The sequence below is a fragment of the Microtetraspora niveoalba genome, assembly GCF_001570405.1.
Taxonomy (GTDB): Bacteria; Actinomycetota; Actinomycetes; order Streptosporangiales; family Streptosporangiaceae; genus Microtetraspora; species Microtetraspora niveoalba.
Genome location: NZ_BBYM01000035.1, coordinates 1 through 56,297, shown reverse-complemented (window position 1 = coordinate 56,297; position 56,297 = coordinate 1). Strand labels below are relative to the sequence as shown.

Genomic DNA, 56,297 nt, shown 5'->3' with positions numbered 1-56,297 from the left:
CACGAACGCCATGCCGAACACGGTGTGCGCGATCAGCACCGAGTGCAGTCCGAGCGTCATCCTGACCGCCGCGTAGAAAACGAGGAGGCCGATCGCGAGGACCAGGTCGGGCAGGATCGCGGGCATCGTCGAGAGCGCGTCGACCAGACGCGACTTGTTGTAGCGGGCCAGGCCGACCGCGAGCAGCGTGCCCAGCACCGTCGAGAGCACCGTCGAGCCGAACGCCACGATCAGGGTGTTGATCAGGCCCTCGCGGATCTTCTCGTTCTCGAGGAGCTGGCCGTACCAGCGCAGCGAGAACCCGCCCCACGAGTACGGCGACTTGTTCTGGTTGAACGACATGAGCACGACGACGGCGATCGGCACGTACAGGAAGACGTACGTCAGCCAGAAGGGGAGCCGCAGCCAGCCGTTCCCCTGCTTCCCGTTCCTACGCATCGCGGCCCACCCTCCGGCTGGCCCAGGCCTGGGCGAAGAGCAGGAGCACCAGCACTCCGATCACGGACAAGGCGAGCACCGAGCCGAACGGCCAGTCGCGGGCCTTGAGGAACTGGTCGCGGATCAGGTTCCCCACCATGATCCGGCGACCGCCGCCGAGCAGCTCGGGGATCACGAAGTTGCCCAGGCTCGGCACGAAGACGAAGACGCAGCCGGTCAGCACGCCGGGCAGCGAGAGGGGGAGCGTCACCGACCAGAAGGTCCGGATCGGGCGCGCGCCGAGGTTGGCCGAGGCCTCGCGGAGCTGCGGGTCCAGCCGCTCGATGGCGGAGTACAGCGGCAGGACCATCAGCGGCAGGTACGCGTAGAGCAGGCCGGCGACGATCGCACCGTCCGAGTAGAGGAGCTCCAGCTTGCCGAGACCGAGCGCCTCGAGGCCGGAGTTGACCAGACCCTCGGAGTTGAGCAGCACGATCCAGGCGTACGTGCGGATCAGGAAGTTGGTCCAGAACGGCAGCACGACGGCGACCAGCGCGACGACCTTCCACTTCGCCGGAAGCCGGGCGATCATGTACGCGGTCGGGTACGCGAGCAGCAGGGCGAGGAGCGTGGTGATCGTGGCCAGCTTCACCGATCCGACGACCACGTCGAGGTAGAGCGGATCGATCAGCCGGGTGAAGTTCTCCCCCGTCGTCTCATAGACGATTCCGCCGAACCTGCCACGGCGGAACACCGTGTAGCTGAGCACGAGAGCGAGCGGGACCGCCAGGAAGACGATCAGGAAGCCGAAGCCCGGCCCCATGGTGACGAGTCGCCCGACCACCCGTGCTCGTACGGTGGACTTCATGGTGCCATCGCCCCAAAGGCGGGCACGCGAAATGACATGCGAGAGCTTCCTTCCGGTGGGGAGCTTAGAGTGTTGCAGGATAAGTCAACTTAGACAAGACTTTCCCGGGCATTGTGAGCATTGGCGATACAAGCCTTATTGAATCGAGATTCAACAGATGCAGGTCGAAGCACGGCATTGGCCGACCCTTCGCGAGGAACCGGACGGAACGCTCACGCTGACCGTCGAGGAGGGGGTCACGGGAGCCGTCGTCCGGGCGCTCGCGGAGGGTGTCACGCCGCCGCTTCCCTTCTCCGTCCGCGCGTTCCGCGCACTGCCCGCGCCGCCGGCCGGCGAGCGGGCGATCACCGTGGACCAGACGAACCACTCGGTGATCGCCGGCGAGAGCGTGGTCGTCAAGTGGTTCCCCCGGCCGTCCCGCGCGCCGCAGCCGGCGCCCGACCTGCTCGCGCATCTGTCCGGCTTCTCCCGCACCGCCACGCCGTACGCCGCGATCTACTGGGAGGACGCGCTGGTCGCGCTGGTGACCGCGTACCTGCCCGAGGCCAGGGACGGCTGGGAGTGGTGCGTGGACGAGGCCGAGGCGGGGCGCACCGGCTTCGCCGCCGAGCTGGGCGCGCTCGCCGCCGAGCTGCACCTCGCCATGGCGAGCCCCTCCCCCGTCTTCCCCGACCCCGTACGGCTCGCGCCGCCCGCACCCGGCGAGCGCCCGGACGGACACGGCCCGGCCTCCGCGGGCCCGACCTCGGACGAGACGGCGGCGGGGGCCTGGGCGGAACGGGCGGAGGAGGCGCTGCGCGACGCCCTCGCGCTGACCGACGGCGACGACGGCGTGTGGCTGGCCTCCCGGGAGCCGGAGCTGCGCCGCGAGCTGGCCCCGCTGGCGGCCGCCGGCCGGACGCCGCTGATCCGCATCCACGGCGACCTCCACGTCGGCCAGATCCTGCGGTGGCGGGACGGCTACGCCGTGGTCGACTTCGACGGGAACCCGACGGTGTCGGCCGCGACGCCGGGCGGCGGAGCGTTCCAACCGGCGGCCCGCGACCTCGCCCAGCTCACCACGAGCGTCGAGCACGTCGGCCAGGTGGCGATCCTGCGCCGGGGCTCCGCTCCGGAGCGCGTCGCGGCGTGGGTGGCCGAGGCGCGCGACGCGATCGTGGACGCGTACCGCACCGGGCTGGCGGAGGCCGGACGGTCCGACCTGCTCGACCCGTCGCTGGTCCGGCCGTTCGAGGTCGAGCAGGAGTGCCGCGAGCTGATTTACGCCGCCCGGCATCTGCCGCGCTGGCGGTACGCCCCGATGGGTGTGCTCCACTCCTGGTACGGCGCGGATCCCGCCTTTACCAAGTAAGTTACGACAAAACCGGACAATAAAGACAATAGATAGGAGTGCATTGTGGACGCGGGGCTGTTCGAGGCCGACCTGCTGGCCAAGCCGGAGGCGCTGGGCGCGCTGGCCGAGTCGCTGGAGGCCGGTGACCCGTTCGAGGGCCTGCCCGAGCGCGTCGACCGGGTGGTCTTCCTCGGGATGGGCAGCTCCCGGTACGCCGCCGGGGTCGTCGCGTCGCGGCTGCGCGCCGCCGGGGTCGACGCCGTGGCCGAGTACGCGTCCGCCGCGCACACCGTGCCGGGCCCGGGGACGCTGGTGGTGGCGATCTCCGCGACCGGCGGCAGCAGGGAGACCCTCGACGCGCTCGCCCGCTACAGGGGCACGTCGTTCGTGCTGGCCATGACGAACAAGCCTGGCTCCGCGGTGACCGAGGGCGCCGACCTGGTCGTCCCCATGGCCGCGGGCGAGGAGCGCGGCGGCGTCGCGTGCCGTACGTTCCAGCACACGCTCGCCCTGCTGCTCGCGCTGAAGTCCCGGCTCGCGGGCGGCGGCGACGTCCCCGCTCTCGTCCGCCGCGCGGCCGAGGCCACCGCGGACCTGCTCGACCGGCGCGCCGAGTGGCTGAAGACCGCCTCCGACGTGCTCGACGGACCGCACGGCGTGTACACGATCGCGCCCGCCGAGCGGCTCTCGTCCGCGGAGCAGTCGGCGCTCATGTTCCGCGAGGGGCCGCGCCGCCAGGCCGACGCCTGCGAGACCGGCGACTGGGCGCATGTGGACGTCTACCTCACCAAGACCTACGACTACCGGGCGCTGATGTTCCCCGGCTCCCGCTATGACGAGCAGGCCATGGAGTGGATCCGGCAGCGGGGCTCGACCGTGCTCACGGTCGGCGGCGAGCTGGACGGCCAGGCCGGGTCGATCCGCTACCGCCACGACGACGACCCCGACGTGGCGCTGCTGACCGAGACGCTGGTCGCCGAGCTGCTCGCCGCCTCCTGGTGGGCCCGCGGCTGACCCCGGGCCGTGAACGGCCCGTGAACGACCGGCCCGTAAAACGACCGGCGGTATCACGACCGGGCCGTACGGCCGCGAGGCCGGGCCCCGATCGTCCGCACGATGGCGGGGGCCCCGTGGTGACCGCTCGCGCACGGCGTCAGCCGTACTTGAGCGAGACCTTGCGCATCTCGGCGAAGGCCGTCGACTCGTCGCCGAGGTAGCACCACGGCCAGTCGGTCACGAGGTCGCCGACCGCCGCGAACTGCTCCTTCGCGGCGGTGTGGTCCCCGCCCAGCGCGAAGGCGAACGCGAGCGCGTTGTGCCCGGCCGGCCAGCCGGGACGGCGCCGGAAGGCGGGATGCCGTACGGACCGGTCGGCCGCCGTGCGCAGCTCGCCCCGCACATCGGGGCGGTCGAAGTAGTCGCCGTCCTCCCCCGCGTCCAGCGAGAGCCACTGCTCGATGTGCGCGGAGACGACGGCCAGCGCCAGCGGGCTGCCGGGCGGCGCGGCGGCGGCCGCCTTCCTGGCGAAGGCGAACATCTCCTCCTCGCTGCCGAACCACTTCGCGCAGAGGTACTGAAGCATCTGGAGGTGGGTGCGCAGGTGCGCCGGATGGCGGCGGGTCGCCTCGCCGAACCGCCGCCACGCCTCCTCGGGCGCCACCTGCCGCCCCCGGGCCGAGGTGACGAGGAACGACCAGGCCACGACCTCGTCCGGGTCGCGCTCGACGACCTCGTCCAGGCAGTCCTCCGCCGTCTTGAGCCGCCGGTGGAACTCCCGGAACCGCTGCGCGGAGGTGTGGTCGGCGGTCGCGCTCCCCCGGGCCTCCCAGGCCCACCGGACGCCGTGCGCCCCCTTGACCAGCAGCGCGAGCGTCGAGCCCGGCTCGGCCGCGATCCACTCGCCGATCCACTCCTGCACGCCCGTCGTCTCCGAGCAGACGTCCAGGTAGAAGGCCCGGTCGTCCGGGTCGGTGACGGCGCCGAGGAAGGACCCGGCGGAGCGCCAGTCCCCCTTGGCCATCGCCTCTCTCAGACGTGCCGCGGCCAGATCTCCCATGCACGGATCGACGACCGGTTTGCGCGTTCTTCCCGAGAAGAGCGAAAAAGGCATGGTGCGCATGGTACATAAATGATCCAAATCATCCACCGGGAGTGAACAAACGTGGTCAGCACGATGCGCGCCGGGCTCTCCCTCGCCATGCTCGCCGGCTTCTTCGTGGTCGCGGCCGCCCAGGTCGCGGGGGCCGTCGCGCTCACCGTCTGGCTGTCCACGGTGATCGCGGGCGCCATCGCGGTGAAGGTCGTCTGGTCCTGCTTCGCCGCCGGCATCCTGGCGGTCGGGCGGGGGACGTGGAGGGCCGTGCGGTCGCGTCCCGCCCCGCCCAGCGGGCTGCCGCTCACCCCCCGGCAGGCCCCGCTCCTCTGGGCGACCGTACGCGAGCTGGCGGCCGAGGCGGGCACCCGCGCTCCCGACGAGATCTGGCTGATCCCCGAGGTCAACGCGTCCGTGCAGGAGGAGTCGCGGCTGCTCGGCCTGATCGGCGGGCGCCGCCGCCTCAGCCTCGGGCTGCCCCTGCTGCACACGATGACGGTCGCCCAGGTGCGCGCCGTGCTCGCGCACGAGCTCGGCCACTACTCCGGGAGGCACACGCGGCTGTCCGCGCCCGCCTACCGGGGGCGGCTGATGATCGCGCACACCCTGCGGCAGATCGGCCAGTACAACCCGTCCGGATGGATCTTCAAGGGGTACGCCCGGCTCTATCTGCTGGCGGACAACGCCGTCTCGCGGAGGCAGGAGTTCGAGGCCGACCGGGCGTCGGCCCGGGTCGCCGGGATCGAGGCCGCCGCGAGCGCCCTGCACGAGGTCCGCGTCCTGGACGCCGCGTGGCACTTCTTCCTTGAGCAGTACGTCGAGCTCGGCTGGGAGTCGGGGTTCGCCCCGGACGACCTGTTCGCCGGGTTCGGTGCGCTGGTCGCGGGCCGGCGGGGCGAGCTGAACGCGCTGCGCGCGAGCACCCCGGAGGAGAAGGGGTCCCGATGGGACACCCATCCCCCGCTGAACGAGCGGATCGCCGCCATCCGCGCCCTCCCCCGCACGCCGGTCACGCCTGATGGACGGCCCGCGGCCGTACTCGTCCCCGATCTGGCCGAGGCGGGGCGGGCACTGCAGGGAGAGGTGGTCGAGACCGGCGAGCGGACAGTGCTCCCCTGGCCGGAGTTCATCGTCGCGGCGCTCGACGCGGACCTCCAGCGCGACGCCGACGCCGTCTTCCGCACCGTCGCGCGGGCGGCCGGGCGTCCCGTGGCCGGGCTGGCCGACGTGTTCGACCTGATCGCCGCCGGCCGGCTCCTCGAGATCGCCCAGCCGTTCTTTCCCACCGCCACCCGGCGCGAGGTCGGCGAACTGTTCGCCGGGCCACTGGGGACCGTGCTGCGACTCGCCGCCGTACGGTCCGGCGTCGCCGGGTGGCGGCCCTCGTGGAGCGGACCCGCCGAGTTCACCGGGGCGGAGGGCGTCGTCGCCGCCCTGGAGCGGATCGCCGCGAACGCCGTCTCCCCCGGCGGCCTCGACAAGGCCAGGGCCGAGCTGGAGCTGCTCGGCGTCGACGCCGGGCGGGCCGCTCAGGCGGAGCGGCGGCCGAGCACGTTCGGGTCCGCCGTCGTCGCCGGCCTGGCCAACGTCAAGGTGGACGGCGTGGAGCACGACCTGATCGTGCTGAACATCGGCCTCGTCCTGGTCGCGGGCCCGGGGTCCGCGGACAACGGCCGGCAGAGGATGCGCGGGCTCGTCGAGTCGACGCCGCCGGCCAAGCTCGCGGAGTGGTACCGCTTCCTCGCGTACGAGGAGATCGCGGCGGCGCATGTGACCAAGGAGATCCCGCTGCGCGCGCTGCTGACCCTGCACGGCGGCGCGACGGTGTCGATCGAGGAGAAGTGGACCGGCGAGGAGATCGACAAGGGCAGCCGGGAGCGGCTCACCCGCATCCTCGGCGAGATCGGCTGACGGCGCCCGCCGCGGCGTCCTCGCCCCGTCCCCCTGCCGCGATCCGCTCCCTCGCATGACCAGGGGCGACACGGGGAGGCACGCCGGGAAAACCGGATGCGCCGGGGCGGGGCCGTCTGGGAGGGTGGCCCGCCGTGAACCTCGATGATGTCGTCCTGCGCCGGGCGACCGGCCCCGACGCCCGCTCCGTGGCCGACGTGTGGCTGCGCTCATACGACGCCGCCTTGCCGGGCGTGCGCCGCGCACACTCCGACGACGAGATCCGGGCGTACTTCCGCGACGTGGTCGTGCCCGGCCGCGAGACCTGGGTCGCCGCACTGGAGGGCACGGTGGTCGGGATGATGGTGCTCGACGGCCGCCTCGTCAGCCAGCTCTACCTCGATCCCGAGTGGCGCGGTCGCGGCATCGGCGACAGGTTCGTCGCGCTGGCGAAGGAACGCGGCGCGGACGGGCTCGAGTTGTGGACGTTCCAGGTCAACGGGCCGGCCCGCCGGTTCTACGAGCGGCACGGCTTCGTCGCGGTCGAGTACACCGACGGCCGCGACAACGAGGAGCGCGAGCCGGATGTGCGCTACGTGTGGCGGCCGGAGTGACGCGCCCCGCCGCCGCCTGATCAGCCGTGCCAGCCGAGCCGGAAGGCCGCGTCGTCGGGGACGTAGCCGTCGGACCCCGCCTCGCCGATCCACAGGATGTCGTCGTACTCCGCGACCGGTCCGAGGACGTAGCTCATCGGCATCCGAGGCTGGACGGCGAACCGGATCTCCAGGTCGGGATCGAACCGTTCCAGGGTCTCGATGAGATCGGCCACGGTCTCGAGGCCCGTCCCGCCGCGCCCACTCCTGCCACGCCTGTGCCTGCCCATGGCTGTTTCTCCGTGCTCCGGTCACCGGGGGTACGCCGAATCTGTACGGAGCGTAACCCAATGACATCTCGGGGCGACAGATCCTTGACTGCCCGTTCACGACCGCGCGACGGCGGCCCGCCGGCTTCTCAGCAGGCGACGCTCATGATCTTCCGGTAGGTCTCGGGAGCCGCGTGAAGGCCGAGCCGTCAGCCGAGGGCGGCGAGCCGCGCCGCCGCGTGGTCGCCGGCCTTGTTGGTCGGCACCAGTTCGCCCGCCCGGCCCAGGCCGAACGCCGGCATGTTGACGTACACCGTCTCGTACCCGCTGACGACGTAGGTCTCGTGCCAGACGCCCACGGCCTCGCTCTTGTACGCCTCGCGGAAGAAGCGCTTCCAGGCCGGCCAGTGGCTGTGATCGCGGTCCTTCGCGTACGCGATCAGGTGATCGGTGCTGCGCCAGTACTGCACCATCAGTGTGGTGCGCCCGTTGACGAAGTTCTCGCAGCCGAGCAGGCCGTGAGCGGGGTCCGCCCGCAGTTCCTTGATCATCGGCACCATGGCCCGGGCGACCGGCAGCCACTTGCGCAGCGACCGGAACCTGTTGATCCGCATACCGATCAGGAAGACGACGAAGTCGCCCTCCATACGCGCGCTCATTCGCATGGGACACCCCTCTTGGATAGTCGCACTACCTAATGATTGGATAGTAAAAGTATCCAGCGATGTTGGCAAGCACTACTATCCAGTCATGCGAATCTCCCAGCTCAGCGCCGAGTCCGGGGTCCCGATCCCCACGATCAAGTACTACCTGCGCGAGGGGCTGCTCCCCCAAGGTGACCAGACATCGGCCACGAGGGCGGAGTACGGCCGGTCCCACCTGCGCCGGTTGCGGCTGATCAGGGCGCTGCTCGAGGTGGGACGGCTGCCGGTCGCGGCGATCCGGCAGGTCATCGCCGCGGTGGAGGACGAGCAGATCGGCTTCCACGACATGCTCGGCACCGCGCACTACGCGCTCGCCACGCCCGTCGAGCCGCACCCCGACGACGAGGACTGGCGCGAGGCCAGAGAGCTGGTGGACCGCATGATCTCCGACCTCGGTTGGGGGGTCCATCCGGCCGCGCCCACACGGGACGAGCTCGCGCAGACCGTCGTCACGCTCAAGCGCCTCGGCATGCCCACGTCACAGGAGGATCTGCTGCCGTACGCGACGGCCGCGCACGACCTCGTCCGCGAGCTCGACATCACCAAGATCCCCTTCGACGGGCCCCGCGACGTCGCCGTCGAGACACTGGTGATCTGCGAGGTCCTGTACGGCAAGGCGTTCGACGTGCTGCGCCGCCTGGCCCAGGAGTCGGAGTCCACCCGCATCCTCGACGTCACCCCCTGCGCGGACGACGACCCGCCGAGGTGGACACGGCCGTGACGCGGGCGGCTCCGGGGTCGGGCCGGAGCGGCCCTCCGGCTGGGAGGGTGCCGGAGTGGCCTTCCGGCTGGGAGGGTGCCGGAGTGGCCTTCCGGTTGGGGACGCCCTCCCTCCGGTCCCCGAGCGCGCGCCCGCCGTGTCGGTAAGCGCGCGCCGCCCGGCTCGCTCCGGACGGATATCGTTACCCGCGCCCGCTCATCGGCCTCGGGCCGGTGCCCGGGCGCCGACCGTCCGCCTCGGCGGGAACTCCCTCAACGGGATCACCGCCCTCTGGAGCCGACCGTGCCAGAACCGACAGCACCGGAACCGACAGCACCCGAACCGACCGGGCCGGAACCGACCGCGCGCATCGACCTCAACTCCGACCTCGGCGAGGGCTTCGGCCGCTGGTCGCTCGGCGACGACGACGCCCTGCTGACGATCGTCACCAGCGCCAACGTCGCCTGCGGCTTCCACGCCGGCGACCCCTCGATCATGCGGCGTACGTGCGAGACCGCGGTCGGGCGCGGCGTCGCGATCGGCGCCCAGGTCGGATATCGCGACCTGGCCGGCTTCGGGCGGCGCTTCATCGAGATGCCGCCCGGCGAGCTGGCCGACGACGTGCTGTACCAGATCGGCGCCCTTGAGGCCTTCGCCCGCGCGGCCGGCGGCCGGGTCGGCTACGTCAAGCCGCACGGCGCGCTCTACAACGCGATCGTGTGGCACGAGGAGCAGGCCGCCGCCGTCGTGGCCGCCGTGCGCGCCTTCCGGCCCGGGATGCCGGTGCTCGGCCTGCCCGGCTCCGCCTGGCTGCGCCGCGCGGAGCGGGCCGGGCTGACCCCCGTGACCGAGTGCTTCGCCGACCGGGCGTACACACCGGAGGGGACGCTCGTGCCGCGCGACCGGCCGGGCGCCCTCGTCCACGACCCCGGCGCGGTGGCCGAGCGCTGCGTGCGGATGGCGCGCGGCGAGCCCATCGCGGACATCGCCGGGAACCCCCTGGTCGTACGCGGGGAGTCGATCTGCGTGCACGGCGACAGCCCGAACGCGGTGGCGATGGCGCGCGGGGTGCGCGCGGCGCTCGTGGCCGCGGGCGTCGGCCTCGCGCCGTTCACCCGGGCCGGGAGCTGACGAGGAGGCCCGATGCACCTGCGCCGCTGCGGCGACGACGCCCTGCTTGTCGAGCTGGACGACCTCGGCGAGGTCGTCGCGCTCTACGACGCCCTGGCGGGGCGCCCGCCTGAGGGGGTGGTGGACATCGTCCCGGCGGCGCGCACGCTGCTGGTCCGGTTCGAGCCGCCCGCGACGCCGCAGGCGGTCGAGGCCGCGCTCCGTTCCGTACGGCCCGCGCGGGGGGCGCGCGGCCATGCGGGCGAGGTGCGGATCCCCGTCGTCTACGACGGGGCCGATCTGGCGGACGTCGCCGCGCTGACCGGGCTGACGGAACGCGAGGTCGTGGCCGCACACACGGCCACCCCCTGGACAGTCGCGTTCTGCGGCTTCGCTCCCGGTTTCGGATACCTGACCGGCGGCGACCCGCGGCTGACCGTTCCCCGGCGGGCCGAGTCGCGGGTGCGCGTGCCCGCGGGGTCGGTGGCGCTGGCGGCCGGGTACAGCGCCGTCTACCCGCGCGAGTCTCCCGGCGGGTGGCGGCTCATCGGCCGTACGGACACGGTGGTGTGGGACCTGGACGCCGACCCGCCCGCCCTGCTGCGCCCGGGCGTCCGGGTGCTGTTCACGGAGGCGGCGTGAGCGAGCGAACCGATGAGCACAGCGCGGTCCGCGAACGCGCTTCCGAGCCGCCAGGCGAGGAGGTGGCGTGAGCGAGCGAAGCGAGCGAACCGATGGGCACAGCGCGTTCCGCGAACGCGCTTCCGAGCCGCCAGGCGAGGAGGCGGCGTGAGCGGGTACGGGGCGCTGGAGGTGGTGGCGACCGGGCCGCTGGCCACGGTGCAGGACCTCGGGCGGCCGGGACGCGGCGACCTCGGGGTCGGGCGTTCGGGGGCCGCCGACCGGGGCGCGCTGCGGCTGGCCAACCGGCTCGTGGGCAACCCCGAGGGGGCCGCTGCTCTGGAGGTGACGTTCGGCGGGTTGTGCGTGCGCGCGCACGGGGACCTGGTGATCGCGCTGGCGGGCGCCGCCTGTCCGGTGACCGTGACCGGCCCGGGTGGCGTCCGGCGATCCATCGGGCACCACTCGGTCGAACGCCTGCCGTCCGGGGCGACGCTCCGGCTCGGGACCCCGGTCCGGGGCGTGCGGACGTACCTGTCCGTGCGGGGCGGCGTGGACGTGCCGCCGGTGCTCGGGTCCCGGGCCACGGACGTGCTCGCCGGGCTGGGCCCCGCACTCCCGGCCCCGGGCGGACTGCTGCCGGTCGGGCCGCCGCCGGGCGCGTACCCGGTCGTCGATCTCGCCCCGGTGCCGGAGCCCGCCGAGGGCGATCTCGTCCTGGAGGTGCTGCCCGGCCCGCGCGACGACTGGTTCACGCCCGAGGCGCTGCGCGTGCTGTGCGCGGAGCCGTACGAGGTGACGAGCGACAGCGACCGGGTCGGCATCCGGCTGCGCGGGCCCGTCCTGGAACGGGCCCGCGAGGGAGAGCTGCCCAGCGAGGGCATGGTGCCGGGCGCGCTCCAGGTGCCCCCGTCGGGGCAGCCCACGCTCTTCCTCGCCGACCATCCCGTGACGGGCGGCTATCCCGTGATCGCGGTGGTCCGCACCCGCGACGTGGACCGCGCCGCGCAGGCCCGCCCGGGCCGGCGCGTCCGCTTCCGGATCCGGTGACCGGCCGCCCCTCCGCGCCGACCACCGCAGGCACCGCGGGGACGCGGCCGTGTCCGCCGTTCGCCGTCGGCCGCGGCCCGAGCACTTGGCGGTCACCGACGCACGGGACAACGGTTACAACTACATCCCCGAGGTGACATTTCTCGATCGGTGACAATTGTCCGTTCCGGTGAGAAGTTCGGAAGGATGAATGCCTGGACGGTTCCGGGATACCGGGAGGTGCGCGAGCTCGGCGCCGGGGGCGCCGGGCGGGTGGCGCTGGCGACCTACGAGGCGACCGGCGCGCTCGTCGCCGTCAAATACCTCCGTCCCGAGCTCCGGGGCGACCCGCGCTTCCTCTCCGGGTTCCGGAGCGAGGCCCGCCTCATGGTCGAGATCAACGACGCCAACATCGTCCGGCTCTACGAGTACGTCGAGACGTCGGCCGGCGCGGCCATCGTCATGGAGCTGGTCGACGGCGTCTCACTGCGCCGCATCCTCACCGAGCACGGCACGACCAGCCCCGAGGCCGCGCTCGTCGTGCTGAAGGGCTCGCTGGCCGGCCTGTCGGCCGCGCATTCCTGCGGGGTCGTCCACCGGGACTACAAGCCGGAGAACGTCCTGGTCCAGGCGGACGGCGCCAGCAAGCTGTCGGACTTCGGCATCGCGGCGCCCAGCGGCGACCCGGGCGTGCCCGCGGGAACGCCCCCGTACATGGCGCCGGAGCAGTGGGAGGGCGCGCCGGCCGGTCCGGCGACCGACGTCTACGCCGCGACCTGCGTGTTCTTCGAGTGCCTGACGGGGCGCCGGCCGTACCGCGCGGACCACGCGGCGGGGCTGCGGCACCAGCACCGGAGCGCGCCCATCCCCCTCTCGGACGTGCCCGCCTCGGTGCGCGGGCTGGTCGGGCGGGGCCTGGCCAAGAACCCGGCGGACCGGCCGCCCACCGCCCGCGCGTTCGTCGCCGACCTGGAGGCCGCCGCCGTCGCCGCGTACGGGCCGGAGTGGGAGCAGCGCGGGCGGCGGCACCTCGCGGAGCTGGCCACCCTGCTCGCGTTGACGTTCCCGCTCGCGCAGCCCGCCCAGCCGTCCGAGGCGGGCACCTCGCTGGCCCGGACGGTGTTGTCGGACCGATTCGCCCACTTCGCCCCCAGGTTCGCGATCGGCGCGACGCTGCTGTCCGCGGTCATGGTGGCCGCCGTGGTGGCGGCGAACCGGCAGGCGCCGGTCGCCGACGACAGCAGCCTGCCGCCCGCCGCCTCGACACCGGCCGCGTCCGCCCCGGTCGCGCCGCCGGAGACCGGCGACAGCGGCGACACCGGCGACACCGGCGAACCGTCCGGCCGGCCGGCCGACGAGCCGCCCCGCGACGGCTCCTCAAGCGGCGACGCGTCCGCGAGCCCGGCCGGGAAACCGGCGGGCGGGGCGACCGGCGGAGCCACCGGCGAGCCGGGCGACCGGGACCCGTCCCCGACGCCGCGCCCCGCGCCGCCGTCGGTCGCGGATCTCGGCGTCGGCGGATGGGACGGCCGCTCCGCCGCCATCAGGGTGCGGACGACGAACGGCGGCGCGGTGACCCTCGCCGTCAGGTTCTCCGAGGGCACGTCGCCGGACGAGTTGCGTCCCGTCACCGCGCAGACCATCCCCCTGGAGGGCGCGACCTCCTACTCCCCCTCCGTCCAGCACTCGTTCGCCGATCCCGCCTGCGGCACGGCCGTCTACCGCCGGGTCGAGGCGTCGACCGTGCCCAGGGCGCCCGGGGGCACCGCTGCGGCGACCGTCCGGGTGAAGGGCCCGGCGTGCCCGCCGCCCGCCGTACGGAGTGTGGCGATCGCGCGGTGGGACGGGACCGCCGCGACCGTCGAGGTCGCCACCGAGGAGGGGGCCGGCGGCACCGGGCCGGTCGAGGTGATCGCCGAGTTCACCCGCGACGGCGCGACCGTGGCGCGCGACACGCGCACCCTGTCGGGCCGCACGTCGTACTCTGTGGAACTCACGCCCGGCCCGATCGCGGTGGACTGCGGCACGACCGCGGTGCTCGGCGTGACGGTCCGGACGGAGCCCGCCGCCGTCGGCGGCGTCCGGACGAGCCGGACCCGCGTCACCGGGCCGCCGTGCGCGGACCCGGAGGAGTCGCCGGACGGCGAGACGCCGGACGCGCAACAGACACCGGGCGACGGGACACCGGGCGGTGACAGCCCGAAGCCCGGCACGCCGCCCGCCGACACGCCGGAGGCCGACGGCCGCGCGGATCTTGTCGCCCTACCAAGCGTTCGCTAGGTTAGCGGCGGAAGGCGGGAGCGGCCTACTGTGCGGATGAGGCCGCGGCCACAGGGCGAACGCGGGAGGAAGCCATGGGCATGCTCGACGGCAAGGTCGCGCTGATCACCGGCGGAGCGCGCGGGATGGGCGCGTCACACGTCCGCCTCTTCCTCGAGGAGGGCGCCCGCGTGGTGTTCGGCGACGTGACCGACGAGGAGGGCAAGGCGCTGGCCGACGAGACCGGCGCGACCTACCTCCACCACGACGTCACCCAGCCCGCCGACTGGGACCGGGCGGTGGCCACCGCCGTCGAGACGTACGGACGGCTCGACGTGCTGGTCAACAACGCCGGCATCCTGATGTTCCGCCGGATCGCCGACATGACCGTGGAGGAGTACCAGCGGGTGCTCGACGTGAACCTCAAGGGCACGTTCCTCGGCGTCAAGTCGGCGATCGAGCCGATGAAGGCCGCCGGAGCGGGCTCGATCGTGAACATCTCCTCCATCGAGGGCTTCATCGGCGCCGCCGGGCTGTCGGCCTACTCCGCCTCGAAGTTCGGCGTACGCGGTCTCACGAAGGCGGCGGCGCGGGAGCTGGCCCCCTTCAAGATCCGGGTGAACTCGGTGCATCCCGGCGCGATCAACACGTCCATGGTCGCCAACCCGGAGCTGATGGCCGAGGTGGACGGCGAGCAGTTCGTGAAGGCGATGGTGATCAAGCGCTTCGCCCAGCCGGTGGAGGTCTCCCACGTCGTGGCCTTCCTCGCCTCCGACCGGGCGAGCTACTGCACGGGCAGCGAGTTCACGATCGACGGCGGCCTGCTGACCGGCGCCGGGTACTGAGCCCGCGGCCGGGCGGTCTCACTCGGCGACGGCGTTCACCCAGGGGGCCGGCGTGATGAACAGGCCGGTCGCCTCCACCAGCACGGTGCCGTCCGGGAGGCTGATCGTGCCGTCCACCCAGGTCTTGCGCCCCTCGGTCCGGGTCGCGGCGGCCCTGCCCACGACCAGCCGCCCGTACGGCACACGCTGCCGGTAGCGGATGGTCAGCGTGCCGGTCATGCCGGCCCGGCCCGCCGCCGCCGCGGCGTCGCCGAGCAGGTGATCGAGGATCATCGCGCTGACGCCGCCGTGCACGCTGTCGGGCGGCCCCTCGTGCGTGGGACGGAACTCCAGGTCGGCGCGGGAGCCCTCGGCGTCGCGTTCGATCACCAGCGGCAGGGCGTGCGGGTTGCAGGCGCCGGTGACGGCGTTGCCGAGGTGCCGGAACCCGCCCCGGGTGAGCTCGGGGACCGGCGGACGGTCGCGGCGGGCCGCCTTGAGGCGCTCGGTGAGCGCCACCAGCTCGGCGGTGACGGCGGTCATCTCGTCCTCGCTCACATCGGTGAGCACCACCGCGTCCACCAGCTCTCTGACCTGCTGCGCGAGCACGGCCTGAGCCGAGAGCCGCGTCTCCTCATCGTGTTCGGGGGCGAGATCCATCGTCATGCCCGTGATTCTAGAACGCGTTCCATCCATCTCAGCATTTGGGGTAGTTTGCCCATGTTTAGGTAAAGAAGCTTTGGTTTGTGCATATCTGGCGTTGAACATCCCTTTTGAGATGGCTAGCCTCCGTCGTCACGTAGGACCCCCGACGAACAGAGGCCCCCTTCCGTATGAGCCCAGAGATGACGAAGCTGCTCGACCTGCTGCGCTCGCAGGTCGGTTACAGCGTGCAGCGCAACGGCCACACCAAGTACGGCCAGTGGTACAACAACGTCGAGCACGACGACGACTACTCCGACCAGCCCTGGTGCGACATGTTCCTGTCCTGGGGCGCGCGCCAACTGGGCTACGACGACTGGTTCGGCCAGTTCGCGTGGACCGTCGGCCATGCCAGGTGGTTCAAGGAGCAGGGCGCCTGGGGCGGGAAACCCGTCCCCGGCGCCCTCGTGTTTTACGACTGGAACGGCACCGGGACGATCAGCGGCATCGACCACGTGGGCATCGTGACCAAGGTCATCGGAAACAGGATCCAGACGATCGAGGGCAACATCGACGGCGGCCAGGTCAAGATCAAGATCCGCGACCAGAACTCCGTCGTCGGCTACGGCTACCCCGAGAAGGTCAAGGAGCGCGTGGAGCGGGCGCAGAAGATCTCCGCGACGAAGGCGTCGGCGCAGCACCTCACGACGGCCCCGCAGGACGTGAGCCCCCAGGCGATCATCGCCTCCGTCCTGGTCGCCGCGGTCGCCCTCTCCGTCACGCGGGCCCGCCGCCGCGTCCGCGCCCGCATCCTCGCCGACCGGCCGTCCGCACGCTCCCGGATGTGACTCCCCGGACTCTGTGACATCTCACGCACCCCGGTCGATAACCACCTAGATCACCTCATCGCCCGGGAGCCGTCGCATGAGTCCGACCCCCCTCTTACCCGGTGACCCCGTGCGCGTCGGGGAGTACGCGCTGGCGAGCCGCCTCGGCAGCGGCGGCCAGGGCGTCGTCTACGAGGCGTACGACGCGGAGGGCGTGCGTGTGGCGCTGAAGGCCCTGCACGCGGACGGGTTGCGCCGTCCCCCGGCCAAGGAGGTCGCGGCCGCCCGGCGGGTGTCGTCGTTCTGCACCGCCAAGATCCTGCACGTCGATCTCGACGGCGACCGGCCGTACATCGTGAGCGAGTTCGTGGACGGCCCCAGCCTGCGCTCGGCGGTGGAGCGGGCCGGGCCGTACGCGGGCGACGACCTGCACCGGCTCGCCACCGGCGTGGCGACGGCGGTGGCCGCCGTCCACGAGGCGGGCGTCGTGCACCGGGACCTCAAGCCGGACAACGTCCTGCTCGGCGCGGACGGGCCGCGGGTCATCGACTTCGGCATCGCCCGCATCCTGGAGGGCTCGCTCACCGCCGACAGCGGGCTCGTCGGCACGCCCGCCTACATGGCGCCCGAGCTGTTCTCCGGGGGAACGGCCGGGCCCGCCGCCGACGTCTTCGCCTGGGGCGCGGTGATGGTGTTCGCCGCGACCGGCTCGGCCCCGTTCCAGCGGGACAACGTCGCCGCGGTCGTGCACCAGATCCTGACCGCCGACACCGACCTCAGCCCGTTGCCCGAGCCGCTGCGCGCGCTCGTGTCCGGGGCGCTCAGCAAGGACCCCGGCGCGCGGCCGACCTCGCGCGAGCTCCTGCTCGGCCTTCTCGGCGGTACCGCCGCGCCGCGCGGGTCGCTCCTCACCCGGGGCAGCGACACGGCGGCGACCGTGCGGCCTCCCGAGACGCTCGCCGCGTCCGCCCCCGAGCTGGGCGAAACGGCCGAGGAGGTGTACTCGTCCCTGCCGGAGGCCGAGCGGGCCGCCGTGCCGCGGATGCTGCTCCGCATGATCGGCCCGGAGAACGAGCTGTACGCCGTCGAGGAGGCCGAGTTCCACGACGACGCCGACGGCGCGACCCGCGGCATGGCGGCGGACGGCGAGGAGACCGGCCCGGCCGCCGTGCTGGACCGCTTCGTCTCCGCCGGTCTGGTGACCCGCGCGGGCGGCCGGGTGAGCCTGGCCAACGCCGCCGTGCCGCAGGCGTGGTCGCGGCTGCGCGACTGGATCGCCGACGAGCGGGCCGGGCTTCCGACGCACCACCGCGTCCGTCTGGCGGCGCGTGACTGGGAGGCGGGCGGCCGCAAGGACGCCGACCTGCTCGGCGGCGCCGGGCTCGACGCCGCCATGCAGTGGGCGGCCACCGCCCGCCGGCACATCACGCTCAACCGGCGGGAACGCGCCTTCCTCGACGCCAGCGCGTCCCTGGCCCGGCGGCGCACCCGGCGCCGCCGTACGGCGGTGGCGGCCCTGGCGACGCTACTCGCCGTCGCGGTCGCGCTCGGCGGCCTCGCGGAGGTCCTGCGCCGCGACGCCGATGCCCAGCGCAGGGCCGCCGTGGCGCAGCGCGCCATCGCGCAGGCGGAGCGGGCCAGGGCGGACGAGCGCAGGGACGTCGCCGTGGCCGACCGCCTGGCCGCCGAGGTGCGGGAGCTGCGCGCGCCGGACCCGGTCGCCGCGATGCGGCTGAGCCTCGCCGCCTGGCGCGTCTCCGCCACCGCCGAGGCCCGGTCGGCCGTGCTCGGCTCGCTGGCCCAGCGTGAGCTGGCCGTCTTCGGCCCGCCGTCGGTCGACGCCGCCTGCCACAGCGCCGACGGGACGACCGAGGCGGTGCTGACCGGCGGCGAGCTCGAACTCTGGGACGTCGCGTCCGGCCGGCGCACGAGCACGGTCTCCGGGATGGCCGAGGGTGGATCCGACTGCGAGCTGAGCGCGGACGGGCGGCTGCTCCTGACGGGAAGCACCGCGGGCACCTACAAGGTGACGGACGCGGCCACGGGGAAGTCACGCGGGGAGGTGCCGGGAGACTTCGCCCGCTTCACGGCGTCCCCTCGCCACCTGGTCACCACGACCGGCGACCGGGAGCGCCTGCTCCGGCTGCCGGATCTGACCCCGGTCCCCGGGCTGCCGGAGGCGTACCGGATCGGGACCGACCCGGCGGGCGAGTACGCCGCGCTGCAGCAGGAGGACGGCCACGTCGATCTCTACCGGCTCGACGGGCCCGAGCGGATCGCGCGTCTCGGCTCCGGGAAGAACGGCCGGGCGGACCGGGAGCTGAGCGCGGAGGACATCGCCGTCGCCCCCGGAGGCGCGCGGATCGCGCTCGCCGCGGGTCTCGACGTCGTCACGCTGACGCCGGGCCGGCCCGCCGCTCCGCGTACCGGCCATGCGCCGAAGGGCGCCGGCGAGCGGGACCTGGTCGCTACCGCCGCGTTCAGCCGCGACGGCGCGGTGCTGGCGACGGCCAGCGGCTGGGCGGTGCAGGTCTGGGACCCCGTCACGATGAGGGAGCTGGGCCGGTTCGACTATCCGGGATTCTGGCCCATCTCGGTCGCGTTCTCCGGTGACGGCGACCGGCTCGTGGTCGGCGGGTTCGACGGCACCGTCCGGACCCTCGACGCGCGCGCGTTCACCCACCCGGTACGGCTGCGCACGGCCGACGGCTCACCGGGTGGCCGCGTGCTGGGCGCGCTGTTCAGCCCGGACGGCACGACGATCGCCACGGTCTCGGCGAAGGCGGTGCGCTTCTGGAACCGCCGGACCGGCGAGCAGATCGGGCGGGACGTCGCGGGCCCCTGGGATGCCCGGTGGGACACGCTCAACGCCACCGCCGTCGTGGTCCCCGCGATGGCGTTCTCGCCGGACGGGAAGACGTTCGCGACCGTCCGCTCCAACACGGTCGTGTCGCTGATCGACGTGGCGGCCGGACGCGAACGCGACCGGATCCTGCTGCCGGAGAACACTTTCGACCATCCGGAGGAGGTCTTCGCCCTGTCGTTCAGCCCCGACGGGAAGACGTTCGCCCTGTCCGACGCGCGGGGCAAGGTCCGGCTCTACGACACGGCGCGGCTCCGGCCGTCCGGGGACATGAAGGCGTCCCTGGTGACCACGCTCGTCTGGAGCCCCGACGGCCGGACGCTCGCGCTCGGCGCTCCCGACCGGACCATGCTGTGGGACGTCGCGTCCGGCGCCCCGGGCAAGCCGTTCGCCAGGGAGCACAGCAGCGAGGCGCTCGCGTTCAGCCCGGACGGCGGCGGCCTGGTCGTCCGCGGCGAGAACGAGTGCTCCTGCGCGGGACAGGTGGGCCCGGCGGTCGACGCGCGCGCCTGGATCTGGGACCCCGGAACCGGACGGCCGGCCGATCCGCCGCTGGAAGGACACACTGAGCCGGTGATCGCCGCCGCCTACTCCCCGGACGGCCGGACGGTCGCCACGGCGGGTGCGGACGACACCGTCCGGCTGTGGGACGTCGCGACCCACCGCCCGATCGGCCTGCCGTTCACCGACCACACCGACGACGTGGTCGCGGTCGCGTTCGGCCCGGACGGCCGCACGTTGTCCTCGGTCGCCGCCGACGGCACCGTCGTGACCCGGAACCTCGACCCGGACGACGCCTTCCGCGCCCTCTGCCTGCGCGCCGGCGGCGGCCCGTCCGAAGGGGACTGGTCCCGGCTCGTCCCCGACGTGCCGTACCGCGCGACGTGCGAGCCGGGAGTCAGTGACGCCCGGCCGTCGTGAGGCCCCGGTCCGGCGCCGCCTCCGCCGGCTCGTCCTCGTGGCCCTCGATCGAGGTGTTCGGCAGGACGCGGTCCAGCCAGCGCGGGATCCACCAGTTGAGCCGCCCCAGCAGCACCATCGTGGCGGGCACCAGGAAACCCCGGATGATCGTCGCGTCCACGGCGATCGCCACCGCGAGCCCGACGCCGAACACCTTCACCAGCGGGTCGGGATAGGCGACGAACGCGGTGAACACCGCCACCATGATCAGCGCGGCGGAGGTGATCACCCGCCCGGTCGCCCCCAGGCCCTCGGCCACCGCGGCCCGGTTGTCCCCGGTCCGCGCGTACGCCTGCCGTACGGACGTGAGCAGGAACACCTCGTAGTCCATCGACAGCCCGAAGAGCACCGCGAACAGCATCAGCGGGACGTACGTGTCGATCGGCACCGAGAAGAACAACGTCTGCACGAACGTGCCGTCCGGGGAGAAGGGCGGGTCCATGCCGACCAGGCGGCTGCCCAGGCCCATGGAGAACACCACGGCCAGCGCCCCGAACGCGGTGCCGAGCGAGACCAGGTTCATCAGCGCCGCCTTGATCGCCACGAGCGGGGCGCGGAAGGCGAGCAGCAGGAGCAGCGCGCTGAGCAGCACGACGACCGCGACCACCAGCGGGGTCCGGCCCATGATGCGGTCGCCGGCGTCCGCGAGCCCGGCGACCTCGCCGCCGACGTGGACGCTCATGCCCGGGATCTCGATCGCGCGCACCCGGGACACGACGTCGAGGGCGCGCGGGTCGCTCGGCGCGTACTCGGGGATCGCCTGCACGAGCACCGACCGGCCGTTCTCGTTGACCTTGGCCGGCGACACGTGCGCGACGCCCTCGGTGCGCTGGAGCCGCCGGGTCAGGTCCCGTACGAGGGGGTCGGCCGGATCGGTGTCGGCGATCTCGCGGTCCAGTTCGGCGACGACGACGAGCGGCCCGTTCGCGCCGGGCCCGAACCCGACCGACACCAGCTCGTACGCCCGACGCTCGGCGGTGCCCCGGTCGGAGTAGCCCTGGTCGAGGGAGCCGAGCTTCAGCCCCGCCACCGGGGCGGCCAGCGCGGCGAGCACCACCACCGTGGCGGTCAGCACCCGCCACGGGCGGCCGGCCACCCACGTGCCGAGCGCCGCCCACCCGGTCGCGGTGCCATGGGCGCCCCGGCTCGCGACCCGCCCCACCAGCGGCAACCGCAGCGCGTTGACGCGGTGCCCGAGCAGGCCGAGCAGCGCGGGCACCAGGGTGACCGAGGTGAGCACGGCGGTCACGACGGAGATGCCGGTGACCCAGCCGAGCGTGCGCAGCATCGGGAACCCGGCCAGCGTCAGGGCGCTCAGCGCGATGACGACCGTGCCGCCCGCGAAGACGACCGCGCCGCCGGAGCTCGCCACCGTGCGCCGCACCGACTCACGCACCGGCACGCCGTCCGCCAGCAGCCTGCGGTGCCGCGAGAGCAGGAACAGCGCGTAGTCGATGCCGACGCCGAGCCCGATCATCGTGGCCATGATCGAGGCGACCTTGGGGACGTCCATCACATGGCCGAGCAGGCCGATCACGCCGAGGCCGACGCCGATGCTGACCAGTGCGGTGAAGACGGGGATCAGCGCGGCGACCAGCGTGCCGAAGGCGAACAGCAGGACCAGCAGTGCGACGGCCACGCCGATGATCTCGCTGGCGCCGGTCTTGATCTCCTTGTCGGCCGGGGAGGCGGACATCGCGGGCACCACCTCGACACCCGCCTTCGCCGCCGGCTCCGCCGCCGCGACGAGCGCGCTCGCGGTCTCGCCCAGCTTGGCGCTGTTCTGCCCCGCCAGCTTCACCGTGATCAGGCCGATGCGCTGGTTGGACGCCATGCCGCCCATCCGGTACGGCGTCTGCGCCTCGACGACGTGCGGGACCTTCCGTATCCGGCCCAGTGTGTCGTCGACCGCCTTCTCACGGTCCTTCGACATGAGGGTGCCCTCGGCCGTGTACAGCACGAGCTGGACGGTGCCGCCGACGTCGTAGCCGGGGCCGAACCCCTCGCGCATCAGCTCGTGGGCCCGCTGCGCGTCGGTGCCGGGGATGGCGACGTTGTTGCTGACCGGGCTGCCGAACACGACGGTGCTCGCGGTGAGCAGGCCCGCCGCGAGCACCCAGAACGCGAGCACGATGCGCCCGTGCCGGGCGCACCACCCGCCGAGACGTCCGAGAAACGAAGTCATTGGGAACCCGCCCGCCATGTCCCTGAAAAGCCGACCTGTACGGTCGTACAGGATGAGCGTAAGACGCGAATCACATCGAATGCCGCGCTCACCTAGAAATGAGACGATGACCACATTCCACTCCGGGAATGACACCCGGTCCCGCATCCTGGCCGCCGCGCGGGAGCTGTTCGCCCGGCGGGGCTACGCGGCCACGTCGCTGGCCGACATCGCGTCCGCGGTGGGCCTGACCAAGACGGCCGTCGCGTACCACTTCCACCCGAAGGACCGCCTGGCCGCCGAGCTCATCACGCCCGCCGCCGAGGACATGCTGCGGCTGCTCGGAACGGACTTCGGCGACGATCGCCCGGCCTACATCCGCGCCTTCGTCTCCTTCGCCGTACGGCACCGCACGGTGATCCGGCTGCTCATGGAGGACATCGGCGGCGCCGACGACGCCCCTCCCGGCTCTCTCGGCGAGGCGATCCGCACCTTCCGCGACGAGCTGTACCGGCGGCTGGCCGGAGACGACCCGGACGACGCCACGCGGGTCCGCGCCTGGGCGGTGCTCGGCTGCGTGCAGGCCGCCGTCGTCACGACCACCGACGCGCCCGCCGACGTGGTCGAGGACGCCGTCACCCGCGCGGCCCTCGCGGTCCACACGTCCTGACCGCGCGCTACGGAGATCAGGGGTCGCGGGCGAGGCTCCCGCTGTACGCGACCTCGCCCGTCCCGTCCTTGATCACGTCGACGGTCGCGCGGTCGCCGGTGCGCGTGAAGACGACGGTCCCCGGATAGCAGCTCTTCCCGGTCACCCCGTCCAGGCGCAGGATGACGTCGCCGTCCCGCTCCCCCTGCCGGGTCAACCGCCCCTCGCAGTGCAGGTCGGCGCCCCAGCGCATCCGCGACGTCCCGGACAGGTAGATCTCCACCGGGAACGTCCGGGCGGCCGCCGGATAGCGGGCCACCCCGGTCCACATGCCGTCGATCGCCGCCGCGGCGGCCCCTCCCCCGTCCCCCTGGGTGTCGTCGCGGGTCATGAGCAGGACCGCCCCACCGGCGAGCGCGGCCACGGCGACGACCGCCGCGGCCATCGGCCACCGGCGCCTCCGCGTCGCCGGAGCCCCGCCCGGGACCGCCGCAGAGCCCGCCGCGGGCAACGTCACGTGAGCCACGCTCGGCACCGCCGGAGCAGCCGCCGCGGGCGACGTCGCCTGCATCGCGATCCCCGGGAAGGCACCCGGGGAGTGGGCAAGGGAGGCGGCGGGGCCGACGCCCGGCGAGGTGACCGGGGCGTCGGCAGGGAACGTGGCAGGACCGGCACCCGGCGAGGTGACCGGGACGGCTCCGGGGGCGGCCGCCGCCTGTCCTCCGCCGAGCAGGCGGCCGAGCACCTCCTCCGCGCCCGGGCGGTCGCCGGGCGCGCTCGCCAGGCAGGCGACCACGATCTCGCGGAGCGGGCCGGCGAGGGGCCCCAGGTCCGGCGTGCCGTACAGGATCCTGGCCAGGATGGCGGCGTAGGTCTCCGCGGCGAAGGCGTGCCGCCCGCTCGCGGCGAACGCCACGGTGAGCGCCCAGCTGAACATGTCGCCCGGCGGCCCGGCGGGCTCGCCCCTGAGCTGCTCGGGAGCGAGGTAGGCGGGCGTGCCGACGGGGCCGCCGGTCGTGGTGGTGGCGTCGAGCAGGCGCGAGATGCCGAAGTCGATGACGCGCGGCCCGTCCGCGCCGATGAGGACGTTGCCCGGCTTGAAGTCGCGGTGGACGACGCCCGCGCGATGGATGGCGGCGAGCGCGGTGGCGGTCCCGACCGCGACCCGGTCCAGCGCGCCGTCCGTTCTCGGGCCGTACGTCCTGACGTGTTCCTGCAACGAGACGCCGTCGACGTACTCGCTGACGATGTAGGGCCGGTCACCGGCGAGGTCGGCGTCCAGGACCTGCGCGGTGCAGAAAGGGGCGACCCGCCGCACGGCCTGGATCTCCCCGGCGAACCTGCGCCGGTCGCACCCGGCCAGGCGGGCGTGGAGCAGTTTCACCGCGACGCGCGCGCCGCCGGGACCGGTGGCGAGGAAGACCACCCCCTGCCCGCCCGCGCCGAGGCGTCCCTCAAGGAGGTAGTCGCCGATCCGCCGTGGGTCCTCCTGGCTGAGTGGGGAGAGCCGCGACATCCGCCATACGTATCACGAGCCCCTCTTTCCCCCCAATCGGGACGACTGCGCCTATCCGAAGACCTCGATCGCGCAGCGCGCCGCCCCCGCCTTCGCGATCCGGGCGTCACTCGTCACCAGAGGACAGTCCAGCGTCTCCGCGAGCGCGACATAAAGGCCGTGGTACGCACTCCGGTTCTCGCGGAGCCCCCACGCCCGTTCGAGATGGGGCGGCAGCGGAGCCCGCTCCATCGGCAGCGCGCGGCGCTGGTTCAGCGCGGGCCGTGGACGGCCGATAGCCTTGGCGGCGTGCTGGAACAGATCACGGCGACGCGCTATGTGACGCCCCTCAGGGAGGGCGGCTCGCTTCCCGGCGTCGTGGAGGCCGACGATCTCGGCACCTATGTCGTGAAATTCCGGGGAGCCGGGCAGGGGCGGCGCGTCCTCGTCGCGGAGATCATCTGCGCGGAGCTGGCCCGCGGCCTCGGCTTCGCCACCCCCGAGCTGAAGCTCATCGATCTCGACCCCCAGCTCGGGGCGCGCGAGCCCGACGAGGAGATCCAGGACCTGCTGACCGCCAGCGCGGGCCGCAACCTGGCGATCGACTTCCTCCCGGGCGCGCTCGGCTTCGACCCGCTCGGCTGGCGGCCCGACCCGGACTTCGCGTCCCGGCTGCTCTGGTTCGACGCCCTGATCCACAACGTGGACCGGAGCTGGCGCAACCCCAACCTCCTCGTCTGGCACGACGACGTGTGGCTGATCGACCACGGGGCAGCGCTCTGGTTCCACCACAACTGGCGGTCGGCCAACCCCCGGCGCCCCTTCGACGGCAACGACCACGTCCTCGCGCCGTACGCGACCGAGATGGACGCGGCCGACGCCGAGCTTGCCCCGCGCGTCACCCGCGACCTGCTCGACAAGGTGACCGCGCTGGTCCCCGACGAATGGCTGGAGGACGAGCCCGGCTTCGACGGTCCCCAGGCCGTACGCGACGGATACGTCGAGCACCTCCTGGCCCGCGTGGCCGCGCCGCGCGACTGGCTGCCAGGTCCGGCGACCGCGCCTCCTCCGGCACGCGAACGGCAGGGCTCGATCGGCCGCTTCTGGCGCGCCGCGCGGGAGGAGGGCCGATGAGCCGCGACGTCTACGAGTACGCGGTGATCCGGGTGATCCCCAGCGTCGAGCGGGGCGAGCTGATCAACGCGGGTGTGATCCTCTACTGCCAGCCGCGCGGTTATCTGTGCGCCCGGGTCGAGCTGGACGAGGCCCGGCTGCGCGCGCTCAGCTCCTCCGTGGACCTCCCCGGCGTACGGCACGCGCTGGCCGCCTACGAGTCGGCCTGCACCGACGACGCCGGGCCCCTCGACGGCGAGGCCCCGGGCAGCAGGTTCCGGTGGCTGACCGCCCCGCGCAGCACGATCGTGCAGACCGGGCCGGTCCACGCGGGCCTGACCCTCGACCCGGCGGCCGAGCTCGACCACCTGATGGACCGGCTGGTCAGAAAAGCACGGACATGAACGTGTCGACCTCGCGGAAGCCGACCCGCCGGTAGGCCGCGCGCGCGGGCAGGTTGTAGTCGTTCACGTACAGGCTGACCAGCGGCGCGAAGTATTTCAGCGCCTGCTCCACGACGGCGGCCATCCCGGCCGAGGCGTGGCCGCGCCCCCGCAGCTCGGGATCGACCCACACCCCCTGGATCTGGCACACCTGCGGGGTGACCGCGCCGATCTCGGCCTTGAAGACCACCCGGCCGTCGTCGATGCGGGCCAACGACCTGCCGATGCGGATCAGCTCGGCCACGCGGGACCGGTAGAGCGCGCCGCCGTCCCCGTTGTCCGGGGAGACGCCCACCTCCTCGGTGAACATCGCCACGCAGGCGGGCAGCAGGATGCCGAACTCCTCGGGCTTGACCCTGCGTACGAGCGGGTCGGGCTCGACGGCGGGGGCGGAGGTCGTGGCCATCACCGGCTGGGCCCGGCGGATCGCCCGGGCCGGGCCCCAGTGCGGCTCCAGCCGCTCCCAGAGCTGCTCGACGGCGACGGCCGGGCCGACGATCGACGAGCACCGCCGCCCCTGCTTACGGGCACGGTCGGCGAACGCGAGCACGGCCTCGCGGCCGGCGTTCACCGGGACCAGGTTGGCCCCCGCGTAACAGAGGGAGACCAGCCCGCCGCGCGGGCCGTACCCCCACATCTGCCCCCCGAGGCGGGTCGGGCTCAGGCCGACGGACCTGACCCGGGAGGCGACGAAGACGTTGGCGACCGGATCGGAGTCGAGGAGCGCCAGCACCTCTTCGCGATCGTTGTCGTCGAGGACGCGCGACGCCGAAGTACGCAGCATCACGGGCCAAGCCTACGCGACCGTCTCGATTTTGGAAGTCAGGTCGTGTCTGACAAATCACGCCCTGCCATCCCCGGTGCCCCGCCTCGGGGACTCCTCAACCGGCGCGCCCCAGCAGCAGCTCGGTCAGGCGTTCGCGGACGCTCGGCCCACCCGCCGCCATCGGGGTGACGGGACGCGGCTCGGTCGGCCCGGAGCAGCCCACGTCGGCGCCCTGGGCGGACGTACGCGGCGGCGCGGTGGCGTCGCGCAGGTACGCGGCGAGGTACTGGTCCACGCAGGAGTTGCCGGCCAGCGCCACGCCGTGGTCGCCGCCGGGCACGGTGACCAGCCGCGCGGTCGGGAACAGGCCGCGGACGCGCAACGCGCCCGCTGCCGGAGTGGCGGCGTCGCGCCGCGCCTGGAACAGCAGGATGGGCGGCAGCTTCGCCGTCCCCACGGGGCGGGGTGTGCCGCCGCGCTCGGACCAGAAGGCGCACGGCGCGTTGTAGACGGCGTTGGGCCAGGCGAGGAACGGCGCGCGGGCGGCGACCCGGGTCGTGTCCGCGTGCCAGCGGGACCAGTCGCGCGGCCACGCGGCGTCGCGGCACTGGACGCCCAGATAGACGGCGTAGCCGTTCTCCTCGGTCGCGTCGTTCGCGGCCAGCGCGTTGTAGGCGGTGACGAGCCCCGCAGTGTCGCCCTTCTTGACGTAGTCGGCGAACACCTGGGCGAGGCGGGGCCAGACGACGCTCGAGTAGCTTCCCACGGTGTAGAGGTCGTCCAGCTCGCTCGGCCCGACCACGCCGCCCGCCGGACGCTCGCGCAGCCGGGAGCGCATGGAGTACCACGCGAAGTCGAGCCCCGACCGGGTGCGCCCGAGGCGGTACACGTCGTCGTGCCGGGCGATCCAGTCGAGGAAGTCCCGGTGACGCCGGTCGAAGGCGTAGTCCTGCGCGATGTTCGCGTCGTACCACACGCCCGCGGGATCGACCACGCTGTCGAGCACCAGCCGCCTGACCCGCTGCGGGAAGAGCGTCGCGTACACGGCCCCCAGATAGGTGCCGTACGAGTAACCGAGATAGCTGATCCTGTCCTCGCCGAGGGCGCTCCGGATCGCGTCCATGTCGCGCGCCGAGTTCTCGGTGGTGAGATGCGGCAGGAACCACGCCCAGCGGTTGCCGCACGCGTCGGCGTACTCGCGGGCGCGGGCGACCAGCGCCCGCTCCTCCCCCGCGTCGCGCGGCACGTTGTCCAGCCGCGGCGGCGCGAAGAAGCGCCCGGGGTCCACGCAGCTCAGCGCGGGCTCGCTGGCCCCCACCCCGCGCGGGTCGAAGCCGATCACGTCGTACCGCGCGGCGACGTCCGCCGGGAGCGACGTCGCGACGAACCTGGCCAGCGAGCGCCCGGACGCGCCGGGCCCGCCCGGGTTGACGAGCAGCACGCCGAGGTGGTTGCCGTCGCGGGGAGCCGTCCCCTTGACCCGGTTCAGCGCGAGCGAGATCTGCTGCCCCTGGGGCACGGCGTAGTCGAGCGGGACGCGGAGCGTGCCGCACTCGACCTGGCCGGCGGGCGCCTGCCGCCGCCCGGCCACGGGGCGGGTGACGTGCGCGCCCGCGTCACCGATCCTGCCGAGCGCCTGGCCGAGCGCGCCCGTTCGCGGCCCGGCCTCCTCGCACGGCCCCCATGTGATCGCCTCGGGGAAGCCCGTACGCGCCGACGCGCTCGCCGGCCCCGCTCCGCCGGCCCCGTTGACCGCCGTGACGCCGGTGACGAGCACCGTGACACCCGCGACCACACCGATGAATCGCCTCACCCGTACGCTCCCTCTGCTCAGACGGCAGAGGCAAGCTTGGCGTGGGTGACCGATCGGTCACGCTGCGCATCCGGAGATGTCTGTCAGGCTGTAATCGTTACGTTGCGAAGTGTAACGGTCAGCCGACGACGACCTCGGGGCCGGGAGCGTCGTCGCCGAGGTCGACGTCCACGCCCATCTCCTCGGCGAGGCGCAGCGCCTCCTCGATGAGGGTCTCGACGATCTGCGACTCGGGCACGGTCTTGATGACCTGGCCCTTCACGAAGATCTGGCCCTTGCCGTTGCCGGACGCGACGCCGAGGTCGGCCTCGCGCGCCTCGCCGGGGCCGTTGACGACGCAGCCCATCACGGCCACCCGCAGCGGGACCTTAAGTCCGTCGAGGCCGGCGTGGACCTGCTCGGCCAGGGTATAGACGTCCACCTGGGCCCGGCCGCAGGACGGGCAGGAGACGATCTCCAGGCCGCGCTCGCGCAGGTTCAGCGACTCCAGGATCTGGCAGCCGACCTTGATCTCCTCGACCGGCGGCGCCGAGAGGGAGACACGGATCGTGTCGCCGATGCCCTCGGCGAGCAGCGCGCCGAACGCCACCGCCGACTTGATCGTGCCCTGGAACGCCGGCCCGGCCTCGGTGACGCCGAGGTGGAGGGGGTAGTCGCACTTCTCGGCGAGCAGCCGGTACGCCTGGATCATGACGACCGGGTCGTTGTGCTTCACCGAGATCTTGATGTCGCGGAAGCCGTGCTCCTCGAACAGGGAGCACTCCCACAGGGCCGACTCGACCAGCGCCTCGGGGGTGGCCTTGCCGTACTTCTTGAGGAGGCGGGGGTCCAGGGAGCCCGCGTTGACGCCGATGCGGATCGGCACGCCGTGGTCGGACGCCGCCCTGGCGATCTCGCCGACCTTGTCGTCGAACTTCTTGATGTTGCCCGGGTTGACGCGGACGGCGGCGCAGCCGGCCTCGATGGCGGCGAAGACGTACTTGGGCTGGAAGTGGATGTCGGCGATCACCGGGATCTGGGACTTCCTGGCGATCACCGGAAGCGCGTCGGCGTCGTCCTGCGACGGAACGGCCACGCGCACGATCTGGCAGCCCGCCGCGGTGAGCTCGGCGATCTGCTGGAGCGTGGCGTTGACGTCGGCGGTGAGCGTGGTGGTCATCGACTGCACCGAGACCGGGGCGTCCCCTCCGACCGGGACCGAGCCGACCATGATCTGCCGCGACACCCGCCGCCGGGCGATCGGCTGGGTCCTGACGGTGGGAATCCCGAGATCAACAGACATTTCAGCACCTTGGGTTCTGGTCGACGGCCACGTACGGGCTCTCCCAGTCTAGGGAGTCCCACCGGGATCCCCGGCCCGGTGTCCGGTGTGTCCGATCCCGTACGGCGGGCCCGGCCGATGAAGGTTTCATCGCCCGGCCGCCGGATGGAGCGGCCTGATCTGCGGGGACGCGGAGCGGACCGCCCCGCGTACGCCGCGTCGCTGGGCGGGCGCGCGGGCCGGGGTTAGTGTCCGGAGCGCGTGAGCGCTTACGCGCAAATGGTCGGTATGTCAGCGGCTGTCCCCGGCCGGCGGTCTCACCCCGCCGGCGGTGCCGTGCTGCGCCACGAGTGCGGCAGCCTTGACCACGCGAAAGGGTAACCCGTGGGAGCACCACGAATAACACCACGAATAACACGGTCACGACTGACCGTCGCCACCGTCCTCACCGCACTGTCCGCCCTCGTCGCCGCCGCCCTCGTCGCCGCCGCGCTCGTCGCCGCCCCCGCGTCCGCGCACGGCGCCGCGATGCTCCCGGGCAGCCGGACGTACCTGTGCTGGAAGGACGGGCTCACGCCGAACGGCGCCATTGTCCCCAACAACCCGGCCTGCGCGGCGGCGGTCGCCCAGAGCGGGCCCAACTCGCTCTACAACTGGTTCGCGGTGCTGCGCTCCGACGGCGCGGGCCGCATGTCGGGCTTCATCCCGGACGGCAAGCTGTGCAGCGGCGGCGCGGTCGTCTACGACTTCAGCGGGTTCGACCTGCCGCGCGCCGACTGGCCGGTGACGCACCTGACCTCCGGCGCGTCGGTGCGGATCAAGTACAACAAGTGGGCGGCCCACCCCGGCACGTTCCGCTCGTACATCACGAAGGACACGTGGAGCCCGACCCGGCCGCTCGCCTGGAGCGACCTGGAGTCCACGCCCTTCGACAGCGTCACCGACCCGCCGAGCGTCGGCTCCCCGGGCAACGAGGACGCCTACTACTACTGGGACGCCAGGCTGCCGTCGGGCAAGAGCGGCCGGCACATCATCTACACCGTGTGGCAGCGGTCGGACAGCAACGAGACGTTCTACGGCTGCTCCGACGTGGTGTTCGACGGAGGTTCGGGCGAGGTGACCGGGGTGGGGCCGGGCGGCTCGTCCCCGTCCCCCAGCCCGTCCGCCTCACCGAGCCCGAGCCCCAGCCCCAGCCCCTCCGCGAGCCCGTCCGCGTCGCCGAGCCCCTCGACCTCTCCGGGCCCGGGCGGCTGCGCGGCGACGTACACGATCGCGAACCAGTGGCAGGGCGGCTTCCAGGGCGAGGTGACGGTGCGCAACACCGGGACCGCGTCCATCGGCGGCTGGACAGTGGGCTGGACGCTCCCCTCCGGTCAGACGATCACCCAGGTCTGGAACGGCACCGCCACCCAGTCGGGCGGTTCGGTGACGGTGAGGAACGTGGGCTACAACGGCGCCCTGGCGCCGAACGCCTCGACGACGTTCGGCTTCCTGGGCAACGCGTCGGGCGCCGTCACCGCCCCTTCGAGCGTCACCTGCACGGCGGCCTGATCGCCTGACGGACGCGCGGGGACCCGGGACGGGCGTGCCTCCCGGGTCCCTCAGGCCGTCAGCTCGGCGGCCCGGGCCCTGGCCCACTCGTCGGCGGCCAGCACCTCCTCGACCGTCGTCGCCTGGCCGGTCACGTGCTCGGACACCACCTGGGCGACGGTGTCCACGATGCCGGGGAACGGCAGCGCGCCCTTCATGAACGCCTCCACGCACACCTCGTTGGCCGCGTTGTAGACGGCCGGGGCGGTGCCGCCCTGGACGCCGACCTGCCGGGCCAGCGCGACGGCGGGGAACGCCTCGTCGTCGAGCGGCTCGAAGGTCCAGGTGTGCGCCTGGGTCCAGTCCACGGGGAACGCCGCGCCGGCGACGCGCTCCGGGTACCCCAGGGCCAGGGAGATCGGCAACCGCATGTCGGGAGGGCTCGCCTGCGCGACCGTCGAGCCGTCCACGAACTCGACCATCGAATGGATCACCGACTGCGGGTGGACCACCACGTCGATGCGGTCGAACCCGATGTCGAAGAGCAGGTGCGCCTCGATCACCTCCAGGCCCTTGTTGACCAGGGTCGCCGAGTTGATCGTGATGACCGGCCCCATGTTCCACGTCGGGTGGGCGAGCGCCATCTCGGGCGTGACGTCCCACAGCTCCGCGCGCTTCCTGCCCCGGAACGGCCCGCCGCTCGCCGTGACGACGAGGCGCCGCACGGCCCGCGCGTCCGCTCCCGAGGGGCCGGCCGCCCACAGGCACTGCGCGAGCGCCGAGTGCTCCGAGTCCACCGGGAGGATCTGCCCGGGCTTGGCCAGCCGCTTGACGAGCGGCCCTCCGATGATCAGCGACTCCTTGTTGGCCAGGGCCAGGTCCCGGCCCGCCTCCAGCGCGGCCAGCGTCGAGGTGAGGCCCAGCGCGCCGGTGATGCCGTTCAGCACGATCGGCGCGTCCCCCGATCCCGCGCCGCCGGACGGCCACGTGGCGACCTCGGCGACTCCCTCGGCGCCCGCGAGGACCTCGGGCGACACCCCGTGCGCGGCCAGCGCCTCCTTCAGGGCGGGTACGGCCGACGGGTCCGCGACGGCCACGGCCTCCGCGCGGAACTCCGCGGCCTGGCGGGCGAGCAGGTCGACGCGGCCTCCTCCGGCGGCGAGCGCGTTGATCCGGAGCCGCTCGGGATTCCTGGCGACGACGTCGAGCGCCTGGGTGCCGATGGAACCGGTGGAGCCGAGAAGGACGACGGGACGCGGGCTGGATTCAGGAGTCATCGTTCCATTGTCCCGCGCCGCCCCCCGCCCGCGGCGTCAGGGGAACGAGACGGGCGCGCTGCCGCCGCCACACCCGGTGATTCACCAAAAGTAGCGACGGAAACACAATGCGTAGTGCAAAATCGCATTCCATGAGCCCGAGCCTCCTTGTGTTCACCGCTTCCGCCCTGGTCGCCGAGCTCCTCGGAGCGCCCGCGCCGGCGAATCCCCCCACCGACGTCGTCGAGCACACGGCGGCCGCCGCGTCCGACGCGTACTGGACGCCGGAGCGGATGGCCGGCGCCCGCCCGCTCGATCTGCTCGCCTCGACCGTCAGGCGCATCGGCGCGCTCGCCGGGAGGCTGGTCGCGCCGCCGGCCGTGCGGGCCAGGGCGGCACGGCCGATGGGGGTGGACCAGCGTACGATCGCCCGCCGGTCCGCCGTGGTCGGCCGTCCGGTGGGCGCGACGGTGGACACGGTGACGAGCGGATCGCGGTGGACCGGCGGCGGCGCCGTCGGGACGACCGTCGGCCGCGTGTTCCTCACCCTGAACGGCGTCGACTTCGTGTGCTCGGGGACCGCGGTGCGCAGCGCCAACAAGGACGTCGTGGCGACCGCCGGCCACTGCGTCAAGGACGGCACCGGCGCCTGGGCGGAGAACTGGATGTTCGTCCCCGGCTACGAGTCGGGGCGGCAGCCGTACGGGAGCTATCCGGCGCGGCGCATGTTCGTCGCCGGGCCGTGGGCGCGGGACGCGGACGACGGCTTCGACGTCGGCATGGTCGCGGTGAGCGACCGCGGCGGACGGCACGTCGCGGACGCGGTCGGGGCCCAGGCGATCGGCTTCGACGCCGCGCGCGGCCAGCAGACGTACGCCTTCGGATTCCCGGCCGACCCGCCCTACGACGGCGAGCACCTGCTCTACTGCGCGGGCCGCCCCTCCGACGACCCGTACAAGAAGACCCAGGATCAGGGCCTGAAGTGCGATCTCACCGCGGGAGCGAGCGGAGGGCCGTGGTTCAGCGGCTTCGACCCGGCGACCGGCCAGGGCCTGCTGACCTCGGTGAGCAGCTTCAAGTACAGCAACGACAGCGGCAGCATGTACGGCCCGTACTTCGGCGACGAGGTCAGGCAGGTCTTCGACACCGCCCAGCGGGCCTGACGCACGCGCGCCCCCGCCCATTCCGGGCGGGGGCGCGTCACGTGCGCGGTTCGGACGTCAGAGGGTCACGCCGGTGATGACCATGACCTTCTCGTAGGTGAAGTCGTTCATCGCCGACAGCAGGCCCTCGCGGCCCACGCCCGACTGCTTCACCCCGCCGTACGGCATCTGGTCGGCGCGGAACGACGGCACGTCGCCGATGATCACGCCGCCGACCTCCAGTTCGCGGTTGGCGCGGAAGGCGACGTCGAGGTTCCGGGTGAAGACGCCCGCCTGCAGGCCGTACTTGGAGTCGTTGACGGCGGCGAACGCCTCGTCCACCGAGGCCACCGGCTGGATGACCATGACGGGGCCGAAGACCTCCTCGCAGGAGAGCTTGGCGTCGGCGGGGACGTCGGCGAGCACGGTCGGGGCGACCGACGCGCCGTCCCTGGTGCCGCCGGCGAGCACACGGGCGCCGGACTCGACGGCCTCCTTCACCCACTGCTCGACCCGCTCGGCGGCGGCGACCGACACGAGCGGCCCGACCTGGGTCTTGTCGTCGGACGGGTCGCCGGTGACGAGGGCGTCGACGGCGGCCAGGAGCTTCTCGGTGAACGGCGCGAGCACCGACTCGTCGACGATCACACGCTGCACGGAGATGCAGCTCTGACCCGCCTGGTAGTTGGAGAACAGCGCCACCCGCGCGGCCGCCCAGTCCAGGTCGGCGTCGGCCAGCACGACGGCGGCGCCGTTGCCGCCGAGCTCCAGCGTGACGTGCTTGCGCGGCACCTGATCCATGATCGCGTACCCCACGGGGCCGGATCCGGTGAAGGAGACGACCGGCAGGCGGGGGTCCTCGACGAGCGCGCCGGCCCGGTCGTTGGGCACGGGGAGCACGGAGAACATGCCCTCGGGCAGGTTCGTCTCGGCCAGGATCTCGCCGAGCACCAGCGCGGACAGCGGCGTCGCCGGGGCGGGCTTGACGATGACCGGGGCGCCGACGGCGATGGCCGGCGCCACCTTGTGGGCGACCAGGTTGAGCGGGAAGTTGAACGGCGTGATCGCGAGCACGGGGCCGTGCGGCACGCGCGAGACGTAGGCGATGCGGCCCTGGGCGGCCGGCTCGGTGTCGAGCCGCTGGACGGCGCCGCTGAACCTGCGGGTCTCCTCGGCGGCGAACCGGAACGTCGAGATCGCCCGGTTGACCTCGCCGCGTGCCCAGAAGATGGGCTTGCCGTTCTCTCCGCTGATCAGTCGCGCGATCTCCTCGGCGCGCTCGGCGAGACGGCGCGCGACGTGGCTGAGCGCCTCGGCACGGACGTGGATGGGCAGCGCCGCCGCCTCCTTGCGCACGGCGTCCGCGGCGGCGACGGCCTGCTCGACCTGCTCGGCCGTCGGCACGGAGTAGACGCCGACGACGCGGCCGTCATGGGAGTTGGTCACCTCCAGCTCGGCGTCGCCCGTCGCGGGGCGGCCGGCCAGCCAGAAGGGGATCGGTGAGGTGGCGTTCGCGCTGCTGTCCATGTCTCCGACGCTATGCCAACCGGTCCCGGGCGGCGCTACTCCGGGCCGCACAATCCCCCGGCCAGGACTGGCCAATGTGGACAACACCTCTCTGCCACGCTATGTCACAGAAATGGCGCGATTTCGCGATGAATTCAGTTTCGGAGCGGTTTGAACATGCAACGGCGTGGTTAAGTCTCAACCGGGTCCGTCGCGGGCCCCATCGATGGAAGGGCTCGTCGCTCATGGGTACGCCGGCGCCTCTGGGACTTCAGGGCGCCTACGCCCTCGGGCAGCGAAGCAGCAACGACGAGCTGCGCACCCGGCTCCTCGACGTGGCGAGCGCGCTGCTCGCCACCGCCGGCCCGGAGAGCCTCACCGTACGCAGGATCGCGACGGAGGCCGGCTGCTCGACGACGGTGATCTACACGATGTTCGGCAGCAAGGAAGGCCTGGCCGAGGCGCTCTACCTCGAAGGCTTCGAGCGGTTTCGCCGCCGCCTGGCCGCCGTACCCCCGCGCGCCGACCCGTTCGACTTCCTCGTCGCGCTCGGGCCCGCGTACCGGGAGGCCGCGCTGGCCGACCCCGGTTACTACAGCCTGATGTTCGAGCAGGCGATCCCCGGCTTCGTGCCGAGCGAGCGGGCGAGGACGCTGGCCCGCGCCGCGCTGAACATCCTCGACCGGGTGATCGCGGACTGCATCGCCGCAGGATATCTCGTGCCCACGCAGCCCAGGAAGATCGCCGACGCGCTGTGGGCGGCCGCGCAGGGGGCGCTCAGCCTGGAACGTGCCGGACACCTGCGGGACGCCAAGACCTACGAGACCGTGACCACCGCCACGATCAGCTCCTTCCTGACGCGCAGGCCCGACCATCCCCTGCCACCCCTCTGACGCGACGCCGACGCGACGCGTCCGGGGGTCAGCGCGCCGCGCAGCTCAGAGCGATCCACAGCTCGGCGCGGGCGGCCGGGTCGTCCAGGTCCCGCCCGAGCAGCTCGCTCACCCGCTTCATCCGGTATCGCAGCGTGTGCCGGTGCACCCCGAGCCGCTGTGCCGCCGCGTCCCAGTGGCCGTTGCAGGCGAGATACGCCCTGAGCGACTCGATGAGGTCCGCGCGCGAGCCGTACTCGCGCAGCGGCGCGAGCAATGCGGCGGAGAACGCGGCCGCGGCGGCCGGGTCGAGCAGGGAGATCAGCCCCTGCCCGGCCAGCTCGGGGAACCTGGCGATGGGGGCGGCTGACGCGAGCGCGCGTTCGGCCTGGTCGAGTCCCACGGCCAGCTCCGCGTACGCCACCGGCCCGCTGGCGCCGACCCTGCCCCGCCGGGACGCCCGCGCCATCGCGCCGTCGGCCTCCTCGGGATCGGCGAGCAGCACGGTCAGGCCCCCGTACGGGAAGCCGTGGGCGGGGGGCTCGTCGGTGTCGCAGGCGAGGACGACGAACGGCTCCGCGGGCAGCTCCCCGCCGAGCGCGGCGAGCGTCTCGCCGGCCGCCCCGGTCTCCCCCGCGACCAGCAGGCGGAGCACCGCGGCGCGCACCCGCCGTTCGGCCGCCCGCTGCTCGCGCCCCTGCTCCAGGCCGAGGGTCAGCAGCGACCCGGCGGCGTTGACGACGGTGTGACCGACCGGGGTGAACGGCCGCGCGGCCCCCACGGCGAAGAAACCCCGGCGGCCGAGCGGCTGCACGATCACGTGCTCGCCCGGCACGGACAACGCGATGCTGGAGGGCGCCCCGGGGGCGCGCAGCCGGGCCAGCTCCGGCTCCAGGGCGCGGGCGCGCGCGGCGGGCCGGCCGGTGCGGGCGGCGTGCCGCACCGCCCCGGCCGGGTCGAGGAGCAGCGCCCAGCCGTCGATCTCGCGGGCGAGCCGCTCGATGACGGCGCTCATGCCCTCCGGCTGGAGCGCGGCCCTGGTGAGCCGCCCTTGCGCGGCGAACGCCCGGCTGATCTCCTCGTACTGCTCGGCCGCGAGCAGCTCGCTGACCGCCTTGCCGATCGCGATGAACGGGGTGTCCCTCGGCACCTCGACGAGGGGGAGCCCCGCCTCGGCGGCGGCCTCGACCAGCTCGGAGGGCACGTCGTCGTGGGTCAGGCCGACGCCGAAGCCGAGCCCGGCGACGTCCCGGGCGACCAACCGCGACACATACGGCCGGACGTTGCCGGAGTCGAGCCGCATGCCGGTGGTGAGGACCAGTTCGCCACCCTCCAGGAAGGGTGTGGGATCCTCGAGCTCGCTCACCGCCACCCAGCGGACCTTCCGGTCGAGCGCGGCTCCGCCGGCCAGGACCTCCAGGTGGAGCGGGGCCATCGCCGTCACCCTGCGCAGCGTCGGCGCCATGTCTTCCTCGACTTGTCCACCCAGTACAAACGAACACCACCATTGTGCCATGGCGACACATCGGCAGCCCGAGGCGCGGGCCGTACCGTCGATGCCATGAGCACTGGCACGCAGGGCGGCCCCGGACTTCCCCAGGAGCGCCGCCTCGTCACCGAGATCCCCGGCCCCAAGTCGCGCGAGCTGTTCTCGCGCAAGCAGTCCGCCGTCCCCACCGGCGTCGGCACGACGCTGCCCGTCTTCATCACCCACGCCGGCGGCGGCGTGGTCGTGGACGTGGACGGCAACTCCCTGATCGACTTCGGCTCGGGCATCGCCGTGACGAGCGTGGGCAACGCCGCGCCGCGCGTCGTCGAGCGGGTCCAGAAGCAGGTCGCCGACTTCACCCACACCTGTTTCATGGTCACGCCGTACGAGTCGTACGTCGCGGTGTGCGAGAAGCTCAACGCGCTCACCCCCGGCGACCACGAGAAGCGCACGTTCCTCGTGAACAGCGGCGCCGAGGCCGTCGAGAACGCGGTCAAGGTCGCCCGGCACGCGACCGGCCGTCAGGCCGTCGTCGTGTTCGACCACGGCTACCACGGCCGGACGCTGCTCACGATGACGCTGACCGCCAAGAACATGCCGTACAAGCACCGGTTCGGGCCGTTCGCGCCCGAGGTGTACCGGGCGCCGCTCGCCTACCCGTTCCGCTGGCCGACCGGGCCGGAGAACTGCGCCGAGGAGGCGGCGGCCCAGGCGATCGAGATGATCGAGAAGCAGGTCGGCGCGGAGAACGTCGCCGCCGTCGTCATCGAGCCGATCCAGGGTGAGGGCGGCTTCATCGAGCCGGCTCCCGGCTTCCTGCCGAGGATCGTGGAGTTCTGCAAGGCCAACGGCATCGTCTTCATCGCCGACGAGGTGCAGACCGGTTTCGCCCGCACCGGCGACCTCTTCGCCTGCGAGCACGAGGGCATCGTCCCCGACATCATCGTCACGGCCAAGGGCATCGCGGGCGGCCTCCCGCTCGCGGCGGTGACCGGCCGGGCCGAGCTGCTCGACGCCGTACACGGCGGCGGCCTCGGCGGCACGTACGGCGGCAACCCGCTCGCCTGCGAGGCGGCGCTCGGCGTGCTGGAGACCATCGAGGAGGAGAAGCTCGTCGAGCGCGCCGCGCACATCGGCGAGGTGATGCTCTCCCGTCTCAACGCGTTCAAGGAGCGCTTCGACATCGTGGGCGACGCCCGCGGCCGGGGCGCGATGGTCGCCATCGAGCTGGTCCAGCCCGGCGGCAAGGAGCCGAACGCCGCGGCCACCGCCGAGATCGCGCGCCGGTGCCATGCCGAGGGCCTGCTCGTGCTGACCGCCGGCACGTACGGGAACGTCCTGCGCTTCCTGCCGCCGCTCGTCATCTCGGACGAGCTGCTGGAGGAGGGCCTGTCCATTCTGGAGAAGGCCATCGCCGCCGTCGCGTAGGACACAAGGTTTATAGGGGGACACCCGGCTTCACGCCGGGTGTCCCTTTTGTTGTTATACGGTCTGCCACATGCCTGCGATTTAACCCTTGCTTGACATCTCCCTAATCGATCACAAGCTGTAACCGCGTTATAACGGTTCGGGTATGCGAAGGGGGAAGCGCGATGGGGTGGGATCCGAAAGGGGCCGGAAGGCTCGTGCCGACGTTCGACCCCGCGGGCCTGACCGCCACGCAGCTTGAGGGGGACGCCTGCGTGGTGTGCCACAAGAAGTGGCCGCGCCCCCGGGTGCTGGTGGGCCGGCTTCCCGACGACGCCCCCGTCCACGCGTGCGACGACTGCGCCGAGGCGCTGCTGCCCGTTCCGGAGGGCGCGGTGCCGCTGCAGCGCCGCAGCCGCGCGTTCTCCTGAGGCTCCGGGACTCTCCCGACCGCACTGACTCCCGGACTCACCACGGTTTCCGGGGCGCGGTTCAGCCCACGAGGCGCTTCCAGCGCTCGACCCACTGGCCGTAGGGCGCGCACTCCTTGTCCCCGCCTCCGCAGTTCTTCGACGGGCGCGAGGCGAAGTAGACGTCCTCGAACGACGCGTAGTCCGAGCAGATCCGCCCGGCGCGGCCGGTGCAGGCCTCCTTGTTGGCCGGGGCCAGCCCCACCCACTCGGCCGCCTCCTTCTGCACCTTCGTGGAGCCGGTCCAGTCGAGCCACTCGTACGCGCACGAGGGGTGGGCGGCCGACGACGACACCATCCACATGTCGGCCCAACCGGTCACCGGCCCGCCCGCCGCCTCCACCGACCGCCCCGCGAGGCTCAGCACGTCCCGGTGGTACGGCGTGCCCTGCGCGAGCCGTACGGACCCGGAGGCGAGCCCCTGGACGACCTCGATCGGGTCGCGCCAGTAGACGCGCTCGTCCGACCTGCCGCGCGAGAGCAGTCCGATCGCGTCGTCGAGCTGGGACGGCGTGAGCTGGAAGGGGTCCTCGATGCCGGCCCCGCGCCGCTTCAGCACGAGGGCCGCGTCCGCGATGGTCAGCGGGCTGTCCTTGAGCATGACCTTGCCGGTGCCGCCGTAGAGGGCCGCCGCCGTCTTCGGTCCCTCCTTCGAGGAGTCGTAGAGGGCCTCGTTGATCCCCCACAGGTACGGCACTCCGTACGCGTCGCCCTTGCGGGTCTGGAGGCGGCGCAGTTGTTTGGGGATGTCGTGGTAGGCGCTGATCAGGGAGGTGTTCAGCGGGGCGACGCCGCCCTCGTCGACCAGCTTGCCCGCCACCTCCGGCGGGGCGGCGACGACGTCGAACGAGCCGGGGTCGAGCGGCCGTGCCCCGGCGGCGGTCGCGGCGGGGTCATAGGTGCGCAGGTTCACCTTGCAGCCGGTCTTGGCCTGGAACGGCGTCACCCAGTTGACCTTGGGATCGGTGCCGCCCCACTCCACGTATCCGGGGGGCGCGAGGACGTCGACCACGCCCTCCCCCGGGCCGGTGGAGGCGACCGGGGTGGGGGTCTTCCCGGGCTTGGACGGCGTCGCGGAGGGGGTGTCCGGCGTGGGGCCGGTGGCACGGGCGTGGGGCAGCGCCCCTGACCCGGCGGCCGGCCTTCCCGCGTCCGCCGCCGCTCCCCGTACGGCGCGGGGCTCGGGGGGCGGCGTGCGGGCCGGGCCGGCGGCGGGGGTGGTCACCGCCGTGGTGCCGGCCGGGCCGGCCGCGGTCGCCTCCGTCGCGCCGCAGGCGGCGGCGAGCAGTCCGATCAGGGCGACGGCGGCGGACGGCACGGCGGCACGTGGGCGGCGGGCGAGGCGGGAAGGGCGGGCAGGACGAAGCGCCACTCGGACCCCCTTACGGAACGGACGTCACGAGCCTACTGGGGCCGCCGCGCGCCGCCGCCCCGTCGCCGCGCGGACCCGCCGCCCGTCCCCGGCCCTCGCGTGGACCCGGTCCTCACAGGGGACCCGGTCCTCGCGCGGACCCGCCGGTTCCGCCGGTCGCCGGGTCAGGCCGCGGGCACCACCTCGCGCGCGGGGCCGTCGTCCGCCCGGGCCTTGATGCGGTGCCGTACGACGAGGCCGAAGACGGCGACGAACAGGCCGAACGTCCCGGAGACGACGAACGGCGCGGCCGGCCTCCAGGCGTCGTGCAGCGCACCGCCGAGGAAGGACACGATCATGATGCCGAGGGAGCCGCAGAGCGTGTGGACGCCGAACGCGGCGCCGCGCACCGCGGCGGGCACCTGCTGGGCGAGCATGGGTCCGGCCGTGGTGATGCCGGCGATCTCGCCGATGCCGATGAGCACGGCGACGACCATCATGCCGGGGCCGAGCGGGTCGGAGACGAGCAGCGTGGAGAGGTAGGCGCCGGCCGCGATGAGCTGCGCGACGATGAGCAGGTCCTGGCGGCGCATGCGGTCGCCGAGCCATCCGAAGACGGGCGCGCAGAGCAGCGCCACCATCTGCGAGATGCCGACCACGGCGCCCGCCTTGGCCAGCGCCTCGGCGCTCGACATCCCCCGCTCTGTGGTGGCGTAGTCGGAGATCCACAGGGTGAGGAAGCTGACGACGACGTACAGGTCCGCGCGCGCGACGAACGACGCGGCGTAGGACAGCGCGACACCGGGGTCGCGCGCGAGCACGAGGCCCTCGCGGACGAGGCGCGGCAGGGGGACGCGCTCGGCCGTGGTGTCGACCTTGACCCGGGAGAGCGTGGACCACAGGAGCGCGGCGACGAGCACGATGGCCACGGCGATGATCACGAACGACAGCCGGGTGGCCGCCACCGGCTCCAGACCGCGCTTCTCCATGGTCTGCGGGAGTTTGGCCACGACCAGCACCGCGATCAGCGCGCCGAGCCCGCCGAAGAAGCCGATGAGCCCGTACGACTTGCCGCGCGACCGCTCGCGGACGTAATCGATGGCGATCGTGGAGAGCATGGCGTTGATGGCCGCGACGCCGAGCCCGAAGACCACCCGCAGGGCGACGAGGACGACCGTGTTGCCCGCGAACGGGAACAGCAGGGCGCCGAGCGCGCACAGCGTCAGCCCGCCGACCACGATGAGGCGGCGGCCGAACCGGTCGGCGAGCGCGCCGTACCAGGCGAGGCTGAGGATCATCGCCAGCTCGGCGGCGGAGCCGAGCAGGCCGACGATCGTACCCTGGTCCGACTCCGGCACACCGAGGACGACGGTGAGGATGTGGGGCTGGGTGGACGGCAGGAAGGAGACGACTGCCGTGCCCGCGGTCGCGAGGAACAGCAGCGCCCACATGTTTCCCTTGGAGATGCCGTCGGCGAGCTGCGCGCCCAGCACGCGGTGCGGGGAAGTCACGGGCACGATCATGGCACCGCAAATCCCCGATAAGCTAGCTTTTCCTCAGATATCCGGATATCTCGTCATTTCCGCTGAATTCGGCTTAGTACGCGGCCGGCGAGGATCGGCGACGAATAGGGGGCGTGATGGCCGTCGAGTTTGACCCGAATACTCCCAATGCTGCACGAATGTACGACTACTATCTCGGCGGCAAGGACAACTTCCCCGCCGACCGCGCGGCGGCCGACCAGGTCCTGCGCTACGTGCCGGAGATCCCGATCGGGATCAGGGAGAACCGGGCCTTCCTGCAACGCGCTGTGCGGTTCCTCGCCGAGCAGGGCATCCGCCAGTTCCTCGACATCGGCGCGGGCCTGCCGACCCAGCAGAACGTGCACCAGGCCGTCGCCGAGATCGCCCCCGAGGCCCGCACGGTTTACGTGGACAACGACCCGCAGGTGCTCGTCCACGCCCGCGCCCTGCTGCAGGACAGCCCTCAGGTGCTCGTCGTCGAGGGCGACCTCAGGCAGCCGGACGAGATCATGGACCACCCCGAGATCCGCGCCCACCTGAACTTCGACGAGCCGATCGCCGTGCTGCTGCTGGCGATCATCCATTTCATCCCGGACTCCGACGACCCCGCCGGCATCATCGCCCGGATCCGGGAGGCGCTGCCGCCCGGCAGCCACATGGTCCTCTCCCACGTGGCGATCGACGAACGCCCCGAGGCCGCCCCCCAGGTGGAGGGGATCTACCGCAACGCGTCCGCCCAGTTCGTGGCGCGCATGTCCAGCGAGATCGAACCCTTCTTCGACGGCCTGGACGTCGCCGAGCCGGGGATCGTCAACCTGCACGAGTGGCGGCCGGACAGCCCGGTCCTCGCGCCGCCGCTGGAGAAGGTGAAGTCCTACTTCCTGTGCGGCGTCGGCCGCGTGAAGTGACCGCCGTCCGGCGCGTCGACCCGCGAGACCGCGGCCCCGCGACCCGAACGTGAAACGCGCGCCGGGGGTGTGGGAAACACCCCCCGGCGCGCGTCCGGTTCGTCGCCCCGCGCGTTGTCCGTTCGCGGGAAGCCGAGCTACTTGTTCGTCGGGAAACCGAGGTTCACGCCGCCGTGCGAGGGGTCGAGCCAGCGCGACGTCACGACCTTGCCCCGGGTGTAGAAGTGCACACCCTCGGTGCCGTGGACGTGCGTGTCGCCGAACAGCGACGCCTTCCAGCCGCCGAAGCTGTAGAACGCCATCGGCACGGGGATCGGCACGTTGATGCCGACCATGCCCACCTCGACCTCGTTCTGGAAGCGCCGGGCGGCGCCGCCGTCGTTGGTGAAGATCGCGGTGCCGTTGCCGAACTCGCCGGTGTTGATCAGCTCGAGGCCCTCCTCGTATGACTTGACGCGCACGACGGACAGGATCGGGCCGAAGATCTCCTCGCGGTGCACCCGGGAGTTGGCCGGGACGTGGTCGAGCAGGGTGGGGCCGAGCCAGAAGCCCGGGGTCTCCTGGGCCGTCGTCCCGCCGTTGACGGGCGTCTCGCGGCCGTCGATCACGACCTTGGCGCCCTCCTCGATGCCGAGGTCGATGTAGGACGCCACCTTGTCGCGGTGCACCTTGGTGACCAGGGGGCCCATCTCGGACGTCGGCTCGTCGCCGGGGCCGATGGTCAGCTTGCCGACCCGCTCGGCGATCTTGCCGACCAGCTCGTCGCCGATCGGGTCCACGGCGAGCAGCACGGAGATGGCCATGCACCGCTCGCCTGCCGAGCCGAAGCCCGCCGACACGGCCGAGTCCGCGACCAGGTCGAGGTCGGCGTCGGGCAGCACGAGCATGTGGTTCTTGGCGCCGCCCAGCGCCTGGACCCGCTTGCCGTGCGCCGTCCCCGTCTCGTACACGTACCGGGCGATCGGGGTCGAGCCGACGAAGGAGACGGCCGCGACGGAGGGGTGCTCCAGCAGCCGGTCCACGGCGACCTTGTCACCCTGGACGACGTTGAAGACGCCGTCGGGCAGCCCGGCCTGCTTCCACAGCTCGGCGATCAGCAGCGACGCGGAGGGGTCGCGCTCGGACGGCTTGAGGATGAAGGTGTTCCCGCACGCGATCGCCACCGGGAACATCCACATCGGCACCATCGCCGGGAAGTTGAACGGCGTGATCCCTGCGACGACGCCCAGCGGCTGCCGGATGGAGTACGAGTCGACACGGGTGGAGACGTTCTCGGAGAAGCCGCCCTTGAGCAGTTGCGGGATGCCGCAGGCGAACTCCACGACCTCGATGCCGCGGGCGACCTCGCCGAGCGCGTCGGAGTGCACCTTGCCGTGCTCGGAGCTGATCAGCGCGGCCAGTTCGTCGCGGTGCCTGTCCATCAGCTCGCGGAAGCGGAAGAGGATCTGGGTCCGCTTGACCAGCGAGGCGTCACGCCAGGCGGGGAACGCCGCCTTCGCCGCCTCGACGGCAGCGTCCACGTCCTCGACGGCCGCGAGCTCCACGGCGCCGCTGACCTCGCCCGTGGCCGGGTTGAAGATCTCGGAGGTGCGGCCCCCGCCGGAGACGCGGGTCCCGTTGATCCAGTGGTTAACGTGCTTCATCGTTGACGGTCTCCAGAGCGGTGATCATGATGTCGAGCCCCTCGCGGGCCTCGTCCTCGGTCAGGGTGAGCGGGGGCGCCATGCGCAGGGCGCTGCCCTGCAGGCCGCCCTTGCCGACGAGCAGGCCGAGCTTCCTGGTCTCCTCCATGAAGCGGGCCGCCAGCGCCGGGGCGGGCGCCTTGGTGACGGGGTCCGCGAGCTCGATCGCGAACATGAGCCCCTTGCCGCGGACCTCCTTGACGATCGGCAGCCGTGCGGCGGCCTCGCGGAGCCCGGAGATGATGATCTCGCCGGTCTTGGCGGCGTTGGCCTGCAGGTCGTGGTCGAGCACGTAGTCGAGGGTGGCCGTGGCCGCCGCCATCGAGATGGGGTTGCCGCCGAAGGTGGCCACGCCGAGGGCGTGCGGCCCGTCCATCAGGTCGCCCCTGGCGACGATGCCGCCGACCGCGAAGCCGTTGCCGAGCCCCTTGGCGAAGGTCAGCATGTCGGGCGTCACGCCGTGGTTCTGGATGCCGAAGAACGCGGAGCCGGTACGGCCCCAGCCGGTCTGGACCTCGTCGGAGATGAAGAGGATGCCCTCCTCGTCCAGGACCTCCTTGTACGCCGCGAACAGGCCGTCGGGGGCCATGGTGAAGCCGCCGACGCCCTGGATCGGCTCGGCGATCAGCGCGGCCACGTTGTTCGTGACGCCGGTGGCGAGCACATGCCGCAGGTCGTCGACGCAGGCGGCGATGTAGTCGGCGTCCGACATCCCGCGGAACTGGGTCAGGTGCCGGTCGGTGCCGTGCAGGAAGTGCACGTTGAGCGGAGACAGCGAGTTGTTCTTCCAGGACCGGTTGCTGGTCACGCTGATCGCGCCGAACGAGCGGCCGTGGTAGCTCTGCCGCATGGCGAGCACCTGGTCCGACTTGCGGGCGTAGGTGGCGAGCAGCAGCGCCGTCTCGTTGGCCTCGGTGCCGGAGTTGGTGAAGAAGACCTTCGCGTCCTTGATCCCGGACAGCTTGGCGATCTTCTCGGCCAGCTCGATCTGACCGCGCAGCAGGTACGCCGTGGACGTGTGGACCACACCGGTGGCGAGCTGCCGCTCGACGGCCTCACGCACCTCGGGCACGTCGTACCCGATCATGTTGGTGAGGATTCCGATGAAGAAGTCGAGGTAGCTCTTGCCTGAGCCGTCGACGACACGGTTGCCCTTGCCGCTGACGATCTCGATGGGCTCTTCGTAGTTCAGGGCGAGCCAGTTGGGCATTACCGCGCGATGGCGGGCAAGAAGGTCCGACATGATGTCGAGTATCGCGCCTGAGCGGCCTCCGCCCCTACCGGCAACATGTCGGCGATCTTCAGATTCGCCTTACATATTGAAGTCCCCTTATTGACATCCATATGTCTTGACAAATTCAGATACGGCCGTCGGGGTGCGGCGGCCGTACCTGGAGGATCGCGGCCCGGTGGATCGCACGGGTGGATCCGGACCCGCGGAACCGGGCCGGCGGGCCCGGACTCGCCGACTCCGCCGGCGCGGATCAGGCGGGGGTTCCCGCGGTGGGGGCTCCCGCGACCGGAGCCTCGGCGGCCGGGCCCCCCGCCGCGGCCGTGCCGCGCAGCATCAGGAGCGCCACCACCGCGGCGGCCAGCGAGCAGCCGACGCCGACGTAGGAGCCGACCGACATGGCCGACACGAACGCGTCCTTCGCCGTGGCCGCGAGCGACGAGTCCCCGAGTGCCAGGGCGCCGCTGATCGAGTCGCGCGCCGCCTCGGGCGCGGACTCCGGCATGGCCGCCGTGTAGGCCCCGGAGAGCACGCTGCCGAGCACGGCCACCGAGAGCGCCATGCCGACCTGCTGGACGGTGTCGTTCAGCGCGGAACCGACGCCCGCGTGCTCGGCCGGCACCGCCCCCATCAGCGTCGCGTACGCCGCGGGACCGGCGAGGCCGCCGCCGACGCCCATGACGATCAGGCCGGTGATGAGCGTGCCGTACCCGCCGGCGAGCGTCGACAGCACGCCGAAACCGGCGGCCATGACGAAGAGGCCGACCACGATCAGCGTCCGGTTGCTCACCTTCTTGCCCAGCCCGGCGCCGAGGCCGTTGAACACGAGCGCGGCGACGACGTACGGCAGCAGGGCGAACCCGGCCCGCATCGGCTCGTAGCCGAGCACGAACTGGAGGTACTGCGTCAGCGCCAGCATCAGGGCGCCCGACCCGAAGGACAGGAGCACGATCGAGAAGCAGGCGCCGCTGAACGACCGGTCGCGGAACAGCCCGAGCGGGAGCATGGGGTGCTCGGCCCGGCGCTCCCAGAGCACGAACCCGCCGAGCGAGAGCACGGCGACCGCGAGATAGAGCGGGTTCAGCCCGTCCGTGGGCATGGTGATGACGATCCACACCAGGGCGGCCATGCCGACGATCGACAGGACGACGCCCACGGGGTCGATCTTCCGCGCCGAGCCGCGCGACTCGGGCATCAGGGTGACGGCGGCGATGACGGCGAGCACGGCGATCGGCACGTTGAGCAGGAAGACCGAGCCCCAGTAGTAGTGCTGGAGCAGGAACCCGCCGATCGTCGGCCCCGCGATCACGCCGAGCATCGCGACCGCGCTCCAGGCCGCGATGGCCTTGCGCCGTTCCGACTCGTCGAACACCGTGATCAGGATCGACAGCGTCGAGGGCATGATGAACGACCCGCCGACCCCCATCAGCGCACGGGCGCCGATGAGCTGCCACGGCTCCGTCGCGAGCATCGCCAGCATGGACGCCCCGCCGAAGAAGACGAGGCCGAGGATGAGGAGGCGGCGCCGGCCGTACCGGTCGGAGAGGCTTCCCGCGGTGAGCAGCAGGCCCGCGAACACCAGGACGTACGAATCGATGATCCATTGGACGTCCGCGGGGGTGGCCCCCAGGTCCCGCATGAGCGCGGGGATCGCCAGGTTGAGCACGGTGTTGTCGACGACGAGGACGAGCAGGCTCAGGCAGAGAACGCCGAGGATCCACCATCGGCGCGGATGTGACATCTATCTTCTCCTCGAACAGTGTGCGAGTTGACTGGGACACTGTACGATAAAGCTCGAACACTGTGCGAGGGAATATCCTGTGACGATGCCGGCCAAGCCCTTCACCTCCGTCTGGACCCGCGAACCCCGGGGGCGGCGCGGGCAAGGGCTCAACCGCGACCAGATCGTCCGGGCCGCCCTCGAACTGCTCGACGCGGAGGGGATCGACGCGCTCAGCATGCGCAAGCTCGGCGCACGCCTCGGCGCGGGGGCGACCAGCCTCTACTGGCACGTCGCCAACAAGGACGAGCTGCTCGAACTCGCCATGGACGAGGTCTACCGAGAGGTGCGCTCCCCCGTCGGGGCGAGCTGGCGCGAAACCGCCGGGTCCGTCGCGTGGGGCCTGCGCGGCGCGATCCTCGCGCACCCGTGGTGCGTCGGGCTCATCGGAGTGTTGCCGAGCATCGGGCCGAACGCGCTGGTGATGTCGGACCGGCTGGTCAGGGCGTGCAAGGAGGCCGGGTTCCAGGGCATCGACATCGACTTCGCCGTCGGCGCCGTCATCGCGTACACGCTCGGCGCCGCCGTGCCGGAGGCGGCGTGGCGCGGACTGCTGAACCGTGCGGGCGAGTCCCCGTGCGAGGCCCAGAAGGAGATGCTCCCGGCGATCGAGGGTGTGGCCGCCGGATACCCCGACCTGCTCGAACGCTACAAGGACTACACCGCGGGCGGCCTCGATCCCCTGGTCGCGCGGCAGATCGCCTTCGACTACGGCCTGGTCGCGCTGCTCGACGGCCTGGACGCGCGCCTGCCCGGAGCCGGGCCCGGGATGACGACGGACACGGCGAGAGACGCGGACCGAGACACGGGCAGGGACACGGACAGCGACGCGGAGAGACCCGTACCCGGGACCGGCAGAAGATGAGGTCAGGGCGGGCCGCCCCTCACGGCGCCGCCTCACGTGCTGCTTCATCCTGTCAGGCTCGCCCGCATCGACTTTACATATTGATCAGGTAGCCTCATGGGCATGCTACCGACGGTCGCCGACGTTCTCGCGCTGGACGCCGTCCGGCGTGGCAACCCCCGGGTGGTCGCCGGCGCGGACCGGCTGGACACCCGCGTGCGCTGGGTCCACGTCGGCGAGATCAGCGACATCGCCAACATGCTGCGCGGCGGCGAGCTGGTGCTCACGACGGGAGTGGCCCTGCCCGACGAGCCCGACAAGCTCGCCGACTACATCGCCGACCTCGCCGAGGTCGGCGCCTCCGGCCTCGTGGTCGAGCTGGGGCGCAAGTTCGTGCGCGAGCTGCCCCGCCTGGTCGTCAAGGCCGCGGAGGAGCACGGCCTGCCCCTGATCGTGCTGGCCCGCGAGACGCCGTTCGTGCAGATCACCGAGTCCGTGCACGCCCGGATCATCGACATCCAGCTCCAGGAGCTGCGGGCGTCCGAGCAGTTGCACGAGGTGTTCACCGAGCTGTCGGTCGAGGGCGCGTCCCCGGCCGAGGTGCTCGGCCAGGTCGCCCGCTTCTCCGGCCGTCCGGTCCTGCTGGAGAACCTCGCCCACCAGGTGCTCGCCTGCGACACCGCAGGTCGCGACACCGGGACGCTGCTGGCGAGCTGGGAGACCCGCTCCCGCGCGGTCTCCCCAGACGAGCGCACCGCGTACGACGCGGCCTCCGGATGGCTGATCACCATGGTCGGCGCCCGGGGGCAGGACTGGGGCCGGCTGATCCTCCTCTGCGACGGCGAGCCCAGCCCCCGCGACATCGTGCTCGCCGAGCGGGCCGCCACCACCCTCGCGCTCAGCCGCCTGCTCGAACGCCACCAGGAGTCCCTGGAACGCCAGGCGCACGGGACGATCATCACCGGCATCCTGACCCACGCGTACGCCGACCCGGAGGAGGCGGCCGCCCGGGCCCGGGCCGTCGGTGTGCCGCTCACCGGCCGCAAGCTGGTCAGCGCGGTCATCCGGCTCACCGGCCCCACCGACACCGCGCTGGGCGAGCAGGCCCAGCTCGGCGAGCTGGCCGAGGCGGGCGCGGCCGCGTGCCGCGACGCCAAGCTGCCCGCCCTGGTCGGCACGCTCGACCAGAACCACGTCGGCCTGCTGATCCCGCTGCCCCCTCGCCTGACGGCCGAGGCCGCGCTCAACGCGCTCGCCGACCGGCTCCGCACCTCCTACACCGGCACCTTCGTCCTCGCCGCCGGCTCGGTCGTCGAGTCCATCAGGGACGTACGACGCAGCTTCCTGGAGGCCGAGCAGGTGGCGGACGTGGCGGTGCGCCAGCCCGACGGACGGGCCTTCTACCGCCTGCCCGACCTGCGGCTGCGCGGCCTGCTCCACCTGCTGCGAGACGACTCCCGGATGCAGACGTTCGCCGAGCGCGAGCTGGGCACGCTGCTGGCCCACGACGCGCAGCGCAACGGCGATCTGACCCGCATCCTGCGGATCTACCTGGACGCCGGACGCAACAAGGCCGTCGCCGCCCAGAAGGCCCACCTGTCCCGGCCGGCGTTCTACGACCGGCTGCGGCGGCTCGAACGTGTACTGGACACCGACCTGGACGATGTTGAATCGTGCCTGTCACTCCATGTGGCACTGCTTGCCTTGGAATCCTTCCGGAGGGAGGCCCGATGAGGGCTCGCGAGCACGGCATCGTCATCGGCACGGGAACGCCCGGACCGCACAACGCCATCACCGACGTCGCCGGAGTGCGCGTCGGCCACACCACGCTGATCAGCGGCGAGGGTCCCCGGGTCACGGGTCAGGGCCCGGTCCGCACGGGAGTGACGGTCATCCTCCCCCACGAGGGGTCGACCTTCGACGAGCCGCTGTACGCCGGGCTCCACTGGCTCAACGGCTGCGGCGAGATCACGGGCATGGCCGCCCTGGAGGAGTTCGGGGTGCTCACCTCCCCGATCGCCCTGACCAACACCGCCTCGGTGGGCGTGGTCAGGGACGCGCTGGTGGAGCTCGAGATCGGCACCGGCAGGCAGGCGTGGTCGCTGCCGGTCGTGGGCGAGACCTGGGACGGCCGCCTCAACGACGTCAGCGGCCAGCATGTCCGGCGTGAGCACGTCCACCAGGCGTACCGCGAGGCCGGTGACGGCCCGGTGGCCGAGGGTTCGGTCGGCGGCGGCACCGGCATGATCTGCCACGGTTTCAAGGGCGGCATCGGCACTGCCTCACGTGTCGTCGACGGCTACACGGTCGGCGTCCTCGTCCAGGCCAACCACGGCAGGAGGGACCGGCTGACGGTCAACGGGGTCAACGTCGGCGAGCGGCTGCCCGCCGAGCCGGTGGCCCACGAGGGCGCCGGCTCGATCATCGGGATCGTGGCGACCGACGCGCCGCTCCTCCCCCACCAGTGCAGGCGGCTCGCGCAGCGGGCCGGGCTCGGCGTCGCCAGGACCGGCGGCGCGGGCGAGAACTTCAGCGGCGACGGCTTCCTGTGCTTCTCCACCGGCAACAGGAACATCCCCTCGGCCGCGCTGGACTCGGCCACCCCGCGCACGTACCAGGTGACCGTGCTCTCCGACGAGCACATCGACCCGTTGTTCTACGCCGTCATCGAGGCGACCGAGGAAGCCATCGTCAACGCGCTGGTCATGGCCGAGACCATGACCGGAGCCGACGATCTCACTGTTACCGGCCTCGATGGGGCCACTCTGGCAAAGGTGCTGACCACATGATCTCCGACAACCTGGCCGCCGCAGGGGCCATCGTCCTCCCCGTCGCCGACGTGGAGCTGGAGCCGTACGACCTGGACCCGGGCGAGATCGTCTCCGGGAACCCGCGCGTGGCGCTGGCGCAGCTCAGCCCGGGCCGGGGCGTGTGGGAGATCACGCCGGGCGTGGTCACCGACGTCGAGACCGACGAGATCTTCGTCGTGCTCACCGGTCGCGCGACGATCGAGGTCGAGGGCGGGGCGACCGTCGAGGTCGGGCCGGGCGACGTCTGCCTGCTCGCCGAGGGCGCCAAGACGACCTGGACGGTCCACGAGACGCTCCGGAAGGTCTACCACTCCCGATCCTGACTCCCGGGTGCGGTTTTCCCACCCTGGTGTAAGACCTATCGCACCGGCCACGCTCCGTAGGGCGGCGTGTACGGTGCGATGTGGTTTCCTCATGGGGTGCAGACGATGCAGACGCAGACGACCAGCGAACCCGAGATCAACCCGGACACCGTGGTCCGCGCCCTGTCCGCCCGCTTCCCGCGGTGGACGATCTGGTGGGGCAAGTCCACCTCGCACTACTGGGGGCTCTCCCGTCGCCGCGACGGCGCGCTCGTCTACGTCGAGGCCCGGTCGGCCCAGGAGTTCATGCAGCGGGCCCGCGAAATAGACTCCCGACACCCTTAGCGACTAATCCCATTTAAGGGCAAATGTCGCAATTGCCGGAATTTTCCGGTGCGAATCTCGCCACATTTTCGCTCATTTGGCGGATTTCGCTCCCGTTGCATTGCCTTTCTCGCCACCATGGTCATTTCACAGACCATGAACGGGAGAGACACGCAATGAAACGCCGCCTGATCGCCGGCGCCGCCGCCCTGGTCGTCGGGATGCCGACGGTTGTCGGGATGACCACGTCCAGCGCCGCCGCCGCTCCGGTCACCGGCCTGCCCACGACCGCGTTCCCCCTCGGTCAGCCCGGCATCCCCAAGTCGGCGCACAAGTCCCTCGCCCCCGGCATCGACTACTTCACGGTGAAGCACGGCACCTCGAAGGACGGTTACACGGTCAGTGTCATCGCCGGCGGCAAGGACTTCATGACCGAGGCCACCGCGCAGACGCAGGCGCTCGCCGTCCAGGACGCCGGCATGACGCCCATGATCGTGAAGTTCACGCGGCCGGCCGTCGCCGACTTCCCCGCCGCCGACTTCTGGATGGTCCGCGTCGGCTCCTGGTCGCTGAAGGACAAGGACGAGGCCGCCAAGGTCGTGAAGGAGCTCAAGAAGGCCGGCATCAGCTCCAAGGTCGACTACACCGGCGACGACGGCTTCCAGACCTCGGGCCCGTGGTCGATGCGTGTCGTCACGATCGACCCGCGTTCCTTCCGTGGGTCCTTCCGATCCTCCCTCGGCACCAGCGTCGCCAAGCGCGAGACGGTCTCCTCGATGGCCAAGGCCGCCGGGGCGATGATCGCGGTCAACGGCGGGTTCTTCGACATCCACACTCTCAAGAACCTGCGCGGCGACCCCACCGGCCTCTCCGTCGTCGGCGGCAAGCTGCTCAGCGAGGCCGTCCCCGGCCGTATCGGCCTCGTCCTCAAGGGCCGTACGGCTCGCATCACCGAACTGTCCTCCAGCGTGGTCGCGACCACCGACGGAGGCGGCAAGGCCGTCGTCGCCGGTGTGAACCGGGTGGCCAAGCCCGACGAGCTGGTCATGTACACCGAGGAGTTCGGCGCCAAGACTCCCAAGAACGACGGCGCCGAAGCCGTGCTCGACGCCTCGGGCAAGGTCATCGCGGTGCGCTCCCCGGGCGCGGCCGTCACGCGCGGCACCCGCGTCCTGCACGGTGTCGGCGCCGCCGCCGAGTGGCTGTGGGAGTACGCGACGGAGGGCACGACCATCCAGGTGAAGACCACCGTCACCGACCTGCGGACCAAGAGGACCATTCCGCTGACCCCGGACACCAGCATCGTCGCGGGCGCGATCGGGTTGGTCCGCGGCGGTCAGACCGCGATCACCGCGCAGCGGGACGGCATGGCGAACGTCAACATGATCCTGCGCCGTCACCCGCGCACCCTCGCCGGAGTGACCGCGTCCGGAAAGCTGATCCTCGCCGTGGTCGACGGCCGGGACCCCGGCAAGACGGTCGGCGCGTCCTTCATCGAAGCCGCGCAGATCATGCGCTGGCTCGGCGCCAGGGACGCCATCAACCTCGACGGCGGCGGCTCCAGCGTCATGGTGATCGGCAAGAAGGTCGTCAACCGTCCCTCCGACGGCGTCGAGCGCGGCGTCGGCGACTCCCTGCTCGTCCTGCCCAGGTAGGGCCGCTCGGCGCGACCGCGCCGAGCGGCTGAGGTACAGGCGGGCCGCGCCGGCAGCCGGTGCCAGGCGTCGCCGGACCGTCGGCGCCCACCCGCGGCAGGACTTCCCGGCGGCCCGCCCAGCCCTGCCCAGAGGCCTGCCCGCGTGAGGCGTCGCCCGACCGTCGGCGCCCACCCAGGGCAGGACTTGCCGGCGGCCCGCCCAGGGCCTGCCCGCCTGAGATGTCCTGCTACGGCTGTCCCGTAGCAGGAGGCCGGCGCGCAACCTCGTCGGCAGAGCACCAGCCTTCGGCGGCCCCTCAGCACACCATGCCGAGGGGCCGCTCCGGCGTCATGGCACTGTGCGCGAACCAGCCCGCGCCCCGCCGGGGCTCTCCGGCCGACCCGTCGCCCCGGTACCGACCCGACGGCAACAGGGCTGCTGCGACACCTCGGCAGGACATGCGACGGGCACTACGGCGTCGCGGCCCGACAGTGAACGATCTGTCACGGCACCAGGCCGTGACGCAGGAGGGTCAGGCCGCGGCGACGATGGCGGCGATGCTGTCGTCGTCGCAGCTTTCCCAGAAGGACCCGACCACGTCTTCGAGCTGGTCCAAGGAGGCCGCCTCGAAGAGCACATCCTGATATTTCGTGATGTCGTAGTGGGTCGTGCCCATGACCCTGAGATCAAGCGGCCGGATGTCCATGCCCCGGAACTCCTCGATCTCGCCGTACGAGCTGAGGATCCCCGCTCCGTACGCCTTCAGCTCCGGGCCCTCACGCATCACGCCGAACTCCAGCGTGAACCAGAAGACCTTCGAGATGAACTGGAGCGCGTCCTCGGTCTCCACCCTGCGAGCCGCTCTCCCCGCCACCCGGTACAGCTCGGCGAAACGGTCCGACGCCAGCGTGTTCGCGTGGCCGATCACCTCATGGATGATGTCCGGCTCCGGAGTGTAGAACGGCACCGAATGGTGCCTGATGTACTGCGTCGAGTGGAAGAACCCGTCTGCGAGCACACCGTAGAACTCCCGCAACGGGACCAGACCCGCCGCCGGGATGTAGCGGAATCCCGTGAGCGGCTGCAGGAGTTCGCTGACCTCCTGGAGCTGGGGAATGCGATCCTTCGGCAATCCCAGCCGTTCCGCGGCGTCCAGGAACTCCCTGATCGCGTACCGCTGATGCTTGGCGGCCAACTCCCTCGACACCAGAGCCCACACCTGGTGCTCTTCCTCGGTGTACTCCGCGTGCGGAATGGGATCGCCCGGCCGGTAGTCCAGTGCCAGGGCCGCGATGGCGTTGCGCCGCTCACGGTAGACCGCGTCGGCGAATCCGGGGTGGCTCGACGCCAGTTCCACGGTGACCGAGCCGTCCTCCCGCTTGGCGACGGGAGCGAAGTATTGGGCTTCCTCGAACATACTTAGTTATGACAGCAAATCGGATTTGTGCTGGCAAGAGCGACCAGTCCAGGTGCGCGAAACGCTCAATATCGCCATCGTTATCGGCTTATGACTGGTCGAATCGCACAGTCCGGGCGTAGCGTCGGTTTCATGCTCGATTCGCTGGACAGCAAGCTCTTGATCACGATGCGTGACAACCCTCGGATCGGTCTCACCGAGTTGGCACGCCTGCTCGGCGTCGCCCGGGGCACGGTTCAGGCCCGCCTGGAGAAGCTCACCGCCCGCGGAGTCATCGGCGACTTCGGCCCCACCGTCATGACCGAGGAGATCGGCTACCCGATCCTCGCCTTCGCGTCACTCCAGATCGCCCAGGGCAAGCTCGCCGAAGCCGTCGAGGCACTCGAAGTCATCCCCGAGATCCTCGAGGTGTACGGCACCAGCGGCCAGGCCGACCTGCTCTGCCGAGTGGTGGCCCGGAACACCCCTCATCTTCAGGAGATCATCGCCCGCATCCTCGCCTCGCCGGCCGTCCAACGATCGGACACGACGATCGCGCTCTCCACCCAGATCCCGTACCGAATCACCCCCCTGCTCAAGGCCGCCGTCCCAGACAGCGTCGACCGGCGTGCACCTGGCCCACCGACGCCCTGATCCCCACCACCGCGACCAGGCAACTCCCGGATCCCCAGCCGAGACCACAAGCTCCGACCCCACCACCGCGACCATCACCTCGATAGAAGCCGGCCTCCCCGAGCCCCCGACACAACAAAAAAAGGGGGCCCGAAGACCCCCACAAACACAACAACAAACACCCAGAAAACGAAGAAGGGGGCCACCCAAAGGTGACCCCCAACTCCAACAATTGTCCGGCGGCGTCCTACTCTCCCACACCGTCCCCAGTGCAGTACCATCGGCGCTGGAAGGCTTAACTTCCGGGTTCGGAATGTAACCGGGTGTTTCCCTACCGCTATAACCGCCGTAACCCTATGAAACACACAACCAGCCACCTCTCAACGAGGCAGGACTGTTTGCAGTCTCTGAATCGCACAGTCGACGCGAGCAAAACCTTATGGTCAAGTCCTCGGCCTATTAGTACCGGTCAGCTCCACACGTTACCGCGCTTCCACCT

General features: G+C 72.2%; 48 protein-coding genes and 1 rRNA gene (1 of these 49 running past the window's edge). 28 read left to right on the top strand and 21 right to left on the bottom strand.

From position 1 onward, the window contains the following. On the bottom strand, window positions 1-438 hold the 5' portion of the coding sequence (locus AWQ70_RS29815; protein WP_067183309.1) for an ABC transporter permease. Its footprint begins 351 nt before the window's first position; the window shows 438 of its 789 coding nt (coding positions 1-438); it begins with the start codon at window positions 436-438; the stop codon falls past the left edge of the window. Further along, window positions 431-1,285, bottom strand: a complete 855-nt coding sequence (locus tag AWQ70_RS29810) for an ABC transporter permease (protein ID WP_067183307.1) — start codon at window positions 1,283-1,285, stop codon at window positions 431-433. Before AWQ70_RS29810 ends, AWQ70_RS29815 begins: the two co-directional genes overlap by 8 nt. Before the next feature lie 157 nt (window positions 1,286-1,442). Between AWQ70_RS29810 and AWQ70_RS29805 the strand changes: the two genes are divergently transcribed. Beyond that, window positions 1,443-2,636 carry a hypothetical protein gene (locus AWQ70_RS29805; protein ID WP_067183304.1) on the top strand — a complete coding sequence of 398 codons (1,194 nt, stop codon included), beginning with the start codon at window positions 1,443-1,445 and terminating at the stop codon, window positions 2,634-2,636. A gap of 45 nt (window positions 2,637-2,681) precedes the next feature. Beyond that, window positions 2,682-3,632, top strand: a complete 951-nt coding sequence (locus tag AWQ70_RS29800) for an SIS domain-containing protein (RefSeq protein ID WP_067183301.1) — start codon at window positions 2,682-2,684, stop codon at window positions 3,630-3,632. Between the two features lie 139 nt (window positions 3,633-3,771). Here the strand turns inward: AWQ70_RS29800 and AWQ70_RS29795 are convergent, their stop codons facing one another. Beyond that, window positions 3,772-4,728, bottom strand: a complete 957-nt coding sequence (locus AWQ70_RS29795; RefSeq protein WP_157530587.1) for a DUF4034 domain-containing protein — start codon at window positions 4,726-4,728, stop codon at window positions 3,772-3,774. A 51-nt stretch (window positions 4,729-4,779) separates the two neighbouring features. Here AWQ70_RS29795 and AWQ70_RS29790 point away from each other — a divergent pair, with 51 nt between their 5' ends. Both AWQ70_RS29790 and AWQ70_RS29785 read left to right on the top strand, forming a co-directional pair. Then, a complete protein-coding gene (locus AWQ70_RS29790; RefSeq protein WP_067183294.1) occupies window positions 4,780-6,621 on the top strand; it encodes a M48 family metallopeptidase in 1,842 nt (613 codons plus the stop codon). 134 nt (window positions 6,622-6,755) lie between these two features. Further along, window positions 6,756-7,214: a GNAT family N-acetyltransferase gene (locus tag AWQ70_RS29785; RefSeq protein ID WP_067183291.1), complete on the top strand. Its 459-nt coding sequence runs from the start codon at window positions 6,756-6,758 to the stop codon at window positions 7,212-7,214. Between the two features lie 20 nt (window positions 7,215-7,234). On the opposite strand, the gene AWQ70_RS29780 is transcribed toward AWQ70_RS29785, so the two are convergent. Further along, on the bottom strand, window positions 7,235-7,483 hold the full coding sequence (locus AWQ70_RS29780; protein WP_157530585.1) for a hypothetical protein: 249 nt from the start codon (window positions 7,481-7,483) through the stop codon (window positions 7,235-7,237). Window positions 7,484-7,671: 188 nt separating this feature from the next. After that, window positions 7,672-8,121: a DUF4188 domain-containing protein gene (locus tag AWQ70_RS29775; protein WP_218004712.1), complete on the bottom strand. Its 450-nt coding sequence runs from the start codon at window positions 8,119-8,121 to the stop codon at window positions 7,672-7,674. Between the two features lie 91 nt (window positions 8,122-8,212). Here AWQ70_RS29775 and AWQ70_RS29770 point away from each other — a divergent pair, with 91 nt between their 5' ends. The 6 genes from AWQ70_RS29770 to AWQ70_RS29745 all read left to right on the top strand — a co-directional run bounded on the left by AWQ70_RS29770 (window position 8,213) and on the right by AWQ70_RS29745 (window position 14,730). Beyond that, the gene (locus tag AWQ70_RS29770) at window positions 8,213-8,887 is read left to right on the top strand and encodes a MerR family transcriptional regulator (protein WP_067183284.1); all 675 of its coding nucleotides are present in this window, start codon (window positions 8,213-8,215) and stop codon (window positions 8,885-8,887) included. 348 nt (window positions 8,888-9,235) lie between these two features. Beyond that, window positions 9,236-9,997 (top strand): LamB/YcsF family protein, encoded by a 762-nt coding sequence (locus AWQ70_RS29765; RefSeq protein ID WP_067183404.1) that lies wholly within the window; start codon window positions 9,236-9,238, stop codon window positions 9,995-9,997. 12 nt (window positions 9,998-10,009) lie between these two features. After that, the gene (locus AWQ70_RS40700; protein WP_067183280.1) at window positions 10,010-10,618 is read left to right on the top strand and encodes a 5-oxoprolinase subunit B family protein; all 609 of its coding nucleotides are present in this window, start codon (window positions 10,010-10,012) and stop codon (window positions 10,616-10,618) included. 147 nt (window positions 10,619-10,765) lie between these two features. Further along, window positions 10,766-11,647: a 5-oxoprolinase subunit C family protein gene (locus AWQ70_RS40695; protein ID WP_245647207.1), complete on the top strand. Its 882-nt coding sequence runs from the start codon at window positions 10,766-10,768 to the stop codon at window positions 11,645-11,647. Between the two features lie 186 nt (window positions 11,648-11,833). After that, a complete protein-coding gene (locus AWQ70_RS40690; protein ID WP_218004711.1) occupies window positions 11,834-13,906 on the top strand; it encodes a serine/threonine-protein kinase in 2,073 nt (690 codons plus the stop codon). 74 nt (window positions 13,907-13,980) lie between these two features. After that, on the top strand, window positions 13,981-14,730 hold the full coding sequence (locus tag AWQ70_RS29745; protein ID WP_067183274.1) for a glucose 1-dehydrogenase: 750 nt from the start codon (window positions 13,981-13,983) through the stop codon (window positions 14,728-14,730). 18 nt (window positions 14,731-14,748) lie between these two features. On the opposite strand, the gene AWQ70_RS29740 is transcribed toward AWQ70_RS29745, so the two are convergent. Next, complete coding sequence (locus AWQ70_RS29740) at window positions 14,749-15,375, bottom strand: PaaI family thioesterase (RefSeq protein WP_067183271.1); 627 nt, start codon at window positions 15,373-15,375, stop codon at window positions 14,749-14,751. 179 nt (window positions 15,376-15,554) lie between these two features. Between AWQ70_RS29740 and AWQ70_RS29735 the strand changes: the two genes are divergently transcribed. Both AWQ70_RS29735 and AWQ70_RS29730 read left to right on the top strand, forming a co-directional pair. Next, entirely contained in the window at window positions 15,555-16,199 is a 645-nt protein-coding gene (locus AWQ70_RS29735; RefSeq protein WP_067183268.1) for a CHAP domain-containing protein, read from the top strand. 76 nt (window positions 16,200-16,275) lie between these two features. Further along, complete coding sequence (locus AWQ70_RS29730) at window positions 16,276-19,962, top strand: protein kinase domain-containing protein (RefSeq protein WP_084517949.1); 3,687 nt, start codon at window positions 16,276-16,278, stop codon at window positions 19,960-19,962. Here AWQ70_RS29730 and AWQ70_RS29725 read toward each other — a convergent pair. Next, complete coding sequence (locus AWQ70_RS29725; protein ID WP_067183261.1) at window positions 19,940-22,186, bottom strand: MMPL family transporter; 2,247 nt, start codon at window positions 22,184-22,186, stop codon at window positions 19,940-19,942. The genes AWQ70_RS29730 and AWQ70_RS29725 overlap by 23 nt on opposite strands. Window positions 22,187-22,292: 106 nt before the next feature. Here AWQ70_RS29725 and AWQ70_RS29720 point away from each other — a divergent pair, with 106 nt between their 5' ends. Next, window positions 22,293-22,835, top strand: coding sequence for a TetR/AcrR family transcriptional regulator (locus AWQ70_RS29720; protein ID WP_067183258.1), 543 nt, complete (start codon window positions 22,293-22,295; stop codon window positions 22,833-22,835). Window positions 22,836-22,851: 16 nt separating this feature from the next. Here AWQ70_RS29720 and AWQ70_RS40220 read toward each other — a convergent pair whose 3' ends face one another. Further along, a complete protein-coding gene (locus AWQ70_RS40220) occupies window positions 22,852-24,330 on the bottom strand; it encodes a serine/threonine-protein kinase (protein WP_067183255.1) in 1,479 nt (492 codons plus the stop codon). Window positions 24,331-24,618: 288 nt separating this feature from the next. Here AWQ70_RS40220 and AWQ70_RS29705 point away from each other — a divergent pair, with 288 nt between their 5' ends. Next, entirely contained in the window at window positions 24,619-25,443 is an 825-nt protein-coding gene (locus tag AWQ70_RS29705) for a HipA family kinase (protein WP_067183248.1), read from the top strand. Continuing rightward, window positions 25,440-25,826: a DUF3037 domain-containing protein gene (locus AWQ70_RS29700; protein ID WP_067183245.1), complete on the top strand. Its 387-nt coding sequence runs from the start codon at window positions 25,440-25,442 to the stop codon at window positions 25,824-25,826. Before AWQ70_RS29705 ends, AWQ70_RS29700 begins: the two co-directional genes overlap by 4 nt. Here AWQ70_RS29700 and AWQ70_RS29695 read toward each other — a convergent pair. From AWQ70_RS29695 to ispG, 3 genes are all read right to left on the bottom strand, one after another. Continuing rightward, a complete protein-coding gene (locus tag AWQ70_RS29695; protein ID WP_067183243.1) occupies window positions 25,807-26,649 on the bottom strand; it encodes a GNAT family N-acetyltransferase in 843 nt (280 codons plus the stop codon). The two genes, AWQ70_RS29700 and AWQ70_RS29695, sit on opposite strands and share 20 nt — an antisense overlap. A 97-nt stretch (window positions 26,650-26,746) precedes the next feature. Next, window positions 26,747-28,444 carry an alpha/beta hydrolase gene (locus AWQ70_RS29690; protein ID WP_067183241.1) on the bottom strand — a complete coding sequence of 566 codons (1,698 nt, stop codon included), beginning with the start codon at window positions 28,442-28,444 and terminating at the stop codon, window positions 26,747-26,749. Between the two features lie 118 nt (window positions 28,445-28,562). Then, window positions 28,563-29,726, bottom strand: a complete 1,164-nt coding sequence (gene ispG / locus AWQ70_RS29685) for a flavodoxin-dependent (E)-4-hydroxy-3-methylbut-2-enyl-diphosphate synthase (protein ID WP_067183238.1) — start codon at window positions 29,724-29,726, stop codon at window positions 28,563-28,565. Between the two features lie 363 nt (window positions 29,727-30,089). On the opposite strand from ispG, the gene AWQ70_RS29680 reads away from it, so the two are divergent. Then, window positions 30,090-31,256: a lytic polysaccharide monooxygenase gene (locus tag AWQ70_RS29680; protein WP_245647206.1), complete on the top strand. Its 1,167-nt coding sequence runs from the start codon at window positions 30,090-30,092 to the stop codon at window positions 31,254-31,256. 50 nt (window positions 31,257-31,306) lie between these two features. On the opposite strand, the gene dxr is transcribed toward AWQ70_RS29680, so the two are convergent. After that, window positions 31,307-32,512, bottom strand: a complete 1,206-nt coding sequence (gene dxr, locus AWQ70_RS29675; protein ID WP_067183236.1) for a 1-deoxy-D-xylulose-5-phosphate reductoisomerase — start codon at window positions 32,510-32,512, stop codon at window positions 31,307-31,309. 131 nt (window positions 32,513-32,643) lie between these two features. Here dxr and AWQ70_RS29670 point away from each other — a divergent pair, with 131 nt between their 5' ends. Beyond that, window positions 32,644-33,654 (top strand): trypsin-like serine peptidase, encoded by a 1,011-nt coding sequence (locus AWQ70_RS29670; protein ID WP_067183234.1) that lies wholly within the window; start codon window positions 32,644-32,646, stop codon window positions 33,652-33,654. A 57-nt stretch (window positions 33,655-33,711) separates the two neighbouring features. Here the strand turns inward: AWQ70_RS29670 and AWQ70_RS29665 are convergent, their stop codons facing one another. Continuing rightward, the gene (locus AWQ70_RS29665; RefSeq protein ID WP_067183231.1) at window positions 33,712-35,160 is read right to left on the bottom strand and encodes an aldehyde dehydrogenase family protein; all 1,449 of its coding nucleotides are present in this window, start codon (window positions 35,158-35,160) and stop codon (window positions 33,712-33,714) included. 224 nt (window positions 35,161-35,384) lie between these two features. On the opposite strand from AWQ70_RS29665, the gene AWQ70_RS29660 reads away from it, so the two are divergent. Further along, entirely contained in the window at window positions 35,385-36,032 is a 648-nt protein-coding gene (locus AWQ70_RS29660; protein WP_067183227.1) for a TetR/AcrR family transcriptional regulator, read from the top strand. Window positions 36,033-36,060: 28 nt separating this feature from the next. Here the strand turns inward: AWQ70_RS29660 and AWQ70_RS29655 are convergent, their stop codons facing one another. After that, window positions 36,061-37,476, bottom strand: a complete 1,416-nt coding sequence (locus tag AWQ70_RS29655; protein WP_067183224.1) for a PucR family transcriptional regulator — start codon at window positions 37,474-37,476, stop codon at window positions 36,061-36,063. Between the two features lie 96 nt (window positions 37,477-37,572). On the opposite strand from AWQ70_RS29655, the gene gabT reads away from it, so the two are divergent. Continuing rightward, window positions 37,573-38,928, top strand: coding sequence for a 4-aminobutyrate--2-oxoglutarate transaminase (gabT, locus tag AWQ70_RS29650; protein ID WP_067183220.1), 1,356 nt, complete (start codon window positions 37,573-37,575; stop codon window positions 38,926-38,928). 197 nt (window positions 38,929-39,125) lie between these two features. Continuing rightward, window positions 39,126-39,338, top strand: coding sequence for a hypothetical protein (locus tag AWQ70_RS29645; RefSeq protein ID WP_373282394.1), 213 nt, complete (start codon window positions 39,126-39,128; stop codon window positions 39,336-39,338). Between the two features lie 61 nt (window positions 39,339-39,399). Here AWQ70_RS29645 and AWQ70_RS29640 read toward each other — a convergent pair whose 3' ends face one another. Then, entirely contained in the window at window positions 39,400-40,749 is a 1,350-nt protein-coding gene (locus AWQ70_RS29640; protein WP_084517948.1) for an extracellular solute-binding protein, read from the bottom strand. Between the two features lie 164 nt (window positions 40,750-40,913). After that, complete coding sequence (locus AWQ70_RS29635) at window positions 40,914-42,239, bottom strand: MFS transporter (protein ID WP_169808762.1); 1,326 nt, start codon at window positions 42,237-42,239, stop codon at window positions 40,914-40,916. A gap of 128 nt (window positions 42,240-42,367) precedes the next feature. Here AWQ70_RS29635 and AWQ70_RS29630 point away from each other — a divergent pair, with 128 nt between their 5' ends. Beyond that, the gene (locus AWQ70_RS29630) at window positions 42,368-43,159 is read left to right on the top strand and encodes an SAM-dependent methyltransferase (RefSeq protein WP_067183214.1); all 792 of its coding nucleotides are present in this window, start codon (window positions 42,368-42,370) and stop codon (window positions 43,157-43,159) included. A 137-nt stretch (window positions 43,160-43,296) separates the two neighbouring features. Here the strand turns inward: AWQ70_RS29630 and AWQ70_RS29625 are convergent, their stop codons facing one another. The 3 genes from AWQ70_RS29625 to AWQ70_RS29615 all read right to left on the bottom strand — a co-directional run bounded on the left by AWQ70_RS29625 (window position 43,297) and on the right by AWQ70_RS29615 (window position 47,813). Further along, a complete protein-coding gene (locus tag AWQ70_RS29625; RefSeq protein WP_067183211.1) occupies window positions 43,297-44,802 on the bottom strand; it encodes a CoA-acylating methylmalonate-semialdehyde dehydrogenase in 1,506 nt (501 codons plus the stop codon). Further along, the gene (locus AWQ70_RS29620; protein WP_067183208.1) at window positions 44,789-46,084 is read right to left on the bottom strand and encodes an aspartate aminotransferase family protein; all 1,296 of its coding nucleotides are present in this window, start codon (window positions 46,082-46,084) and stop codon (window positions 44,789-44,791) included. The genes AWQ70_RS29625 and AWQ70_RS29620 overlap by 14 nt, the downstream gene beginning before the upstream one ends. 241 nt (window positions 46,085-46,325) lie before the next feature. Next, a complete protein-coding gene (locus tag AWQ70_RS29615) occupies window positions 46,326-47,813 on the bottom strand; it encodes an MFS transporter (protein WP_067183204.1) in 1,488 nt (495 codons plus the stop codon). 85 nt (window positions 47,814-47,898) lie between these two features. Here AWQ70_RS29615 and AWQ70_RS29610 point away from each other — a divergent pair, with 85 nt between their 5' ends. The 6 genes from AWQ70_RS29610 (at window position 47,899) to AWQ70_RS29585 (ending at window position 53,787) form a co-directional block, all read left to right on the top strand. Beyond that, a complete protein-coding gene (locus AWQ70_RS29610) occupies window positions 47,899-48,717 on the top strand; it encodes a TetR family transcriptional regulator (RefSeq protein ID WP_084517962.1) in 819 nt (272 codons plus the stop codon). Between the two features lie 102 nt (window positions 48,718-48,819). Further along, window positions 48,820-50,430, top strand: coding sequence for a PucR family transcriptional regulator (locus tag AWQ70_RS29605; protein ID WP_067183395.1), 1,611 nt, complete (start codon window positions 48,820-48,822; stop codon window positions 50,428-50,430). Next, entirely contained in the window at window positions 50,427-51,485 is a 1,059-nt protein-coding gene (locus AWQ70_RS29600) for a DmpA family aminopeptidase (protein WP_067183197.1), read from the top strand. Before AWQ70_RS29605 ends, AWQ70_RS29600 begins: the two co-directional genes overlap by 4 nt. Then, entirely contained in the window at window positions 51,482-51,829 is a 348-nt protein-coding gene (locus tag AWQ70_RS29595; RefSeq protein ID WP_067183194.1) for a cupin domain-containing protein, read from the top strand. Before AWQ70_RS29600 ends, AWQ70_RS29595 begins: the two co-directional genes overlap by 4 nt. A gap of 105 nt (window positions 51,830-51,934) precedes the next feature. Then, window positions 51,935-52,153 carry a hypothetical protein gene (locus AWQ70_RS29590; protein WP_157530584.1) on the top strand — a complete coding sequence of 73 codons (219 nt, stop codon included), beginning with the start codon at window positions 51,935-51,937 and terminating at the stop codon, window positions 52,151-52,153. A 155-nt stretch (window positions 52,154-52,308) separates the two neighbouring features. Further along, on the top strand, window positions 52,309-53,787 hold the full coding sequence (locus tag AWQ70_RS29585; RefSeq protein WP_067183188.1) for a phosphodiester glycosidase family protein: 1,479 nt from the start codon (window positions 52,309-52,311) through the stop codon (window positions 53,785-53,787). A gap of 514 nt (window positions 53,788-54,301) precedes the next feature. Here AWQ70_RS29585 and AWQ70_RS29580 read toward each other — a convergent pair. Next, window positions 54,302-55,186: a phenylalanine 4-monooxygenase gene (locus tag AWQ70_RS29580; RefSeq protein WP_067183185.1), complete on the bottom strand. Its 885-nt coding sequence runs from the start codon at window positions 55,184-55,186 to the stop codon at window positions 54,302-54,304. 132 nt (window positions 55,187-55,318) lie between these two features. On the opposite strand from AWQ70_RS29580, the gene AWQ70_RS29575 reads away from it, so the two are divergent. After that, window positions 55,319-55,819 carry an Lrp/AsnC family transcriptional regulator gene (locus AWQ70_RS29575; RefSeq protein WP_067183182.1) on the top strand — a complete coding sequence of 167 codons (501 nt, stop codon included), beginning with the start codon at window positions 55,319-55,321 and terminating at the stop codon, window positions 55,817-55,819. A 213-nt stretch (window positions 55,820-56,032) separates the two neighbouring features. On the opposite strand, the gene rrf is transcribed toward AWQ70_RS29575, so the two are convergent. Further along, window positions 56,033-56,149: ribosomal RNA gene (rrf, locus tag AWQ70_RS29570) — 5S ribosomal RNA — on the bottom strand. Window positions 56,150-56,297 lie beyond the last annotated feature (148 nt).

What these genes read in the sequence shown, in the direction of transcription:
- AWQ70_RS29745 (WP_067183274.1), top strand. Translation starts at nt 13,981, where the DNA reads ATGGGCATGCTCGACGGCAAGGTCGCGCTGATCACCGGCGGAGCGCGC.
- AWQ70_RS29770 (WP_067183284.1), top strand. Translation starts at nt 8,213, where the DNA reads ATGCGAATCTCCCAGCTCAGCGCCGAGTCCGGGGTCCCGATCCCCACG.
- gabT (WP_067183220.1), top strand. Translation starts at nt 37,573, where the DNA reads ATGAGCACTGGCACGCAGGGCGGCCCCGGACTTCCCCAGGAGCGCCGC.
- AWQ70_RS29735 (WP_067183268.1), top strand. Translation starts at nt 15,555, where the DNA reads ATGACGAAGCTGCTCGACCTGCTGCGCTCGCAGGTCGGTTACAGCGTG.
- AWQ70_RS29795 (WP_157530587.1), bottom strand. Translation starts at nt 4,728, where the DNA reads ATGCCTTTTTCGCTCTTCTCGGGAAGAACGCGCAAACCGGTCGTCGAT.
- AWQ70_RS29660 (WP_067183227.1), top strand. Translation starts at nt 35,385, where the DNA reads ATGGGTACGCCGGCGCCTCTGGGACTTCAGGGCGCCTACGCCCTCGGG.
- AWQ70_RS29610 (WP_084517962.1), top strand. Translation starts at nt 47,899, where the DNA reads ATGCCGGCCAAGCCCTTCACCTCCGTCTGGACCCGCGAACCCCGGGGG.
- AWQ70_RS29585 (WP_067183188.1), top strand. Translation starts at nt 52,309, where the DNA reads ATGAAACGCCGCCTGATCGCCGGCGCCGCCGCCCTGGTCGTCGGGATG.
- AWQ70_RS29740 (WP_067183271.1), bottom strand. Translation starts at nt 15,375, where the DNA reads ATGACGATGGATCTCGCCCCCGAACACGATGAGGAGACGCGGCTCTCG.
- AWQ70_RS29725 (WP_067183261.1), bottom strand. Translation starts at nt 22,186, where the DNA reads ATGACTTCGTTTCTCGGACGTCTCGGCGGGTGGTGCGCCCGGCACGGG.
- AWQ70_RS29780 (WP_157530585.1), bottom strand. Translation starts at nt 7,483, where the DNA reads ATGGGCAGGCACAGGCGTGGCAGGAGTGGGCGCGGCGGGACGGGCCTC.
- AWQ70_RS29600 (WP_067183197.1), top strand. Translation starts at nt 50,427, where the DNA reads ATGAGGGCTCGCGAGCACGGCATCGTCATCGGCACGGGAACGCCCGGA.
- AWQ70_RS40220 (WP_067183255.1), bottom strand. Translation starts at nt 24,330, where the DNA reads ATGTCGCGGCTCTCCCCACTCAGCCAGGAGGACCCACGGCGGATCGGC.
- AWQ70_RS29655 (WP_067183224.1), bottom strand. Translation starts at nt 37,476, where the DNA reads ATGGCGCCGACGCTGCGCAGGGTGACGGCGATGGCCCCGCTCCACCTG.
- AWQ70_RS29615 (WP_067183204.1), bottom strand. Translation starts at nt 47,813, where the DNA reads ATGTCACATCCGCGCCGATGGTGGATCCTCGGCGTTCTCTGCCTGAGC.
- AWQ70_RS29605 (WP_067183395.1), top strand. Translation starts at nt 48,820, where the DNA reads ATGCTACCGACGGTCGCCGACGTTCTCGCGCTGGACGCCGTCCGGCGT.
- ispG (WP_067183238.1), bottom strand. Translation starts at nt 29,726, where the DNA reads ATGTCTGTTGATCTCGGGATTCCCACCGTCAGGACCCAGCCGATCGCC.
- AWQ70_RS29595 (WP_067183194.1), top strand. Translation starts at nt 51,482, where the DNA reads ATGATCTCCGACAACCTGGCCGCCGCAGGGGCCATCGTCCTCCCCGTC.
- AWQ70_RS29590 (WP_157530584.1), top strand. Translation starts at nt 51,935, where the DNA reads ATGCAGACGCAGACGACCAGCGAACCCGAGATCAACCCGGACACCGTG.
- AWQ70_RS29700 (WP_067183245.1), top strand. Translation starts at nt 25,440, where the DNA reads ATGAGCCGCGACGTCTACGAGTACGCGGTGATCCGGGTGATCCCCAGC.
- AWQ70_RS29620 (WP_067183208.1), bottom strand. Translation starts at nt 46,084, where the DNA reads ATGTCGGACCTTCTTGCCCGCCATCGCGCGGTAATGCCCAACTGGCTC.
- AWQ70_RS40690 (WP_218004711.1), top strand. Translation starts at nt 11,834, where the DNA reads ATGAATGCCTGGACGGTTCCGGGATACCGGGAGGTGCGCGAGCTCGGC.
- AWQ70_RS29670 (WP_067183234.1), top strand. Translation starts at nt 32,644, where the DNA reads ATGAGCCCGAGCCTCCTTGTGTTCACCGCTTCCGCCCTGGTCGCCGAG.
- AWQ70_RS29720 (WP_067183258.1), top strand. Translation starts at nt 22,293, where the DNA reads ATGACCACATTCCACTCCGGGAATGACACCCGGTCCCGCATCCTGGCC.
- AWQ70_RS29580 (WP_067183185.1), bottom strand. Translation starts at nt 55,186, where the DNA reads ATGTTCGAGGAAGCCCAATACTTCGCTCCCGTCGCCAAGCGGGAGGAC.
- AWQ70_RS29630 (WP_067183214.1), top strand. Translation starts at nt 42,368, where the DNA reads ATGGCCGTCGAGTTTGACCCGAATACTCCCAATGCTGCACGAATGTAC.
- AWQ70_RS29695 (WP_067183243.1), bottom strand. Translation starts at nt 26,649, where the DNA reads ATGCTGCGTACTTCGGCGTCGCGCGTCCTCGACGACAACGATCGCGAA.
- AWQ70_RS29805 (WP_067183304.1), top strand. Translation starts at nt 1,443, where the DNA reads ATGCAGGTCGAAGCACGGCATTGGCCGACCCTTCGCGAGGAACCGGAC.
- AWQ70_RS29665 (WP_067183231.1), bottom strand. Translation starts at nt 35,160, where the DNA reads ATGGACAGCAGCGCGAACGCCACCTCACCGATCCCCTTCTGGCTGGCC.
- AWQ70_RS29575 (WP_067183182.1), top strand. Translation starts at nt 55,319, where the DNA reads ATGCTCGATTCGCTGGACAGCAAGCTCTTGATCACGATGCGTGACAAC.
- AWQ70_RS29810 (WP_067183307.1), bottom strand. Translation starts at nt 1,285, where the DNA reads ATGAAGTCCACCGTACGAGCACGGGTGGTCGGGCGACTCGTCACCATG.
- AWQ70_RS29730 (WP_084517949.1), top strand. Translation starts at nt 16,276, where the DNA reads ATGAGTCCGACCCCCCTCTTACCCGGTGACCCCGTGCGCGTCGGGGAG.
- AWQ70_RS40700 (WP_067183280.1), top strand. Translation starts at nt 10,010, where the DNA reads ATGCACCTGCGCCGCTGCGGCGACGACGCCCTGCTTGTCGAGCTGGAC.
- AWQ70_RS29775 (WP_218004712.1), bottom strand. Translation starts at nt 8,121, where the DNA reads ATGAGCGCGCGTATGGAGGGCGACTTCGTCGTCTTCCTGATCGGTATG.
- AWQ70_RS29625 (WP_067183211.1), bottom strand. Translation starts at nt 44,802, where the DNA reads ATGAAGCACGTTAACCACTGGATCAACGGGACCCGCGTCTCCGGCGGG.
- dxr (WP_067183236.1), bottom strand. Translation starts at nt 32,512, where the DNA reads ATGACTCCTGAATCCAGCCCGCGTCCCGTCGTCCTTCTCGGCTCCACC.